Annotated in this window: 47 protein-coding genes, 18 tRNA genes, 7 rRNA genes and 1 pseudogene (2 of these 73 only partly in view); 45 read left to right on the top strand and 28 right to left on the bottom strand. The window is 44.2% G+C overall.

All coding sequences use genetic code 11. The annotated features are described in order from the left end of the window. Positions 1-1,655, bottom strand: the 5' portion of a protein-coding gene (gene tkt, locus OCV24_RS02290) for a transketolase (RefSeq protein WP_150878399.1). It extends 340 nt beyond the left edge of the window; the window shows 1,655 of its 1,995 coding nt (coding positions 1-1,655); it begins with the start codon at positions 1,653-1,655; the stop codon falls past the left edge of the window. A gap of 389 nt (positions 1,656-2,044) precedes the next feature. Between tkt and metK the strand changes: the two genes are divergently transcribed. The 8 genes from metK to ruvX all read left to right on the top strand — a co-directional run bounded on the left by metK (position 2,045) and on the right by ruvX (position 8,756). Then, positions 2,045-3,199 (top strand): methionine adenosyltransferase, encoded by a 1,155-nt coding sequence (gene metK / locus OCV24_RS02285; RefSeq protein WP_017056531.1) that lies wholly within the window; start codon positions 2,045-2,047, stop codon positions 3,197-3,199. Positions 3,200-3,568: 369 nt separating this feature from the next. After that, entirely contained in the window at positions 3,569-4,366 is a 798-nt protein-coding gene (locus OCV24_RS02280) for a DUF2189 domain-containing protein (protein ID WP_017056530.1), read from the top strand. A gap of 79 nt (positions 4,367-4,445) precedes the next feature. After that, on the top strand, positions 4,446-4,946 hold the full coding sequence (locus tag OCV24_RS02275) for a SprT family zinc-dependent metalloprotease (RefSeq protein ID WP_046225192.1): 501 nt from the start codon (positions 4,446-4,448) through the stop codon (positions 4,944-4,946). A gap of 96 nt (positions 4,947-5,042) precedes the next feature. After that, positions 5,043-5,774, top strand: coding sequence for an endonuclease (locus OCV24_RS02270; RefSeq protein ID WP_046225191.1), 732 nt, complete (start codon positions 5,043-5,045; stop codon positions 5,772-5,774). Between the two features lie 145 nt (positions 5,775-5,919). Then, complete coding sequence (gene rsmE, locus OCV24_RS02265; RefSeq protein WP_150878401.1) at positions 5,920-6,651, top strand: 16S rRNA (uracil(1498)-N(3))-methyltransferase; 732 nt, start codon at positions 5,920-5,922, stop codon at positions 6,649-6,651. 9 nt (positions 6,652-6,660) lie between these two features. Continuing rightward, positions 6,661-7,611 carry a glutathione synthase gene (gene gshB, locus OCV24_RS02260; RefSeq protein ID WP_077680891.1) on the top strand — a complete coding sequence of 317 codons (951 nt, stop codon included), beginning with the start codon at positions 6,661-6,663 and terminating at the stop codon, positions 7,609-7,611. A gap of 106 nt (positions 7,612-7,717) precedes the next feature. Next, the gene (locus OCV24_RS02255; RefSeq protein ID WP_017056525.1) at positions 7,718-8,281 is read left to right on the top strand and encodes a YqgE/AlgH family protein; all 564 of its coding nucleotides are present in this window, start codon (positions 7,718-7,720) and stop codon (positions 8,279-8,281) included. 52 nt (positions 8,282-8,333) lie between these two features. Continuing rightward, positions 8,334-8,756, top strand: a complete 423-nt coding sequence (gene ruvX, locus OCV24_RS02250) for a Holliday junction resolvase RuvX (RefSeq protein ID WP_029626997.1) — start codon at positions 8,334-8,336, stop codon at positions 8,754-8,756. Between the two features lie 319 nt (positions 8,757-9,075). Here ruvX and OCV24_RS02245 read toward each other — a convergent pair whose 3' ends face one another. Together OCV24_RS02245 and OCV24_RS02240 are read right to left on the bottom strand one after the other, a co-directional pair. Beyond that, positions 9,076-10,185, bottom strand: coding sequence for a PilT/PilU family type 4a pilus ATPase (locus OCV24_RS02245; protein WP_046225188.1), 1,110 nt, complete (start codon positions 10,183-10,185; stop codon positions 9,076-9,078). 15 nt (positions 10,186-10,200) lie between these two features. Beyond that, positions 10,201-11,238: a type IV pilus twitching motility protein PilT gene (locus OCV24_RS02240; protein ID WP_017056522.1), complete on the bottom strand. Its 1,038-nt coding sequence runs from the start codon at positions 11,236-11,238 to the stop codon at positions 10,201-10,203. Between the two features lie 26 nt (positions 11,239-11,264). Here OCV24_RS02240 and OCV24_RS02235 point away from each other — a divergent pair, with 26 nt between their 5' ends. The 7 genes from OCV24_RS02235 (at position 11,265) to hemW (ending at position 16,119) form a co-directional block, all read left to right on the top strand. Then, the gene (locus OCV24_RS02235) at positions 11,265-11,969 is read left to right on the top strand and encodes a YggS family pyridoxal phosphate-dependent enzyme (RefSeq protein ID WP_017056521.1); all 705 of its coding nucleotides are present in this window, start codon (positions 11,265-11,267) and stop codon (positions 11,967-11,969) included. An 82-nt stretch (positions 11,970-12,051) separates the two neighbouring features. Continuing rightward, positions 12,052-12,870, top strand: a complete 819-nt coding sequence (gene proC, locus OCV24_RS02230; protein WP_046225187.1) for a pyrroline-5-carboxylate reductase — start codon at positions 12,052-12,054, stop codon at positions 12,868-12,870. Between the two features lie 77 nt (positions 12,871-12,947). Next, positions 12,948-13,505, top strand: a complete 558-nt coding sequence (locus OCV24_RS02225) for a YggT family protein (protein ID WP_017067798.1) — start codon at positions 12,948-12,950, stop codon at positions 13,503-13,505. A 29-nt stretch (positions 13,506-13,534) separates the two neighbouring features. Beyond that, positions 13,535-13,825: a DUF167 family protein YggU gene (gene yggU / locus OCV24_RS02220; RefSeq protein WP_017056518.1), complete on the top strand. Its 291-nt coding sequence runs from the start codon at positions 13,535-13,537 to the stop codon at positions 13,823-13,825. Positions 13,826-13,853: 28 nt separating this feature from the next. Further along, positions 13,854-14,285: a DUF4426 domain-containing protein gene (locus OCV24_RS02215; RefSeq protein ID WP_017056517.1), complete on the top strand. Its 432-nt coding sequence runs from the start codon at positions 13,854-13,856 to the stop codon at positions 14,283-14,285. 47 nt (positions 14,286-14,332) lie between these two features. Continuing rightward, positions 14,333-14,932 carry an XTP/dITP diphosphatase gene (locus tag OCV24_RS02210; RefSeq protein ID WP_017056516.1) on the top strand — a complete coding sequence of 200 codons (600 nt, stop codon included), beginning with the start codon at positions 14,333-14,335 and terminating at the stop codon, positions 14,930-14,932. Then, positions 14,932-16,119 (top strand): radical SAM family heme chaperone HemW, encoded by a 1,188-nt coding sequence (gene hemW / locus OCV24_RS02205; RefSeq protein WP_150878403.1) that lies wholly within the window; start codon positions 14,932-14,934, stop codon positions 16,117-16,119. Before OCV24_RS02210 ends, hemW begins: the two co-directional genes overlap by 1 nt. A gap of 69 nt (positions 16,120-16,188) precedes the next feature. Here the strand turns inward: hemW and glsB are convergent, their stop codons facing one another. Together glsB and trmB are read right to left on the bottom strand one after the other, a co-directional pair. After that, complete coding sequence (gene glsB / locus OCV24_RS02200; RefSeq protein ID WP_077680896.1) at positions 16,189-17,109, bottom strand: glutaminase B; 921 nt, start codon at positions 17,107-17,109, stop codon at positions 16,189-16,191. A gap of 184 nt (positions 17,110-17,293) precedes the next feature. Further along, positions 17,294-18,013 carry a tRNA (guanosine(46)-N7)-methyltransferase TrmB gene (gene trmB / locus OCV24_RS02195; protein WP_017056513.1) on the bottom strand — a complete coding sequence of 240 codons (720 nt, stop codon included), beginning with the start codon at positions 18,011-18,013 and terminating at the stop codon, positions 17,294-17,296. Between the two features lie 165 nt (positions 18,014-18,178). Between trmB and mutY the strand changes: the two genes are divergently transcribed. The 16 genes from mutY (at position 18,179) to OCV24_RS02115 (ending at position 24,414) form a co-directional block, all read left to right on the top strand. Beyond that, positions 18,179-19,240, top strand: coding sequence for an A/G-specific adenine glycosylase (mutY, locus tag OCV24_RS02190; RefSeq protein WP_017056512.1), 1,062 nt, complete (start codon positions 18,179-18,181; stop codon positions 19,238-19,240). 28 nt (positions 19,241-19,268) lie between these two features. Continuing rightward, complete coding sequence (locus tag OCV24_RS02185) at positions 19,269-19,541, top strand: oxidative damage protection protein (protein WP_004735465.1); 273 nt, start codon at positions 19,269-19,271, stop codon at positions 19,539-19,541. A gap of 69 nt (positions 19,542-19,610) precedes the next feature. Further along, complete coding sequence (gene mltC, locus OCV24_RS02180) at positions 19,611-20,744, top strand: membrane-bound lytic murein transglycosylase MltC (RefSeq protein WP_017056511.1); 1,134 nt, start codon at positions 19,611-19,613, stop codon at positions 20,742-20,744. 103 nt (positions 20,745-20,847) lie between these two features. Then, a tRNA-Phe gene (locus tag OCV24_RS02175) sits at positions 20,848-20,923 on the top strand. Between the two features lie 74 nt (positions 20,924-20,997). Further along, positions 20,998-21,073, top strand: a tRNA-Thr gene (locus OCV24_RS02170). Positions 21,074-21,080: 7 nt separating this feature from the next. Further along, positions 21,081-21,156, top strand: a tRNA-Phe gene (locus OCV24_RS02165). Positions 21,157-21,212: 56 nt separating this feature from the next. Then, positions 21,213-21,288, top strand: a tRNA-Asn gene (locus OCV24_RS02160). Positions 21,289-21,359: 71 nt separating this feature from the next. Then, positions 21,360-21,435: transfer RNA gene (locus OCV24_RS02155), tRNA-Thr, on the top strand. A gap of 7 nt (positions 21,436-21,442) precedes the next feature. Further along, positions 21,443-21,518: transfer RNA gene (locus tag OCV24_RS02150), tRNA-Phe, on the top strand. Positions 21,519-21,574: 56 nt separating this feature from the next. Continuing rightward, positions 21,575-21,650: transfer RNA gene (locus OCV24_RS02145), tRNA-Asn, on the top strand. Between the two features lie 378 nt (positions 21,651-22,028). Further along, positions 22,029-23,654 (top strand): methyl-accepting chemotaxis protein, encoded by a 1,626-nt coding sequence (locus OCV24_RS02140; protein WP_137034329.1) that lies wholly within the window; start codon positions 22,029-22,031, stop codon positions 23,652-23,654. 235 nt (positions 23,655-23,889) lie between these two features. Then, a tRNA-Phe gene (locus OCV24_RS02135) sits at positions 23,890-23,965 on the top strand. A 56-nt stretch (positions 23,966-24,021) separates the two neighbouring features. After that, positions 24,022-24,097: transfer RNA gene (locus OCV24_RS02130), tRNA-Thr, on the top strand. A 24-nt stretch (positions 24,098-24,121) separates the two neighbouring features. Continuing rightward, positions 24,122-24,197: transfer RNA gene (locus OCV24_RS02125), tRNA-Asn, on the top strand. A 36-nt stretch (positions 24,198-24,233) separates the two neighbouring features. After that, positions 24,234-24,309, top strand: a tRNA-Thr gene (locus OCV24_RS02120). Positions 24,310-24,338: 29 nt separating this feature from the next. Continuing rightward, positions 24,339-24,414 (top strand) — tRNA-Asn (locus tag OCV24_RS02115). Positions 24,415-24,752: 338 nt separating this feature from the next. On the opposite strand, the gene OCV24_RS02110 is transcribed toward OCV24_RS02115, so the two are convergent. The 16 genes from OCV24_RS02110 to OCV24_RS02035 all read right to left on the bottom strand — a co-directional run bounded on the left by OCV24_RS02110 (position 24,753) and on the right by OCV24_RS02035 (position 40,695). Beyond that, complete coding sequence (locus tag OCV24_RS02110; RefSeq protein ID WP_017056509.1) at positions 24,753-25,148, bottom strand: DUF2391 family protein; 396 nt, start codon at positions 25,146-25,148, stop codon at positions 24,753-24,755. Between the two features lie 665 nt (positions 25,149-25,813). Beyond that, a protein-coding gene (locus OCV24_RS02105; RefSeq protein WP_102505982.1) for an IS630 family transposase occupies positions 25,814-26,837 on the bottom strand; the annotation gives its coding sequence in 2 pieces (ribosomal slippage) (positions 25,814-26,389 and positions 26,391-26,837; 1,023 coding nt in all). A gap of 164 nt (positions 26,838-27,001) precedes the next feature. After that, positions 27,002-27,078: transfer RNA gene (locus tag OCV24_RS02100), tRNA-Asp, on the bottom strand. 30 nt (positions 27,079-27,108) lie between these two features. Beyond that, positions 27,109-27,224 (bottom strand): 5S ribosomal RNA (rrf, locus tag OCV24_RS02095). A gap of 42 nt (positions 27,225-27,266) precedes the next feature. Then, positions 27,267-27,343 (bottom strand) — tRNA-Thr (locus OCV24_RS02090). A 38-nt stretch (positions 27,344-27,381) separates the two neighbouring features. After that, positions 27,382-27,497 (bottom strand): 5S ribosomal RNA (gene rrf / locus OCV24_RS02085). 137 nt (positions 27,498-27,634) lie between these two features. Continuing rightward, positions 27,635-30,527 (bottom strand): 23S ribosomal RNA (locus tag OCV24_RS02080). Between the two features lie 335 nt (positions 30,528-30,862). Continuing rightward, positions 30,863-30,938 (bottom strand) — tRNA-Ala (locus tag OCV24_RS02075). Between the two features lie 14 nt (positions 30,939-30,952). After that, positions 30,953-31,029 (bottom strand) — tRNA-Ile (locus OCV24_RS02070). A gap of 67 nt (positions 31,030-31,096) precedes the next feature. After that, positions 31,097-32,649 (bottom strand): 16S ribosomal RNA (locus OCV24_RS02065). Positions 32,650-33,107: 458 nt separating this feature from the next. Beyond that, a 5S ribosomal RNA gene (rrf, locus tag OCV24_RS02060) occupies positions 33,108-33,223 on the bottom strand. A 137-nt stretch (positions 33,224-33,360) separates the two neighbouring features. Then, positions 33,361-36,253: ribosomal RNA gene (locus OCV24_RS02055) — 23S ribosomal RNA — on the bottom strand. 394 nt (positions 36,254-36,647) lie between these two features. Beyond that, positions 36,648-36,723: transfer RNA gene (locus OCV24_RS02050), tRNA-Glu, on the bottom strand. A gap of 65 nt (positions 36,724-36,788) precedes the next feature. Next, positions 36,789-38,341: ribosomal RNA gene (locus OCV24_RS02045) — 16S ribosomal RNA — on the bottom strand. Together the 16S, 23S and 5S rRNA genes with 5 tRNA genes alongside form the textbook arrangement of a ribosomal RNA operon. A gap of 611 nt (positions 38,342-38,952) precedes the next feature. Beyond that, a complete protein-coding gene (locus OCV24_RS02040) occupies positions 38,953-40,206 on the bottom strand; it encodes an HD-GYP domain-containing protein (RefSeq protein ID WP_077680900.1) in 1,254 nt (417 codons plus the stop codon). 81 nt (positions 40,207-40,287) lie between these two features. Next, the gene (locus OCV24_RS02035) at positions 40,288-40,695 is read right to left on the bottom strand and encodes a VOC family protein (RefSeq protein ID WP_150878837.1); all 408 of its coding nucleotides are present in this window, start codon (positions 40,693-40,695) and stop codon (positions 40,288-40,290) included. A gap of 391 nt (positions 40,696-41,086) precedes the next feature. Here OCV24_RS02035 and OCV24_RS02030 point away from each other — a divergent pair, with 391 nt between their 5' ends. Next, the gene (locus OCV24_RS02030) at positions 41,087-42,271 is read left to right on the top strand and encodes a site-specific integrase (RefSeq protein ID WP_150878835.1); all 1,185 of its coding nucleotides are present in this window, start codon (positions 41,087-41,089) and stop codon (positions 42,269-42,271) included. A 108-nt stretch (positions 42,272-42,379) separates the two neighbouring features. Here the strand turns inward: OCV24_RS02030 and OCV24_RS02025 are convergent, their stop codons facing one another. Continuing rightward, on the bottom strand, positions 42,380-42,538 hold the full coding sequence (locus OCV24_RS02025; protein WP_167514276.1) for a hypothetical protein: 159 nt from the start codon (positions 42,536-42,538) through the stop codon (positions 42,380-42,382). Between the two features lie 882 nt (positions 42,539-43,420). Here OCV24_RS02025 and OCV24_RS02020 point away from each other — a divergent pair. After that, positions 43,421-43,573, top strand: a complete 153-nt coding sequence (locus tag OCV24_RS02020) for a hypothetical protein (RefSeq protein WP_167514275.1) — start codon at positions 43,421-43,423, stop codon at positions 43,571-43,573. A gap of 143 nt (positions 43,574-43,716) precedes the next feature. Here the strand turns inward: OCV24_RS02020 and OCV24_RS02015 are convergent, their stop codons facing one another. Both OCV24_RS02015 and OCV24_RS02010 read right to left on the bottom strand, forming a co-directional pair. Beyond that, a complete protein-coding gene (locus OCV24_RS02015; protein WP_150878833.1) occupies positions 43,717-44,496 on the bottom strand; it encodes a ParB/RepB/Spo0J family partition protein in 780 nt (259 codons plus the stop codon). A gap of 148 nt (positions 44,497-44,644) precedes the next feature. Further along, positions 44,645-44,869 (bottom strand): maltose ABC transporter permease, encoded by a 225-nt coding sequence (locus tag OCV24_RS02010; RefSeq protein ID WP_150878831.1) that lies wholly within the window; start codon positions 44,867-44,869, stop codon positions 44,645-44,647. 237 nt (positions 44,870-45,106) lie between these two features. On the opposite strand from OCV24_RS02010, the gene OCV24_RS02005 reads away from it, so the two are divergent. From OCV24_RS02005 to OCV24_RS01975, 7 genes are all read left to right on the top strand, one after another. After that, positions 45,107-45,670 (top strand): recombinase family protein, encoded by a 564-nt coding sequence (locus OCV24_RS02005; protein ID WP_150878829.1) that lies wholly within the window; start codon positions 45,107-45,109, stop codon positions 45,668-45,670. 261 nt (positions 45,671-45,931) lie between these two features. Further along, positions 45,932-46,219: a hypothetical protein gene (locus OCV24_RS02000; RefSeq protein ID WP_150878827.1), complete on the top strand. Its 288-nt coding sequence runs from the start codon at positions 45,932-45,934 to the stop codon at positions 46,217-46,219. Further along, positions 46,216-46,425, top strand: coding sequence for a hypothetical protein (locus tag OCV24_RS01995; protein ID WP_102483557.1), 210 nt, complete (start codon positions 46,216-46,218; stop codon positions 46,423-46,425). Before OCV24_RS02000 ends, OCV24_RS01995 begins: the two co-directional genes overlap by 4 nt. Continuing rightward, positions 46,422-47,123, top strand: a complete 702-nt coding sequence (locus OCV24_RS01990; protein WP_150878825.1) for a hypothetical protein — start codon at positions 46,422-46,424, stop codon at positions 47,121-47,123. The genes OCV24_RS01995 and OCV24_RS01990 overlap by 4 nt, the downstream gene beginning before the upstream one ends. Further along, positions 47,124-47,339, top strand: a complete 216-nt coding sequence (locus OCV24_RS01985) for a hypothetical protein (protein ID WP_150878823.1) — start codon at positions 47,124-47,126, stop codon at positions 47,337-47,339. 128 nt (positions 47,340-47,467) lie between these two features. Continuing rightward, positions 47,468-47,959 (top strand): hypothetical protein, encoded by a 492-nt coding sequence (locus tag OCV24_RS01980; protein WP_150878821.1) that lies wholly within the window; start codon positions 47,468-47,470, stop codon positions 47,957-47,959. Further along, the gene (locus OCV24_RS01975; RefSeq protein ID WP_150878818.1) at positions 47,952-48,356 is read left to right on the top strand and encodes a hypothetical protein; all 405 of its coding nucleotides are present in this window, start codon (positions 47,952-47,954) and stop codon (positions 48,354-48,356) included. Before OCV24_RS01980 ends, OCV24_RS01975 begins: the two co-directional genes overlap by 8 nt. 179 nt (positions 48,357-48,535) lie before the next feature. Here OCV24_RS01975 and OCV24_RS01970 read toward each other — a convergent pair whose 3' ends face one another. Both OCV24_RS01970 and OCV24_RS01965 read right to left on the bottom strand, forming a co-directional pair. Then, positions 48,536-48,784, bottom strand: coding sequence for a hypothetical protein (locus OCV24_RS01970; RefSeq protein ID WP_150878816.1), 249 nt, complete (start codon positions 48,782-48,784; stop codon positions 48,536-48,538). Positions 48,785-48,838: 54 nt separating this feature from the next. Further along, positions 48,839-48,923 (bottom strand) — tRNA-Leu (locus OCV24_RS01965). Positions 48,924-49,255: 332 nt separating this feature from the next. On the opposite strand from OCV24_RS01965, the gene OCV24_RS01960 reads away from it, so the two are divergent. Beyond that, positions 49,256-49,732, top strand: coding sequence for an RDD family protein (locus tag OCV24_RS01960; protein WP_017055298.1), 477 nt, complete (start codon positions 49,256-49,258; stop codon positions 49,730-49,732). A 64-nt stretch (positions 49,733-49,796) separates the two neighbouring features. Here OCV24_RS01960 and lptG read toward each other — a convergent pair whose 3' ends face one another. Continuing rightward, positions 49,797-50,867, bottom strand: coding sequence for an LPS export ABC transporter permease LptG (gene lptG, locus OCV24_RS01955; RefSeq protein WP_017055299.1), 1,071 nt, complete (start codon positions 50,865-50,867; stop codon positions 49,797-49,799). Positions 50,868-50,870: 3 nt separating this feature from the next. Beyond that, on the bottom strand, positions 50,871-51,971 hold the full coding sequence (gene lptF / locus OCV24_RS01950) for an LPS export ABC transporter permease LptF (protein WP_017055300.1): 1,101 nt from the start codon (positions 51,969-51,971) through the stop codon (positions 50,871-50,873). A 192-nt stretch (positions 51,972-52,163) separates the two neighbouring features. Between lptF and pepA the strand changes: the two are divergent. The 4 genes and pseudogenes from pepA to OCV24_RS01930 all read left to right on the top strand — a co-directional run. Further along, positions 52,164-53,684, top strand: a pseudogene (gene pepA, locus OCV24_RS01945) (leucyl aminopeptidase). 99 nt (positions 53,685-53,783) lie between these two features. Further along, entirely contained in the window at positions 53,784-54,233 is a 450-nt protein-coding gene (locus tag OCV24_RS01940) for a DNA polymerase III subunit chi (protein ID WP_046224431.1), read from the top strand. A 102-nt stretch (positions 54,234-54,335) separates the two neighbouring features. After that, complete coding sequence (locus tag OCV24_RS01935; RefSeq protein WP_017055303.1) at positions 54,336-57,224, top strand: valine--tRNA ligase; 2,889 nt, start codon at positions 54,336-54,338, stop codon at positions 57,222-57,224. A 228-nt stretch (positions 57,225-57,452) separates the two neighbouring features. After that, positions 57,453-57,671: the 5' portion of a DUF2061 domain-containing protein gene (locus OCV24_RS01930; RefSeq protein WP_017055304.1), read on the top strand. The gene runs 186 nt beyond the window's last position; only the first 219 of its 405 coding nucleotides appear in the window; its start codon is at positions 57,453-57,455; its stop codon lies off the right edge, out of view.

Below are 57,671 nucleotides of genomic sequence, written 5' to 3'. Positions count from 1 at the left end.
AGCTCTGGCTTGCCTTCACAATCTTTCAGGATGTAACCACCCTTAGCTATGTTTGCTACTTGCTCAGCGTCACGATCTTGTTGTGCAAGGTTTTGACGAGAGAAGATAAGTGCAGAAGGACCATCTTTACGCTCGATTGCCAGTTTCCAAGCAACAGCAGACTCAACTTGGTCACATGGACGCCATGTGCTCATGTTTGGAGTTAGACGTAGAGAAGCGATCTGCTCAACTGGTTGGTGGGTTGGACCATCTTCGCCAAGACCGATAGAGTCATGCGTGTAAACTTGGATGTTCTGAGTTTTCATCAGAGCAGCCATACGCATAGCGTTACGAGCGTATTCCATGAACATTAGGAACGTTGCGCCGTAGGGTACGAAACCACCGTGCAGAGCGATACCGTTCATGATAGCAGTCATACCGAATTCACGTACACCGTAGTGGATGTAGTTACCAGAGAAGTCGTTTGCTTCAAGAGACTTAGAACCAGACCACATAGTCAGGTTAGAAGGTGCAAGGTCAGCAGAGCCGCCCATGAATTCAGGTAGCATAGCACCGAACGCTTCTAGAGCATTTTGAGATGCTTTACGTGATGCGATGTTTGCTGGGTTAGCTTGAAGATCAGCGATAATTGCTGATGCTTTCTCTTCCCACTGTGCAGGAAGATCACCGTTTACGCGGCGTTTGAATTCAGCTGCCAGCTCAGGGTATGCTGCTTCATAAGCTGCAAGTTTCTCGTTCCACGCTGCTTCCTTAGCTGCGCCTGCTTCTTTCGCATCCCACTCTGCGTAAACTTCCGACGGAATTTCAAAAGGACCGTGCTCCCAACCTAGTTGTTTACGAGTTGCTGCGATTTCGTCAGCGCCTAAAGGTGCACCGTGACAGTCGTGCGTACCTGCTTTGTTTGGAGAACCAAATCCGATTACTGTTTTAGTACAGATAAGAGTAGGACGAGGATCCGCTTTAGCCGCTTCAATCGCTGCGTTGATCGCGTCAGAGTCATGACCATCTACCGCTGGGATTACGTGCCAGCCGTATGCTTCAAAACGCTTAGGGGTATCGTCAGAGAACCAACCCTCAACTTCACCATCGATAGAGATGCCGTTGTCATCCCAGAAAGCAACTAGCTTACCAAGACCAAGCGTACCTGCTAGAGAACAGGCTTCGTGAGAAATGCCTTCCATCAGACAACCATCACCCATGAATGCATAAGTGTAGTGGTCTACGATATCGTGGCCTTCTTTGTTGAATTGTGCCGCAAGCGCTTTCTCAGCCATTGCCATACCGACAGCGTTAGTAATGCCTTGACCTAGAGGACCAGTCGTTGTCTCGATACCAGGAGCGTAACCGTACTCTGGGTGACCTGGAGTCTTAGAGTGCAGTTGACGGAAGTTTTTCAGGTCTTCAATTGAAAGCTCGTAACCTGCAAGGTGAAGCAGAGAATAAATCAACATTGAACCATGGCCGTTAGACAAGATAAAACGGTCGCGGTCAGCCCACTCTGGGTTTGCTGGGTTGTGGTTCAAGTGGCCACGCCAAAGAACTTCAGCGATGTCAGCCATACCCATAGGTGCGCCTGGGTGACCAGAGTTTGCTTGTTGAACACCGTCCATGCTAAGCGCACGGATTGCATTGGCTAGAACTTTACGAGAAGGCATGTCTGCTCCTGAGTACATAAGCGATTTAAAAAAAGTTAATGCTAAAAATTTCATTTTTATTAGCGCGGGTATTCTCTCAAACGACTATAGCGACTGCAAACGATTTACTGTCCTTTTAACCATCATTTTTCGCAATTTTTACCCATTTATATCACTTGGTAATGGCTTATATCACCCGGCACGCAAACGTTTAGTTATGTCATATCATAAAAAAGAGCTTGTAATTCGACCATTGGAATTTAGAATGGCCGTCTAGAAGTAGAAACACCTACAAAATATACTGTATTTAATGGCGGCGCTTCCTTAACTTGCGACGCCTAAAATTATTTGCATTTAATCTATTTGCAACTAAAACACTATTTGCAACTAAAACTAAAAGTGGAGCTCTCATGGCTAAGCACCTATTCACTTCTGAATCTGTTTCAGAAGGCCATCCAGATAAAATTGCAGACCAAATCTCTGATGCTGTTCTTGATGCCATCTTGGAACAAGATCCAAAAGCACGTGTTGCTTGTGAGACTTACGTAAAAACCGGCATGGTGATGGTTGGCGGTGAAGTAACAACGTCTGCATGGGTTGATATTGAAGAAATCACTCGTGAAACAGTACGTGAAATTGGTTACGTTCATTCTGATATGGGCTTTGACGCTGACTCTTGTGCCGTTCTAAACACAATTGGTAAGCAGTCTCCAGACATCAACCAAGGTGTTGATAAAACAGACCCGAAAGAGCAAGGCGCTGGCGACCAAGGTATCATGTTTGGTTACGCGACTAACGAAACACCAATCCTAATGCCTGCTCCAATTACTTACTCTCACCTTCTTGTTAAAAAGCAAGCTGAAGTACGTAAGAGTGGCAAGCTTAACTTCCTTCGCCCAGATGCGAAGTCTCAAGTAACATTCCAGTACGATCAAGGTAAGATCGTGGGTATTGATGCCGTTGTTCTTTCAACTCAGCACTGTGATTCAGTCACAACACCTGACCTACGTGAAGCGGTAATGGAAGAGATCATCAAGCCAGTATTGCCTTCAGAGTGGATCAATAAAGACACTAACTTCTTCATCAATCCAACAGGTCGTTTCGTAATCGGTGGCCCAATGGGTGACTGTGGTCTAACTGGTCGTAAGATCATTGTTGATACCTACGGCGGCGCAGCTCGTCACGGTGGCGGTGCATTCTCTGGTAAAGATCCATCAAAAGTTGACCGTTCTGCAGCTTACGCAGCGCGTTACGTTGCGAAAAACATCGTTGCAGCAGGTATGGCTGACCGTTGTGAGATTCAACTGTCTTACGCTATCGGTGTTGCTGATCCTACATCTATCATGGTTGAAACGTTCGGTACTGAAAAAGTAGCGCACGAGATCATCATTGAAGCCGTTCGTCAAAACTTCGATCTACGCCCATACGGTCTTCAAGAGATGCTGAACCTTCTTCAACCTATCTACAAGCAGACTGCTGCATACGGCCACTTCGGTCGTGAAGAGTTCCCTTGGGAAGCGACAGACAAAGCAGCAATCCTTGCGGACTTCGCTGGCCTAAAATAATTTAGCCACTGCGATTTGTTTCTTTAAAGCCCTTATTTCTTAGTAAGGGCTTTATTTTTATGTACTTACCGAACTTTCACTCGCCATTCCCTTCTCTAACGCCCTTCTTTACCGTTAACCACTTAGTATAAAAAGCCACTGATAATTTGTATTTTCTAGCACTACTGACAATAGTTAAGGTAACTCCTAGACGATCAAGCTCACGTTTAACCCTAATGTATTTAGTCTGAAAATCATTAGTTAAATGAATGCGAGAGCAAAAACTAGGACGATTACGAGCGATTGAGCTCGACACCATAACGCTAATGTAAACCACACCACTGAGCCTTATGGAATTATAACTAGGACGTTATTTAACTAGGGGGAATTATGCCTCGTACCGTGCACCCATCGGAACTGAACAATAAAAAAGATAAGGTCAGCGATCAGGATTACGCTCGAACCATTCCTTGTAACCAAGTTAGCATTTCAGCACCCTTTCATTGGTTGTCACTAGCTCTACACGACTTCGTGAAAATGCCATTAATAAGCGCATTTTACGGCTTGTGTTTTATGGCAGCAGCCATCGCCATAGTCCAACTTGTCCAATGGCAAGGAACACACCTAGTCGTTATGCCGAGCTTAATAGTCTATATGTTAATAGGGCCTTTTCTTGCTCTAGGCCTGTATGACGCCAGCTGGGAAAGAGAAAAAGGACACAACGCTAGCCTACTGCACTCAATGAAAGCCATCACACGAAACTCAACCCATCAATGGGCCTTTGCGATTGTATTGATGGTAGCGATGATTTTCTGGATGCGAATCGCGGCGTTATTGCACGCGTTATATCCTTCTGTTCAAGGGGCTCCACTAACTGAATTCGCTCCATTCTTGATTACAGGCTCTTTAATTGGGCTAATCATCGCTAGCCTAATATTCAGTATTTCAGCGTTTTCAATTCCATTAATGATGGAGCGACGCGTTGATGTAATGAGCGCCATTTTCACTAGCTTCAACGCAGTGAAAGCAAACATCCCAGCAATGGTTGTGTGGGCGAGTATTATTTGTTCCGGTATTCTGGTGGGCTTTGCAACCTACGGCATCGGTATGATCGTCACCATGCCGCTACTTGGTTATGGTACATGGCATGCTTATCACGAGATCATCAAGAAAAAACATCACGTGTAAAGCATCGCTAGATTAACAAGCAATGTTATTATGAGGCCTTAGCTTAACGCTGAGGTCTTTTATTTGGAGTTAACAACGTTTGTCTTACACCCCACAACAACATCGCGCAAATAAGAAACTGGCGGAGTGTCTCGCTATTGCTAATCAACATTTCTCTCGTGAGTTTCCATACCCAACTATCACTTATAAATTAAGAGGTAAATCGGCAGGAAAGGCCTACCTTCAGTTAAATGAAATTAAGCTCAACCACGTGCTATTTAGCGAAAACGAAGACGCCTTTATCAACGAGGTTGTTCCTCATGAACTCGCACACTTGATCACGCATCAGGTCTTCGGACGCGTTAGGCCTCATGGAAACGAGTGGAAATACGTTATGGAAAAGGTATTCAACGTACCAGCCAGAACGACTCATAGCTTTGAAATCTCTTCAGTTCAAGGAAAAACCTTTGAATACCGCTGCGACTGCACCGTTTACCCACTATCAATTAGACGACATAACAAAGTCCTTCGAAATCAATCGACCTACCGATGCCAACTATGCCAACAAACCTTAGTTTTTACAGGCACTCAACTAAGCTAATAACCGATTGATTCACTCGTTCGGATAAATCTAATAGAGAGATCTAACATTTGAGTGATAGACTGATATTTATCATACTTTTATCAGTCTTTCTCTATGCAAAAAATCATCTTAAAAGCATTTGGCCTACCTGTATCTTTTTACTTATCGATAGTATTTGGCCTACTGGTAACCCAAAGCGTTTTCGCTGCCCCGCCAAGCTCATTCTACAAAGCCAAAAAAGAAGCGGTGAAGATTTATCTCGATCATCCGACTTCGTTTTATTGTGGTTGTGATATTACTTGGAAAGACAAGAAGAAAGGTATTCCAGACCTTAATGGTTGTGGCTACCAAGTCCGAAAACAGCAAAAGCGAGCAAGTCGAATTGAGTGGGAACACGTGGTTCCAGCTTGGCAATTTGGCCACCAGCGTCAGTGCTGGCAAGATGGCGGACGCAAAAACTGTACGCGAAATGATAAAATATTTAAATCCATGGAAGCTGATCTTCATAACCTAACGCCCACGATTGGCGAGGTTAATGGTGATCGATCCAATTACAATTTCAGTCAGTGGAATGGAATGGATGGCGTGAGCTATGGTCAGTGTGAAATGCAGGTCAACTTTAAACAGCGTAAAGTTATGCCGCCGGACAGAGCAAAAGGCTCTATCGCACGTACTTACCTTTACATGAGTCAAGAGTATGGTTTCAAGCTATCTAAACAGCAAACCAACCTGATGATGGCGTGGAACAAACAGTTTCCTGTCGATCAGTGGGAATGTACTCGTGATGAACGAATCTACGCCGTCCAAGGTAATCACAACCCATTTGTTTACCCAGCTTGCAAATAACACCACTCGCATAGCTATCTCTACCAAGCAAGAGTTTCAGCATTGCCCTTGAAACTCTTGTTCTACCCTTGTTTTTTCGATTAAAAGCATCCATGTTAGGCATAGATAAAAATACCCAAATAATCATATTTATAGGTTTACCAGCATGAGAGTCCCTCGTATTCATCACCCAGAACGCATTCATCAGTTAGGCTCGCTCGCTTTAGGCGAAGATGCCGCGGGTCATGTTGGTCGTGTCCTTCGCATGAAAGAAGGCCAAGAAGTCCTTCTATTTGACGGCAGTGGCGCTGAGTTCCCTGCAACAATTATTGAAGTATCCAAGAAGAATGTCACGGTTCATGTTACTGAACGAATCGAGCGTAGCAGTGAATCTCCGTTAGACTTACATTTAGGCCAAGTGATTTCACGCGGTGATAAAATGGAGTTCACGATTCAGAAATCGGTTGAGCTTGGTGTGAACACCATTACCCCTCTAATTTCAGAACGCTGTGGCGTTAAGCTTGATACCAAACGCTTCGAGAAAAAACTCGCACAGTGGCAAAAAATTGCTATCGCGGCGTGTGAACAATGTGGCCGCAATACGGTTCCTGTCATTCGTCCTATTATGCAACTTGAAGAATGGTGTAGCGAAACCAGTGAAGCGTTAAAGCTAAACCTGCATCCTCGCGCAAAATACTCAATTAACACCCTTCCAGAACCCATCAGCAAGGTGCGCCTATTAATAGGCCCTGAAGGTGGATTGTCCTCTGAAGAAATCAGCATGACTGAACAATACAAATTTGAAGAGACGCTACTCGGCCCACGTGTACTTCGTACCGAGACAGCAGCTCTAACCGCAATTACTGCCTTACAAGTCCGTTTTGGCGATCTAGGCTAGGAGAAAAAAATGATCAAACTTGGCATCGTAATGGATCCAATTTCATCCATTAACATCAAAAAAGACTCTAGCTTTGCCATGATGCTTGAAGCTCAGCGTCGTGGTTACGAAATCCATTACATGGAAATGGATGATCTACACTTAGATCAGGGCGTAGCCATTGCTGACACAAAGGTTGTAGAACTAAAAGAAGATCCAAACGGTTGGTATGAGTTCAAGTCAGAGCAGACTATCGCGCTATCTGAATTAGATGCCGTACTGATGCGTAAAGATCCTCCGTTTGATACTGAGTACATCTACGCGACTTACATTCTTGAACGTGCTGAAGAGAACGGCGCACTGATCGTAAACAAACCGCAAAGCCTTCGTGACTGTAACGAGAAATTGTTCACAGCTTGGTTCCCTGAACTAACACCGACCACCATCGTGACTCGTAAAGCTGAAAAGATTAAAGAATTCCGCGAGAAGCACGGTGATGTGATCCTTAAACCACTGGATGGTATGGGTGGCGCATCTATCTTCCGAGTGAAGAAAGGCGATCCAAATGTATCGGTAATCATTGAAACATTGACCAACCACGGTCAAAATTACGCAATGGCACAAACTTTTGTTCCAGACATCAGTAATGGTGATAAGCGTATTCTTGTGGTTGATGGTGAGCCTATGCCTTACTGCTTAGCTCGTATTCCAGCGGAAGGGGAAACACGAGGTAACCTAGCGGCCGGTGGTACTGGTGTGGCTAGACCACTGAGTGATACTGACTGGGAAATAGCAAAAACAGTGGCTCCAACACTGAAAGAAAAAGGCTTAATCTTTGTTGGCCTTGATGTGATCGGTGACAAACTGACTGAAATTAACGTAACCAGCCCGACTTGTATTCGTGAAATCGAAGCCGCTTTTGATATTTCAGTAACAGGTAAACTGATGGACGCGATCGAACGTCGCGTTAAAGCAGAATAGCTTCCAGTCGATTGGCTTAGTTTAAATGATCTAAGCTGAATCGTTCTTAGCTAAACCAATGTAATGAGCGGCATAAGCCGCTCTTTTCTCAAAGGCAGGAGGCTTTATGAATTTAACCAATCACTTTCTGGTTGCTATGCCAGGAATGAAAGACCCTTACTTTCAAAACTCTGTAATTTACCTTTGTGAACACAACGATGAAGGTGCAATGGGGTTAATGATCAATGCCCCTATTGATATCACGGTTGGAAAAATGCTGGATCAAGTCGAGATCGACTCCATAAACCCAAAATCCAATCAAGCTAGCTTAGATAAGCCAGTGTTAAACGGAGGACCGGTAGCTGAAGATAGAGGTTTCATTTTACATAGGCCAAAAGGCAACTATCAATCTAGCATCAACATGACTGATCAAATCTCTGTCACGACCTCTAAAGATATCCTTACCGTGCTCGGAACTGGAGACGAGCCAGTGCATTACTTGGTCGCATTAGGCTATGCAGGTTGGGAACCAGGGCAGCTAGAAATAGAACTAACCGAAAACTCTTGGTTAACCGTTGAAGCCGACCCGAAAGTTATCTTCGATACCCCCATTGCAGATCGTTGGAAAGTTGCAGTGCAGATGTTAGGCATTAATGTTGCGCAATTATCGGCTGATTCAGGACACGCCTAAAACCAACTCATAACAATCAATACAAACCCAACTATTTAATTCTGGAACTTTTATGTCACGGACAATTATGGCATTTGATTACGGTACAAAAAGTATCGGTAGTGCAATCGGCCAAGAGATTACTGGTACCGCAAGTCCCTTAACAGCCTTCAAGGCTAAAGATGGTATTCCGAATTGGGATGATATCGAGAAGCAAATCAAAGAATGGCAACCTAATCTGATTATCGTCGGTTTGCCAACGGATTTACACGGCAAAGATCTAGCAACCATTACTCCAAGAGCAAAGAAGTTTGCTAATCGCCTCAAAGGGCGCTTTGGTATTGATGTCGAACTTCATGATGAAAGACTGTCTACAGCTGAAGCCAGATCCGAGCTTTTTGATATGGGCGGTTATAAAGCATTAAGCAAAGGAAATGTGGATAACCAATCTGCTGTTGTCATTCTAGAGAGCTGGTTTGAAGCACAATATTTTTAACTCAGCATTAAGCGAGCAATGATTACACTCTATTCTAACCTTGTAATCATATAGCGACGTAATGTTGATGCGATTCATTATTAGGTTAGTGATAGATCATATAAAACTTATCTAACACCCTGCGCAGTTCTAACGATAATAGTATGTAACTCAATGGACGCTGGCGAAACTGGCGACGGTTATCCAACTAAAAATTAAATAAGAAAAGAGCGTGGTGACGCGAATGATAATTTCAGCTTCTCATAAAGGTTAAACCTTCCCCCCACAGCTTGTTGTGGGGGAGCTATTTATCCTCTCTTATAAAAATCAGCGGCACCAATTAACCCATATCGATTTTCACACTGCTGAGGGCTCCTATGCCATTGTCATTATCACCTCGCTTGGTTTTCAACATTAAGCGCAGATCATTAGCAGAGTCGGCACTATGAAACGCATCTTCTTCGCTGATTTTGCCCGCAACGACTAAATCATACAAAGCTTGGTCAAAGGTCTGCATCCCAATCTCCTTCGATTTAGCCATTGTCGATTTGAGTTCATGCAACTCACCACGACGAATCAGGTCCGACACTCGCGGGCTGTTCAAAAGAACCTCGAACACCCCATGACGACCATTGGCATTCTTGTCTCGAATTAATTGCTGTGCCACCACACCACGTAAGTTCATCGACAGATCAAACAAGAATTGCTCTTTTTGCTCTTTGGGAACCAAATGCAGAATACGTTCTAGTGCTTGATTAGCATTATTTGCATGCAGAGTTGCCATACACAGGTGACCAGTCTCAGCAAAAGTCATCGCGTACTCCATGGTTTCACGGCTACGGATCTCACCAATCAAGATCATGTCGGGAGCTTGGCGCAGGGAGTTCTTAAGCGCGACTTCATAACTCTCAGTGTCGAGTCCGACCTCACGCTGAGTAACAATGCACTTTCTATGTTCATGCACGAATTCAATCGGATCTTCAATCGTCAAAATATGACCAGAACGGTTAGCATTCCGGTACCCTGTCATCGCAGCCATTGAAGTTGATTTACCAGACCCCGTCGCTCCAACCACTAGCACAAGTCCGCGTTTCGCTATTGAAAGGTCTTGTAGCACATCAGGAAGCTTTAATTGTTCAAAGGTTGGAATGTTAGTCTCGATGCGTCTAATTACCGCACCAGGAAGCTCTCGTTGGAAGAAAGCACTCACACGAAAACGGCCAATATCACGCACAATCGCAAAATTAGCCTCGCGTGTTTGTTGGTATTCATCGCGTCGATCTTGCTCCATCATCGCATCAAGCAATTGAGAGACCTGAGCCGTATTCAGCTTTTCTCCCTGAGGCCGCAGTTCACCATCAACACGAAACAAAACTGGTGCGTCCACGGTGATGTAAAGATCCGACGCTTTCTGTGAAAGCATGCCTTCAAGAATTTGATTCAACTCCATATGATTCATCCTGACTTAAAACCGCGAGGTTTCGATTTCAATCTTCTTCTCGACTTCTTCTGAATCAACTAAACCTTGGGCCATAAGCTGCTTCGCATTCTGCTCCATGGTTTGCATACCATGTGCTGCGCCAGTTTGAATAATCGAGTACATCTGTGCAACTTTGTCTTCACGAATCAAGTTTCTAATTGCAGGTGTCGCCATCATAATTTCATGACAAGCCACACGACCACCGCCTACACGCTTTAACAATTTTTGAGCAATCACCGAGCGTAGTGATTCGGATAGCATTGAACGAACCATAGATTTGTCGCTGCCGGGGAACACATCAATAATGCGATCTATGGTTTTAGCAGCAGAACTGGTGTGCAGAGTACCAAAAACTAGATGGCCTGTTTCTGCGGCCGTTAGCGCTAAGCTGATCGTCTCTTGGTCACGAAGCTCACCCACAAGGATAACGTCAGGGTCTTCGCGCAATGCACTGCGTAGCGCCGCTTTAAAGCTGTGGGTATCACGATGAACTTCTCGCTGGTTAACGAGGCATTTATTGTTGGTATGAACGAATTCAATCGGGTCTTCGATCGTCAGGATGTGCTTGTTATGGTTACGGTTAACATAATCAACCATCGCCGCAAGAGTCGTCGATTTACCAGAACCAGTTGGGCCAGTGACCAGCACTAAACCTTTTTCGTAGTTAGCAATCTTTTCAAAGATTTCAGGCGCGCCTAACTGCTCTAAAGTTGGGATCTCTACAGGGATAGATCGAAACACAGCTGAGCAACCACGAGCTTGATTAAAAGCATTCACACGGAAACGACCAACATTGGGTAATTCAAAAGAGAAGTCGACTTCGAGTTTCTCTTCAAACTCACCGCGCTGTGAATCGTTCATGATCTCAAAAACTAAACGATGCACATCTGCATGACTCAAAGCGGGCACTCCAAGCTTTCTTACTTCACCATCTATACGTACCATTGGAGATACACCCGCAGAAAGATGTAGATCTGATGCGTTATGCTTTACACTAAAATCTAGTAACTCGGTGATATCCATTTATTTTCCCTTAAGTAAAGTCAGCTATGAGTAGTATTCAACAAAATATCAAACAAATCACCTCACAGATTCGTAGTGCTGAACAAAAGTGCGGACGAGATCCAGAGTCCGTGCAACTTTTAGCCGTCAGCAAAACTAAACCTATTGATGCGGTTCTAGAAGCCGCACTTGGAGGCCAAATTGCCTTTGGTGAAAACTATGTCCAAGAAGGTGTTGATAAAGTAAAACACTTTTCAGAACATCATTCTAACTTAAATTTGGAGTGGCATTTTATTGGCCCAATTCAGTCCAATAAAACCCGCCCAATCGCGGAAAGCTTCCAGTGGGTGCATTCCGTAGATCGCGATAAGATCGCACAAAGGCTTAATGACCAACGACCAAGCGAACTTCCACCCTTGCAAGTTTTGATTCAAGTAAATACCAGTGGTGAAGAGTCCAAGTCTGGAACGTCAGAACAGACAGTTTTTTCACTCGCAGAGTTGATTTCATCGCTACCCAACCTCACTTTAAGAGGATTGATGTCGATTCCTGCAAACGTATCTGACTATCAATCTCAGCTTAATGCATTTTCTCAACTGGCAGAGCTTAAAGGCAAGCTAGCCGCGAAGTATTCAGGCATTGATACCCTTTCGATGGGGATGAGTGGTGATATGGACGCAGCAGTTGAGGCTGGTAGCACCATGGTTCGTATTGGAACGGCTATTTTCGGCGCTCGTGATTACACGAAATAACCGTAGTAAGTAACCAACGACAAGTACAAGTATTGATACCGCTTCGCCTTATCCGCGCAGCGACAAGCTCAGGATTTTATATATGGAACATAAGAACATTGCCTTTATTGGGGCAGGAAACATGGTTCGCTCAATTGTAGCGGGCTTAGTGGCGAGTGGTTACCCAGCGCAAAAGATTACTGCGACAGCGCCTTCAGACACCAGAAGATTACCGTTAGAGCAAAAATACGGAATCAATACCACCAGCGACAACATTGCCGCAGCAGAGCAAGCAGATGTTGTGGTGTTATCAGTGAAGCCACAAATGATGGCTGATGTATGTAAACCCTTACAAGATATCGATTTTAGCAACAAACTGGTTGTCTCAATTGCCGCCGGTATTAATGCGAATCGGCTCAATGAGATGTTAAACTGCAAACTGAACCTTGTGCGTGTGATGCCAAACACGCCATCACTACTTGGTAAGGGGATGAGCGGCCTTTATGCTGATTCAACGGTCAGCCAAGGCGATAAAGACTTCGCTTCTCAGCTAATGCAAGCTGTAGGTGAAGTGAGTTGGGTTGAGCAAGAGTCTGGCATCAACAACATCATTGCGGCGGCGGGTAGTGCTCCTGCTTACTTCTTTTTGTTTATGGAAGCAATGCAAGCAGAGGCAATCAACCAAGGTTTCGACCGAGAAACCGCTCGAAAGCTAGTGCAGCAGTCAGCATTAGGCGCGGCAGAGATGGTGGTCATGAATCCAGATATTGAGTTATCAACATTGCGCGAACAGGTTACTTCAAAAGGCGGGACCACCGCAGAAGCACTACGCACATTTAACGAACACCAACTATCAGATATCGTAGCCAAAGCGATGCAAGCGGCGGTAGCTAGAGCTGAAGAGATGGAAAAACTGTTTTAATACTCATTACTGTAAAAAAAGCATTGTGTCGCTCAGGCTATACCTAAGCGGCAAGTAAATCCGAAAAAGGAAACAATATGAACTCGATGAGCTTTCTGATCTCGACCGTTTTTGATCTTTACATCATGGTTGTGATCTTGCGTATCTGGCTACAAGCATCACGTGCAGATTTCTACAATCCATTCTCACAATTCATCGTAAAAGCGACACAACCGGTTGTTGCTCCACTGCGCCGAGTTATTCCATCAATCGGCAGCCTTGATCTGGCGACGGTTGTTTTCGCTTATGTGCTGTGTGTACTTAAGTTCGTTGCTCTAAACCTGATTATCTCTGGCGGCGCGGCTGTATTTGATATTAGCTTCCTTATCTTTGGCGCTCTATCTCTGCTCAAAGCGGCTGGTGGCTTGATCTTCTGGGTTCTACTTATCCGTGCAATCCTAAGCTGGGTTAGCCAAGGTCGTAGCCCAATCGAGTACGTGTTCCATCAACTGACTGAACCAATGCTAGTGCCTATCCGCCGTATCCTTCCGGACATGGGTGGTTTCGACCTAAGCGTACTGGTTCTGTTCATTGTTCTGCAATTTGCGAACTTCCTAATGGGCGACATGATTGGTCCTATTTGGTATCAGCTATAATTCAAGTACGAACATCAGGTACTTTGACGATGCCAAAAGCGGTTTGGGCCGAGGAAGACGATATTCTTCTTAGGCTCTATATCCAACCCAAAGCAAGCCGAGACAAAATTGTCGGCTTGCACGGTGAGGAACTGAAAATTGCCATTACTGCACCACCGGTTGATGGCAAAGCCAATGCCCATTTAGCGAAATACCTTGCGAAACAGTTTAAGGTCGCAAAAGGGCAAGTTAAGATAGAAAAGGGAGAGCTCGGTAGGCACAAGCAAGTTCGAATATGCTCGCCAAGCCAAATCCCAACTGAAGTCAAAGCCATCCTATGATGGCTTTTTGCTATTTATTGGAGTCATTATGCGTCTATGGATAACAGCACTACTCACCGCTCTGATTGCCCTACCAAGCTCGGCAGGACAGTTTAAGAATATTAAGGATGTCGAGGTTCACTACTCGGCTTTTAACTCGACATTTATAACGGCGAAGGTCGCTAAGCAATATAAGCTTAAGCGAACTGGCTACTCAGCAATTCTGAACATCAGCGTGTTAGATAAGGCTTCCCTAGGCAAGCCTGCGACAACGGCTAAAATTACCGGAACAGCGAAGAACCTCGTTGGAAACACCCGTACTTTGAAGTTTCGCGAAATCAAAGAAGGCGATGCGATTTATTACCTTGCTGAGTTCCCCGTAACTCACGAAGAAAACATCACCTTCGACATCGATGTTAACGCAGGCCTAAAAGGCACTGGTCCACTGCGTTTCACACAGAAATTCTATATAGAAGAGTAAGCTCAAACCTTACTTTTCATTTATTAACTTATTAGAGCTACATTCCCATGAGTAAGATTGTTTTAGCAACAGGCAACCAAGGTAAAGTTCGCGAGATGGCAGATATTCTGTCTGAGTTTGGTTTTGACGTTGTCGCGCAAAGTGAATTTAACGTTTCAGAAGTCGCTGAAACAGGAACGACTTTCATTGAAAATGCCATCATCAAAGCTCGCCATGCAGCGAAAGAAACGGGGCTGCCAGCCATTGCTGACGACTCAGGTTTAGAGGTTGATTACTTAAATGGTGCGCCAGGCATCTACTCAGCGCGTTACTCAGGTGAAGGGGCAACCGATAAGCAGAACATCAAAAAATTGCTAAACGCGATGCAAGGTGTCGAAACTGAAAAGCGTACTGCGCGTTTCCACTGTGTGTTGGTACTAATGCGTCACGAAAACGATCCGACACCACTGGTATGCCACGGTAAATGGGAAGGTCGTATTCTGACTGAAGAACACGGTGAGAATGGCTTTGGCTACGATCCGGTATTCTTTGTACCTGAAGATAACTGCGCATCTGCTGAACTTGAATCAACACGTAAAAAGCAACTATCACACCGTGGTAAAGCCCTGACGTCACTATTCAAAGCACTCAAGGAGCAAGCTCTGTAATGCATAATACAGCGCTAATACCACCAGCACTTAGCCTCTATGTCCACATCCCATGGTGTGTACAAAAGTGTCCGTATTGTGATTTCAACTCACACGCTCTGAAAGCCGAGATCCCAGAAAAAGAGTACATCGATGCGCTACTTGAGGATCTCGATACTGATATCGAAAAGTACCAACTCAATGGCACCCCTCGTCCGTTGCATTCGATCTTTATTGGTGGTGGTACGCCGAGCCTATTCTCTCCAGAGGGAATCGGTCGATTACTCCAAGGTGTTGAACAACGTATCCCGTTCAAGCATGGAATAGAAATCACCATGGAAGCCAACCCGGGAACCATTGAAGCTGAGCGGTTCGCTGGTTACCAAAAGGCTGGGGTGAGTCGAATCTCGGTGGGTGTGCAAAGCTTTGAGCAAGAGAAGCTCGAAAGGCTTGGCCGTATTCATGGTCAAGATGAAGCGGTAAATGCCGCTCATTTAGCGCATAAAATTGGATTGAATAGCTTCAATCTAGACTTAATGCACGGCTTGCCCGATCAAAGCATTGATCAGGCCTTGGCGGATCTAGACAAAGCGATCGAGCTCGATCCACCACACTTATCTTGGTATCAACTCACAATAGAACCTAACACCATGTTCTATTATAAAACGCCAAAGCTGCCTGACGACGATGACCTTTGGGATATCTTCGACTTAGGCCATAAAAAGCTCTCAGATGCAGGTTATGTACAGTATGAAATTTCAGGCTACAGCAAGCCAGGATACCAATGTCAGCACAACCTCAACTATTGGCGCTTTGGTGACTACTTAGGTATTGGCTGTGGCTCTCATGGCAAGCTAAGTTTTGCTGATGGACGCATTGTTCGCACCACAAAGGTTAAGCACCCTAGAGGCTATTTAGCGGCTTACCAGAACATAGTGAAGCCTTACCTATCCAATGAATTTGAAGTGCCAAATGAAGATCGCCCTTTTGAATTCTTTATGAACCGCTTCAGGCTAATAGAAGCGTGTCCAAAACAAGATTTCATTGATACGACTGGGCTTGATTTTGACGCTGTTCATTCAACGATTGAGTGGGCAAAAGAACTAGGTTACTTGAACGAAACCGACACTCACTGGCAGGTCACTGAAAAAGGAAAGCTATTCCTCAACGACTTGCTAGAAGCCTTTATGGCAGAAGAAGACGAATAGTCGAACGCTAAAATGCATAAAGCCTTTCATCACGAGAGGCTTTTTTATTGAAACCGGAAACACTTATCGTTAGAAAATAGAACGACCAATACGCTCCGACAGCAGCTCTAGCGCCTTAGTGCCAGCAAGAGAGTTACCAGACGGATCCAGCTCAGGAGACCAAACAGCAATTGTCATCTCACCCGGAACGATGGCAATAATGCCGCCACCCACACCCGATTTTCCTGGCATACCAACACGATACGCAAACTCCCCCGCCCCATCGTATAAACCACATGTCGCAAGCAAAGCATTCAACTGCTTAGTTTGAACCGGCGTGATGATCTTTTTCTTAGTTTGAACCGACACCCCTTTATTGGCTAAATAGCTAAAGGTTTTCGCCAAATCAACACAGGTCATTTTAAGCGCACAAGCATGAAAGTAATTATTAAGCACAGGAATAACATCGTTCTCAAAGTTACCAAATGAACGCATCAAGTAAGCGATAGCCGCATTACGATCGCTGTGCATCATTTCTGAAGCCGCTACTATCTTGTCATACACAATATGAGTATCACCCGATAGCTGACGCACAAATTCTAATAAACGGTGTCTTGGTGCGGATAGACGACTGTGTAATAAGTCTGCTACTACAATAGCACCCGCATTGATAAACGGGTTACGGGGAATGCCTTGCTCCATCTCAAGTTGAATCATCGAGTTAAACGCTTGTCCAGAAGGCTCCTTGCCCACTCGCTGCCAAATTTCTTCGGGCTTATAAAGCACCATCGCTAACGTCAAGCTCAACGCTTTAGAGATGGATTGCACAGAAAAAGCTTCTTCTGCATCACCAGATTGAATCACCTCCCCTTCATTGGTGTATACCGCGATCGCCAACTTCTGGTTCGATACGCGAGCCAGTGCGGGGATGTAATCAGCGACCTTTCCCTGCCCAATTAAAGGACGAACCTCGTCTAAAATCTCGGCCAAAATAGCTTGAGTTGGTTTCATGTGTGCTTACTTCTATATTGTTATTTTTGTAGGGGATGACTTTACTTTTTTGTCCTTAAACCTCTATCGCAATAAAAGCCTAAGGACAAAAAAGCCAACATTACAATAATGTTGGCTTTAATCAATCCCATAAAGTGTAAGGTTTAACCTAAAGCAGGTTTACCTTCACTTATTTGTTTCAGAATTACTTAGTACGTTTGTACTTAATATCCCAAACGCCATGACCTAAACGGTGGCCACGCGCTTCAAACTTCGTTAGCGGACGCTCATCAGGGCGAGCAATATAATCACCATCTTCAGCGATATTTTCGAAACCAGGAGCTACGTTCATCACCTCAATCATGTGTTCTGCGTAGTTCTCCCAGTCTGTTGCCATGTGAAAAATACCAGTCTCAAGTTGAAGCTTGCCGCGAACCATCTCTGCGAACTCAGCCTTAACAATACGACGTTTATGGTGACGAGCTTTATGCCATGGGTCAGGGAAAAACAGTTGCAATGTATGCAGGCTGCTATCTGGGATCATGTGTTCAAATACTTCTACGGCATCGTGACACATTACGCGTAGGTTAGTTACACCCGCATCACGCGCAGTCCCCAAACAAGCACCAACACCAGGGCTGTGAACTTCAATACCTAAGAAGTTTTTCTCTGGTGCGTTCTTTGCCATTTCAACCAGTGATGCACCCATACCGAAACCAATCTCTAGTACAACTGGGTTATCGTTGCCAAATACTTCTTTCCAGTTAAGAAGCTCTGGGGTGTAGTCGATACCCATTGTTGGCCAACATTCATTCATCGCACTTTCTTGGCCTTTGGTTAAGCGGCCTTCGCGGCGAACAAAACTACGGATCTTACGAACCAGTTTGCCGTCTTCAGTATATTCGTTAGTGGTCACTTCACTCATTGATTTTTGCCTGCACATTGATTAATCAAAGCGGGGATTATCCAAAGAATTGCCTTCGGTGCAAGTCTTTCCGTGGATAAATTCCCACACAATTTGTCTGTTTTACATCCAACGTTAAGTGTGGTGCAATTTCGCTTCTAATAATAGCAAAGCATAGAGCATGTCGTGACTCCTTTCGCAACCGCCATATTAAAGTGGTATGACGCCTACGGGCGTAAAGAACTGCCTTGGCAACAGAATAAAACCGCCTACACAGTTTGGTTATCTGAAATCATGCTTCAGCAAACTCAGGTAACAACAGTGATTCCATACTACCAACGCTTTTTGGAACGCTTTCCAACGGTTATTGACCTAGCGAACGCCGAACAAGATGAGGTGCTCCACTTATGGACGGGGCTTGGTTACTACGCAAGAGCTCGTAATTTGCACAAGGCTGCCAAGATTGTTACCGAGCAATATAGTGGTGAGTTTCCGCTTTCTATTGAAGAAATGAACGCACTACCGGGTATTGGACGATCTACTGCCGCTGCAGTGCTGTCTTCGGTTCATAAACTCCCTCATGCTATCCTTGATGGTAACGTCAAGCGCACCTTAGCTAGAAGTTTTGCAGTAGAAGGTTGGCCAGGGCAAAAGAAGGTTGAAAACCAACTTTGGGAACATGCAGAAGCTCATACTCCGAAAAAAGATGTCGATAAATACAATCAGGCGATGATGGACATGGGGGCGATGGTTTGTACCCGTAGCAAGCCTAAATGTACCCTTTGCCCAATTGAAAGCATGTGTGAAGCCAAGAAGCTTGATAGACAGCTCGACTTCCCAGGTAAAAAACCTAAGAAAGAAAAGCCTGTAAAAGAAACATGGTTTGTGATTCTGTATCACGACAACCAAGTGTGGCTCGAACAGCGCCCTCAGTCAGGTATCTGGGGCGGATTGTTTTGTTTCCCTCAAAATGAACACGCAGAGATCGAACATCAACTAGATCTTCGCTCGATCAAAGACACTCAAACCGATTCGATCAAGACCATGATTGCGTTTAGGCACACTTTCAGCCACTACCACTTAGATATCACGCCAGTATTAGTGAAATTAGATAAACAACCAGATTTGATAATGGAAGGGACTAAAGGTCTCTGGTATAACTTATCAAAACCGGAAGAAATTGGCCTAGCCGCTCCTGTAAAGCAGCTTATTGAGAGCCTACCCTTTGAACTGAACGACGACGTTTGAATCAACGAACGCGATAAGAGGAACCACTATGAGCCGCACTGTATTTTGTGCTCGCCTTCAAAAAGATGCTGAAGGCCTAGATTTTCAACTTTACCCAGGTGACTTAGGTAAGCGTATCTTTGACAACATTTCTAAAGAAGCTTGGGGACAATGGCAAAGCAAGCAAACCATGCTTATCAATGAGAAGAAGCTAAACATGATGGACCCTGAGCATCGTAAACTTCTTGAAACTGAGATGGTTAACTTCCTTTTCGAAGGTAAAGATGTCGTTATTGATGGCTACACTCCACCAAGCGAATAAGACATTTATTTAAGCAAATTTTAATGACATCATGGTTAACGCTGCGATGTCATTTTTGTATGAGGAACTATGAAAAAGCTAAGTTACTTCTTAACAGCCATGTTATTAACTGGGTGCAGTCGTGAATTTGTCGAAAGCATTTATGATGTTAACTACGAACCAACCAACCGATTTGTAAGTAATTTAGCGGAGCTACCCGGCCAATTTGAAAAAGACACTGATGCACTGGATGCTTTGATTCATAGTTTTTCAGGCAACATCCAAAAACGTTGGGGCAGCAGTGAAATAAAGATGGCAGGTAAGAGTAACTATGTGAAATACATTGATAATTACTTAAGCCGTTCAGAAGTAAACTTTAGCCAAGGCCTAATCACAGTAGAAACAGTCTCCTCTACCGAGCCTAAGAAACACCTCAAAAACGCGATAATCACGACACTTCTGACGCCGGACGACCCAGCCAATGTCGACCTATTTTCTTCCAAAAGCATCAAGTTAGAAGGGAAACCTTTCCTCTACAATCAGGTCGTAGATCAAGAGAAAAAGCCTATTCAATGGACATGGCGCGCTAACCAATTTGCTGACTACCTGATCGCCAATAACCTAAAAACCAAGGAAGTCGATTTTAAAAAAGCTTACTACGTTGAAATCCCAATGGTGGCCGATCACGCTAGTAAACGTCGCTATCAGTACGCCGATATAGTTAGACGAGCGTCTCAACGTTATGACATTCCTGAAGACTTGATTTACGCGATCATCAAAACAGAAAGTAGTTTTAACCCATATGCTGTGAGCTGGGCGAATGCTTATGGTCTTATGCAGGTAGTACCAAAAACTGCAGGTCGAGACGTGTTTAAACTAGTAAAGAACAAACCTGGAGAGCCCACTCCTGAGTATTTATTCAATCCAGAAAACAATATTGATGCTGGCACCGCGTACTTTTATATCCTTAAAAATCGTTATTTAAAAGACGTGCAGCACCCAACAACGCTTGAGTACAGTATGATTTCTGCATACAACGGCGGTACTGGTGGTGTACTCAACACCTTTAGTAAGGACAGAAAGCGAGCAATGCGAGACTTAAACTCGCTACAACCTAGCCAAGCGTACTGGGCACTCACTAAGAAACATCCAAACAAAGAGTCGCGCCGATATTTAGAAAAAGTAACAAAATTCAAGATAGATTTTAATCAAGGTAAAACGTAAGCCTCACTTTTGAATAAAAAAACAACTAACGAACGTTTTTTTTAATTATTTTCAAAAAAGGTGTTGACGGTTATGCAGAAAATCCGTTTAATAGCGCTCCGTTGCCCGGATAGCTCAGTCGGTAGAGCAGAGGATTGAAAATCCTCGTGTCGGTGGTTCGATTCCGCCTCCGGGCACCACAATTTGATTTGTTGGTGCCAACACTCTTTAACAGGGAGTAACAGCACGGACAAAAGCATAAAGAATTTAGTGTGCCGACTTAGCTCAGTAGGTAGAGCAACTGACTTGTAATCAGTAGGTCACCAGTTCGACTCCGGTAGTCGGCACCATTCTTTTGCCTCGATAGCTCAGTCGGTAGAGCAGCGGATTGAAAATCCGCGTGTCGGTGGTTCGATTCCGCCTCGAGGCACCATTATTTGGTACTTAACAAATAATGGTCTTTATAGACCTGATGTTGAGACAAGTAATTCCCCTTTAGTTCAGTTGGTAGAACGGCGGACTGTTAATCCGTATGTCGCAAGTTCAAGTCTTGCAAGGGGAGCCATTTTTAAAGGACTTCATTTTATATGAGGTTTTAATTGAAGAGTTTGACTCTTTAAGCAAAGAATTTAGTGTGCCGACTTAGCTCAGTAGGTAGAGCAACTGACTTGTAATCAGTAGGTCACCAGTTCGACTCCGGTAGTCGGCACCATTCTTTTGCCTCGATAGCTCAGTCGGTAGAGCAGCGGATTGAAAATCCGCGTGTCGGTGGTTCGATTCCGCCTCGAGGCACCATTATTTGGTGCTTAACAAATAATGATCTTTATAGACCTGATGTTGACACAAATAATTCCCCTTTAGTTCAGTTGGTAGAACGGCGGACTGTTAATCCGTATGTCGCAAGTTCAAGTCTTGCAAGGGGAGCCACATTCAAAAAAGCCAAGTCGAAAGACTTGGCTTTTTTTCGTTTGAACAAAAGCAAACTCTATTCAATATACTCATCAGCTCTACCCTTAATCAGTCTCGATAAATTGAGTTATCTCCTTCTAGTACTCTTACTACAGCAGCAGATTCTAAGTTCTATAAAGAGTCCCCCACTCCAACAGAACCACTCATCCCAAAGTTCATAACACGCTAATCTTCACATCAAAAAAAAAACAGAACCGAGTTCTGTTACTTTTTTTTCTTCGAAAATTTAATCGCTATCATGTTTTGATGTCTTTCTAATATCTGCCTTACACCACTTAGATTAAGATTCGATGAATTATACCTAATACTAATTATTGAATCGCTACGCGGGGAAATATGAAACTAAAAACGCAAGCTTACTTATTATCGGGCATCATATTGATCGCCCTGCTAGCACTGACGGCTACTGGTTTATGGACATTGAGAGTCGCTAGCAACATGGACAACAAGGCTCGTGTGACAGAGCTATTTAAGAGTGCATACAGCATCCTTACTGAAGTCGAGAAGATGGCGATTGATGGTACTCTAGAAGAAGAGCAAGCTAAGAAACTGGCTACTCGCCTTCTTCGCAACAACATCTATAAAGATAATGAATATGTTTACGTAGCCGATGAGAACATGACGTTTGTCGCGACACCATTAGATCCTCAACTACACGGAACCAGCTTTAACGACTTTAAAGATGGCGACGGCAATAGTGTTGGTCAGCTAATCCAAAGAGTACTTGGTAATCGTACTGGCCAGATCATTGAGTACACCTGGACACAAAAACTGCCAGATGGAACGATTGAAGAAAAACTGTCTATTGCAGAGAAAACGCCACATTGGGGCTGGGTTGTCGGCACCGGTATCGGATTCAATGAAGTTAACGCTCGTTTTTGGTCTACTGCTCAATGGCAGCTATTCCTTTGTGTGGTGATTGCTGGTCTTATTCTATCGAGCCTAATTGTATCTATTAAACGCATGCTAGCGCTTCTTGGCGGCGAACCTAAAGATGTACGAGAAGCAGTACAAGCCGTAGCTCAGGGGCGAATTCAAACCTCTTTCGAAACTCAGGCAGCTGACGGCAGTATTTACCAGGCCGTACAACAAATGAGTAAGTCACTGGCAGAGCTAGTATCAAACCTTAACGCTTCAATGCTGGCCTTAAGGGGCGAACTGCAGCGCGTCGAAGATCGCGCTGGGTCAATTGCTCAACTGACAGAGACCCAACAGCAATCAACAGAGATGATCGCGACAGCAATGACCGAGATGGCCTCTTCAGCCAATAACGTGGCTGATTCAGCTAGCGATACCGCGCGTAACACAGATGAGGCCGACAAACAGAGTCAGCATACCCAACAACTCATTCACAACACAGTAGATAACATTCAAGGCCTAGCGGGCCAACTAGGCACAGCCAGCGAAGCTGTCGCTAACCTAGATAACGATGTAAACAACATTGCAAAAGTATTGGATGTTATTGGTGATATAGCGGAGCAAACTAACCTATTGGCACTCAATGCAGCCATTGAAGCAGCTCGAGCTGGCGAACAAGGTCGTGGATTTGCGGTTGTAGCAGATGAGGTTCGTAACCTTGCAGGCCGAACACAATCGAGCACCAAAGAAATCCAATTAATGATTAATAACCTTCAAGAAGGATCTCGCAACGCAATTCAAACCATGGAAGTTTGTGCCGCGACTAGTGAAAGCACCGTAACTGAGTCTCAAAACGCCTCTGAAGCACTACAACAGATTGTTGTCGCACTAGCGTCTATTTCATCAATGAGTCATCAAATCGCAACAGCGGCCGCTGAGCAGACTCAGGTGAGCGATGATATATCGAAGCGTATCAATATGATCGAAGAGAGCGGTAACCAACTGAGTAATGTCGTGACAGAAAGTCATAACAGCACCCAAACTCTCGCCTCTCTTTCCAACGAATTAGAAGCTTGGGTTAATAGATTTGAAGTAAGGTACTAAACTCTCGGAAAAGCTCTTAAATAAAAACGCACGTTTCCATACGTGCTTTTTTTATTTAGGCATCCATTCAGTGTAGTTAACCGTAGTTTCATGATCTTTTAGGGCATGCTAGATCTAGGTTTTTCTTCCTAAATGGACAAAAACAACCCACTAAGTATAGAAAAACATCAAACAATACTTTTTTTGCAATTTAGTGTTGACCCAGAACGCGAAAACACGTTTAATATACCTCGTTGCCCGGATAGCTCAGTCGGTAGAGCAGCGGATTGAAAATCCGCGTGTCGGTGGTTCGATTCCGCCTCCGGGCACCATAATTTATTTGTTGGTGTCTTAGACAACAACAGCAAAGCACAAAGAAATATTATGTGCCGACTTAGCTCAGTAGGTAGAGCAACTGACTTGTAATCAGTAGGTCACCAGTTCGACTCCGGTAGTCGGCACCATTTCTTTAAAGCTTTAAGAATAATTCCCCTTTAGTTCAGTTGGTAGAACGGCGGACTGTTAATCCGTATGTCGCAAGTTCAAGTCTTGCAAGGGGAGCCAAGTTAATCATTAAGCATAAGCTTTTTGATTCATGATGCCGACTTAGCTCAGTAGGTAGAGCAACTGACTTGTAATCAGTAGGTCACCAGTTCGATTCCGGTAGTCGGCACCATTCTCTTGATTAGAGACTAAACAATCAATTCCCCTTTAGTTCAGTTGGTAGAACGGCGGACTGTTAATCCGTATGTCGCAAGTTCAAGTCTTGCAAGGGGAGCCAATTAAAAAAAGCCGCATCACTGATGCGGCTTTTTTGCATCTGAAAATCCTAACTTTCGCTACAGACACACCTTACCTTTCTTATACCTAATTCAGTTCATAGTTCAGCAGTTCCAATGCTCTTCTCAAACAACCAAGTTTCGCTCTTTAACTTCCTTTAAGATCATGTAACGACACATGCACACAAAAGGCCAACCATAACGGACTTTCAGCCTGTGTTATCTATAAATGTCTCTATTAAACAGATCTAATGATAAATATAGAAGTAAAAGGCCTAATAGTGATCAAATAAGCTCTAGAGAGACTCTAGCGGTTATTTAAATTGAAGTGACATACAACTTACTCTTTATCAAAACTATCTACTACGATCGCTCCCATAGACGCAGGCATGGAAATAACGATCACCCTTTTGATCGATACTATTGGATCACTTAATAGAGGCAGCTTATCCAAACAAGTTAGAACCAAAGCAACAACCAATGCTGTCATCACATAAGCAATAACTATTCTGAAAACAAACACAGGGATGCGAGCGACAACATCCTTTTGGAAGACGCTCTCATAAGTATAAAAACCTAGAAACACAGCGGACAATAGAAACAACAACAATAAATTAGCAGCCGGTAAGGTCTCCCCTAACTTCCACGCCTCTTCAGAAAAAGAAATAGGTACAGCCAAAGCAAAAGACCCAACAAAAATTTGGCTCGCATCTTCGAAGTTAAAGCTTAATTTCATAGAACTACCTTCAAGGCTGTAGAATATCCCTAGTTACCAAAATCATCATCAAGCTATAAATTCATGATCGTGGGAAGTTTCTGGTTTACCAGTTAGCAAAAAATAACTTTGTGTCGCTTTATACTAGACGAATTGACCAAACCATAACTTGAACTAATAAGCAATTATACACTCATGTTGAACGTTTGGTTTCAAGATAAAGTAAGCTTTTAGCATAGACTGTGGTCAAAAATAGGAACGTGCACACGAGCTATCAAACAGAAACAATTCGAATATACCTATCTCTTACTCAATGTTCCCTAGCCGTGAATAGGAGAAGTGGTCGCTGTCCCTGGGGCAATATCTCCAGCAAATACCAAATGCAACAAAAAGGAAGGCATGCTGGTGTGATAATGGATAGTGCAGGATGAATGATTTAAGACATTGGCTATACAGTTTCTGTTGTTAGTATCACCAAACTCCTGCCATATTCACCTGATCTGAATTCCATAGAGCAAGTTTGAAGTTAAAGGAGGCGGCATCATTTAGATAATCAAGCCTTTGAAAATTATGATGGAACTGTTGATAAGGCTTGTAGTGGTTGGGGTAACTTGATCAGTAGTACACAAAGAGTAACGAAGGTGTGTACAAGAAGCTGAATTGACAAGTTATACCAATTCCATTAATTAACTTACCAATCGAGTCCAATCTCTAAAGCAGAGGGATTGGACTCTTCGTTTATCTTCACAAAAACTGTTCCAAGCATTGCATACTGAGTTCACTATATCGTTATAGTTTTCAAAACACCTATTCGCTAACTTGTATTGTCGAAGCCATTGCCAAACTTGTTCTATCGGGTTTAATTCAGGTGAATATGGCGGGATATGGATTATCGTGATGTTCTTAAAATGATTGGCTAAATGTGTTTGATGCCAGCTCGCTTGATCCATAATAACCACGGAATGTTTACCTCTAGGGGTCGCCGTTGAGATTAATTCAAGATGCTTCGTCATTGCTTCCATGTTGCTTAACGGTGAAACAATAGCTTCAGCTTCGCCTGTATTGATACAAACGGCTCCAAACAAATAAGCATACTCAAATTGTTGCTGTTGAACGGCTCTAGGTCGAGTTCCTTTTTCTGCCCAAATCTTGGTTGTGGTATTGCGTTGACCAAATCTAGCTTCATCTTGAAACCAAACAAGCACTTCTTTTAAGTGGATATGCCCAGGGATCTTAAGGATCGTTTCTATTGGGAATTTTTTTAAAAGATTCTTGAGCTTCTTCTGATTGTTTTGGGTGCTTTGAACGTGTTGTTATCCAACTCAAATTAAGTTCATGCAGTAAGCGGTATACACCGGATGGTTGGTAAGATATATCAAATTCATCAAGGATGAATTGTGTGATATCACTCCCTTGTAAGCGCCCACCCTCAGGTTTTATTGCATTTGAAGTGACGTATTCTTTAAGATGTTTTTTTTGCTCAATAGTGAGTCTGGAAGGTCTTCCTGTATGAGGTTTTTCTACTAACCCTTCAACACCAAAATCAAGATAGGCCTTGATCCATTTATTCACACTGAGACGACTGACTTTAAGGAATGACGCGATTTCAGTTCGATTTTTACCATCGATAAAGTGAGAGACTGCGAGTAATCTTAGCCTCAACCTCGCGTTGGAGGTTGTGCCGATAAGCTTTGATAAATCTGAGTTCATATAGGCTCCTTTCAGAGTCTATATTAGATCATTAATTTAATGGAATTGGTATTAATTACCTAGATTGCTATTATAGCCTTCTGGCAGCCGCTTGACCAAAAAGCGATACTTCATTATTTAGATAAAAAAAAGCCTCGCTATTTCTAGCGAGGCTTTTTAATAAGTGGCGGAGTGGACGGGACTCGAACCCGCGACCCCCGGCGTGACAGGCCGGTATTCTAACCAACTGAACTACCACTCCGCAGTGTCTATTCAGCATAAAGCAATTCAAGTCTGACGATGTCCTACTCTCACATGGGGAAGCCCCACACTACCATCGGCGCTATTGTGTTTCACTACTGAGTTCGGCATGGAATCAGGTGGGTCCACAATGCTATGGTCGTCAAACAAATCCTGTTGTCAATTTGACTAATCAAATCAACTAAATAGTGGTGCTGATACCCAGACTCGAACTGGGGACCTCACCCTTACCAAGGGTGCGCTCTACCGGGCTGAGCTATATCAGCAATTTAAGAAGCTTTTTAAACGATTCTTAAAATTTGGAGCCTGGCGATGTCCTACTCTCACATGGGGAAGCCCCACACTACCATCGGCGCTATTGTGTTTCACTACTGAGTTCGGCATGGAGTCAGGTGGGTCCACAATGCTATGGTCGCCAAGCAAATTCTGTTTAATTGACGCCTCTGCGACAATTAATAATTCGGAAAGCTGTTACTCTATTCAATAGAGCAATAAAAGTCTCTTCAAACGCATTCAAGGTCTGTCTCTTTGAGTCCACAAAACCCCTTGGGTGTTGTATGGTTAAGCCTCACGGGCAATTAGTACAGGTTAGCTCAATGCCTCGCAGCACTTACACACCCTGCCTATCAACGTCGTAGTCTACGACAACCCTTTAGGACACTTATAGTGCCAGGGAAAACTCATCTCAAGGCTCGCTTCGCGCTTAGATGCTTTCAGCGCTTATCGATTCCGAACGTAGCTACCGGGCAATGCCATTGGCATGACAACCCGAACACCAGAGGTTCGTCCACTCCGGTCCTCTCGTACTAGGAGCAGCCCCTTTCAATTTTCCAACGCCCACGGCAGATAGGGACCGAACTGTCTCACGACGTTCTAAACCCAGCTCGCGTACCACTTTAAATGGCGAACAGCCATACCCTTGGGACCGACTTCAGCCCCAGGATGTGATGAGCCGACATCGAGGTGCCAAACACCGCCGTCGATATGAACTCTTGGGCGGTATCAGCCTGTTATCCCCGGAGTACCTTTTATCCGTTGAGCGATGGCCCTTCCATTCAGAACCACCGGATCACTATGACCTGCTTTCGCACCTGCTCGAATTGTCATTCTCGCAGTCAAGCGGGCTTATGCCATTGCACTAACCACACGATGTCCAACCGTGTTTAGCCCACCTTCGTGCTCCTCCGTTACTCTTTGGGAGGAGACCGCCCCAGTCAAACTACCCACCAGGCACTGTCCGTAATCCCGATTCAGGGACCAACGTTAGAACATCAAAACTACAAGGGTGGTATTTCAAGGACGACTCCATCACATCTAGCGACGCAATTTCATAGTCTCCCACCTATCCTACACATGTAGGTTCAATGTTCAGTGCCAAGCTGTAGTAAAGGTTCACGGGGTCTTTCCGTCTAGCCGCGGGTACACTGCATCTTCACAGCGATTTCAATTTCACTGAGTCTCGGGTGGAGACAGCGTGGCCATCATTACGCCATTCGTGCAGGTCGGAACTTACCCGACAAGGAATTTCGCTACCTTAGGACCGTTATAGTTACGGCCGCCGTTTACCGGGGCTTCGATCAAGAGCTTCGACCGAAGTCTAACCCCATCAATTAACCTTCCGGCACCGGGCAGGCGTCACACCGTATACGTCATCTTACGATTTTGCACAGTGCTGTGTTTTTAATAAACAGTTGCAGCCACCTGGTATCTGCGACTCTCGTCTGCTCCATCCGCAAGGGACTTCACTGATAAGAGCGTACCTTCTCCCGAAGTTACGGTACCATTTTGCCTAGTTCCTTCACCCGAGTTCTCTCAAGCGCCTTGGTATTCTCTACCCGACCACCTGTGTCGGTTTGGGGTACGATTCCTTACAATCTGAAGCTTAGAGGCTTTTCCTGGAAGCATGGCATCAATGACTTCACACCCGTAGGTGCTCGACATCGTATCTCAGCGTTAAGAAAGTCCGGATTTACCTAAACTTTCCGCCTACATACTTGAACCTGGACAACCGTCGCCAGGCCCACCTAGCCTTCTCCGTCCCCCCATCGCAATTGTAAGAAGTACGGGAATATTAACCCGTTTCCCATCGACTACGCCTTTCGGCCTCGCCTTAGGAGTCGACTTACCCTGCCCCGATTAACGTTGGACAGGAACCCTTGGTCTTCCGGCGAGGGAGTTTTTCACTCCCTTTATCGTTACTCATGTCAGCATTCGCACTTCTGATACCTCCAGCAGCCCTTACAGACCACCTTCAACGGCTTACAGAACGCTCCCCTACCCCACATACCCTAAGGTACGTAGCCGCAGCTTCGGTGTATAGCTTAGCCCCGTTACATCTTCCGCGCAGGCCGACTCGACCAGTGAGCTATTACGCTTTCTTTAAATGATGGCTGCTTCTAAGCCAACATCCTGGCTGTCTGAGCCTTCCCACATCGTTTCCCACTTAGCTATACTTTGGGACCTTAGCTGGCGGTCTGGGTTGTTTCCCTCTCCACGACGGACGTTAGCACCCGCCGTGTGTCTCCCGGATAGTACTTACTGGTATTCGGAGTTTGCAAAGGGTTGGTAAGTCGGGATGACCCCCTAGCCTTAACAGTGCTCTACCCCCAGTAGTATTCGTCCGAGGCGCTACCTAAATAGCTTTCGGGGAGAACCAGCTATCTCCAGGTTTGATTGGCCTTTCACCCCTAGCCACAAGTCATCCGCTAATTTTTCAACATTAGTCGGTTCGGTCCTCCAGTTGATGTTACTCAACCTTCAACCTGCCCATGGCTAGATCACCTGGTTTCGGGTCTAATCCTAGCAACTGTACGCCCAGTTAAGACTCGGTTTCCCTACGGCTCCCCTAAACGGTTAACCTTGCTACTAAAATTAAGTCGCTGACCCATTATACAAAAGGTACGCAGTCACACCACGAAGGTGCTCCTACTGCTTGTACGTACACGGTTTCAGGTTCTATTTCACTCCCCTCACAGGGGTTCTTTTCGCCTTTCCCTCACGGTACTGGTTCACTATCGGTCAGTCAGTAGTATTTAGCCTTGGAGGATGGTCCCCCCATATTCAGACAGGATATCACGTGTCCCGCCTTACTCGATTTCACTGATGATGATGTGTCGGTTACGGGGCTATCACCCTTTACTGCGCCACTTTCCAGAGGCTTCACCTGCATCATTAAAAGCTTAAGGGCTAATCCAATTTCGCTCGCCGCTACTTTCGGAATCTCGGTTGATTTCTCTTCCTCGGGGTACTTAGATGTTTCAGTTCCCCCGGTTTGCCTCCTGCTGCTATGTATTCACAACAGGATACGTGCTTGTGCACGTGGGTTTCCCCATTCAGAAATCCCAGACTCAAAAGGTTATTACTACCTAATCTGGGCTTATCGCAAGTTATTACGTCTTTCATCGCCTCTGACTGCCAAGGCATCCACCGTGTACGCTTAGTCACTTAACCATACAACCCGAAAGGGTTTCTATTTGCTTTCACTTTAAAAAGTAAAGACAAATAAGCGTATGGCAACTAACCAAGGTTTTTGGTTGTCATCAAGAAGGGTTAATTCTCAATGACTGTTTGCCGGACTCAATTGTGATTCAAACTAAGTTTGAATCGAATACAAGACACTTGAATGTGTTTGTTGTGTTTATCTAATGAAAGATAAACATTGAGAACTTTTAAATTTGATTGAATTACTCGTAAGTAATCAATCAGTCAGCTTTCCAAATTGTTAAAGAGCTTGATTCAATAAATTAAACCATTTTTAAAGACTCTCTTAAGAGAATACTTAAAGATGGTGGAGCTATGCGGGATCGAACCGCAGACCTCCTGCGTGCAAGGCAGGCGCTCTCCCAGCTGAGCTATAGCCCCATCTAGGTCGATATTGGTGGGTCTGAGTGGACTTGAACCACCGACCTCCCGCTTATCAGGCGAGCGCTCTAACCAGCTGAGCTACAGACCCAATATCGTCTCTTAACTTTTCTAAACCTAATCAATCTGTGTGGACACTCATCGTCAATATCTTCGTATAAGGAGGTGATCCAGCCCCAGGTTCCCCTAGGGCTACCTTGTTACGACTTCACCCCAGTCATGAACCACAAAGTGGTAAGCGTCCTCCCGAAGGTTAGACTACCTACTTCTTTTGCAGCCCACTCCCATGGTGTGACGGGCGGTGTGTACAAGGCCCGGGAACGTATTCACCGTGACATTCTGATTCACGATTACTAGCGATTCCGACTTCATGGAGTCGAGTTGCAGACTCCAATCCGGACTACGACGCACTTTTTGGGATTCGCTTACCATCGCTGGCTCGCTGCCCTCTGTATGCGCCATTGTAGCACGTGTGTAGCCCTACTCGTAAGGGCCATGATGACTTGACGTCGTCCCCACCTTCCTCCGGTTTATCACCGGCAGTCTCCCTGGAGTTCCCGACATGACTCGCTGGCAAACAAGGATAAGGGTTGCGCTCGTTGCGGGACTTAACCCAACATTTCACAACACGAGCTGACGACAGCCATGCAGCACCTGTCTCAGAGCTCCCGAAGGCACTCCTGCGTCTCCGCTGGATTCTCTGGATGTCAAGAGTAGGTAAGGTTCTTCGCGTTGCATCGAATTAAACCACATGCTCCACCGCTTGTGCGGGCCCCCGTCAATTCATTTGAGTTTTAATCTTGCGACCGTACTCCCCAGGCGGTCTACTTAACGCGTTAGCTCCGAAAGCCACGGCTCAAGGCCACAACCTCCAAGTAGACATCGTTTACGGCGTGGACTACCAGGGTATCTAATCCTGTTTGCTCCCCACGCTTTCGCATCTGAGTGTCAGTATCTGTCCAGGGGGCCGCCTTCGCCACTGGTATTCCTTCAGATCTCTACGCATTTCACCGCTACACCTGAAATTCTACCCCCCTCTACAGTACTCTAGTTCACCAGTTTCAAATGCAGTTCCGAGGTTGAGCCCCGGGCTTTCACATCTGACTTAATGAACCACCTGCATGCGCTTTACGCCCAGTAATTCCGATTAACGCTCGCACCCTCCGTATTACCGCGGCTGCTGGCACGGAGTTAGCCGGTGCTTCTTCTGTTGCTAACGTCAAGAGATGTTGCTATTAACAACACCCCCTTCCTCACAACTGAAAGTACTTTACAACCCGAAGGCCTTCTTCATACACGCGGCATGGCTGCATCAGGCTTGCGCCCATTGTGCAATATTCCCCACTGCTGCCTCCCGTAGGAGTCTGGACCGTGTCTCAGTTCCAGTGTGGCTGATCATCCTCTCAGACCAGCTAGGGATCGTCGCCTTGGTGAGCCATTACCTCACCAACTAGCTAATCCCACCTAGGCATATCTTGACGCGAGAGGCCCGAAGGTCCCCCTCTTTGGCCCGTAGGCATCATGCGGTATTAGCCATCGTTTCCAATGGTTATCCCCCACATCAAGGCAATTTCCTAGGCATTACTCACCCGTCCGCCGCTCGACGCCCATTAACGCACCCGAAGGATTGTTAGTGTCGTTTCCGCTCGACTTGCATGTGTTAGGCCTGCCGCCAGCGTTCAATCTGAGCCATGATCAAACTCTTCAATTTAAGATTTTGTGACTCAACGAATACTGACTTCAAAACTAATATTCATTCGAAAATGAACATGTAATTCTAAAGCTATTACCATTCCAACAGAATGGTAATGAATTGACTGTGCCAAATAACCCCTCTCTATAAAGAAAGTAGTTATTCGTATTGGTCACTCAGTTCATTGAAATCATTGTGTTACCGAAGTAACTGCTATTACCTAAGTAATAACGTTTTGATATTCATCAACGAGTGCCCACACAGATTGATAGGTTTAAATTGTTAAAGAGCGTGTTCTCTAAAAAGAGAACGCTTTCAGTGCCTTAGCACTTAAGCAGGACGCGTATAATACGCTTTCCACTTTGAAAGTCAACATAAAATACTAAGAAAACTTAGAACCCTATGGTGACTTGTCTATTACATAGACAAAGTCGAACTTTTTGTCTTCACTTTCAAAAAAGTGAAAATAAATAAGAGCCTGGCGATGTCCTACTCTCACATGGGGAAGCCCCACACTACCATCGGCGCTATTGTGTTTCACTACTGAGTTCGGCATGGAGTCAGGTGGGTCCACAATGCTATGGTCGCCAAGCAAATTCTGTTTAATTGACGCCTCTGCGACAATTAATAATTCGGAAAGCTGTTACTCTATTCAATAGAGCAATAAAAGTCTCTTCAAACGCATTCAAGGTCTGTCTCTTTGAGTCCACAAAACCCCTTGGGTGTTGTATGGTTAAGCCTCACGGGCAATTAGTACAGGTTAGCTCAATGCCTCGCAGCACTTACACACCCTGCCTATCAACGTCGTAGTCTACGACAACCCTTTAGGACACTTATAGTGCCAGGGAAAACTCATCTCAAGGCTCGCTTCGCGCTTAGATGCTTTCAGCGCTTATCGATTCCGAACGTAGCTACCGGGCAATGCCATTGGCATGACAACCCGAACACCAGAGGTTCGTCCACTCCGGTCCTCTCGTACTAGGAGCAGCCCCTTTCAATTTTCCAACGCCCACGGCAGATAGGGACCGAACTGTCTCACGACGTTCTAAACCCAGCTCGCGTACCACTTTAAATGGCGAACAGCCATACCCTTGGGACCGACTTCAGCCCCAGGATGTGATGAGCCGACATCGAGGTGCCAAACACCGCCGTCGATATGAACTCTTGGGCGGTATCAGCCTGTTATCCCCGGAGTACCTTTTATCCGTTGAGCGATGGCCCTTCCATTCAGAACCACCGGATCACTATGACCTGCTTTCGCACCTGCTCGAATTGTCATTCTCGCAGTCAAGCGGGCTTATGCCATTGCACTAACCACACGATGTCCAACCGTGTTTAGCCCACCTTCGTGCTCCTCCGTTACTCTTTGGGAGGAGACCGCCCCAGTCAAACTACCCACCAGGCACTGTCCGTAATCCCGATTCAGGGACCAACGTTAGAACATCAAAACTACAAGGGTGGTATTTCAAGGACGACTCCATCACATCTAGCGACGCAATTTCATAGTCTCCCACCTATCCTACACATGTAGGTTCAATGTTCAGTGCCAAGCTGTAGTAAAGGTTCACGGGGTCTTTCCGTCTAGCCGCGGGTACACTGCATCTTCACAGCGATTTCAATTTCACTGAGTCTCGGGTGGAGACAGCGTGGCCATCATTACGCCATTCGTGCAGGTCGGAACTTACCCGACAAGGAATTTCGCTACCTTAGGACCGTTATAGTTACGGCCGCCGTTTACCGGGGCTTCGATCAAGAGCTTCGACCGAAGTCTAACCCCATCAATTAACCTTCCGGCACCGGGCAGGCGTCACACCGTATACGTCATCTTACGATTTTGCACAGTGCTGTGTTTTTAATAAACAGTTGCAGCCACCTGGTATCTGCGACTCTCGTCTGCTCCATCCGCAAGGGACTTCACTGATAAGAGCGTACCTTCTCCCGAAGTTACGGTACCATTTTGCCTAGTTCCTTCACCCGAGTTCTCTCAAGCGCCTTGGTATTCTCTACCCGACCACCTGTGTCGGTTTGGGGTACGATTCCTTACAATCTGAAGCTTAGAGGCTTTTCCTGGAAGCATGGCATCAATGACTTCACACCCGTAGGTGCTCGACATCGTATCTCAGCGTTAAGAAAGTCCGGATTTACCTAAACTTTCCGCCTACATACTTGAACCTGGACAACCGTCGCCAGGCCCACCTAGCCTTCTCCGTCCCCCCATCGCAATTGTAAGAAGTACGGGAATATTAACCCGTTTCCCATCGACTACGCCTTTCGGCCTCGCCTTAGGAGTCGACTTACCCTGCCCCGATTAACGTTGGACAGGAACCCTTGGTCTTCCGGCGAGGGAGTTTTTCACTCCCTTTATCGTTACTCATGTCAGCATTCGCACTTCTGATACCTCCAGCAGCCCTTACAGACCACCTTCAACGGCTTACAGAACGCTCCCCTACCCCACATACCCTAAGGTACGTAGCCGCAGCTTCGGTGTATAGCTTAGCCCCGTTACATCTTCCGCGCAGGCCGACTCGACCAGTGAGCTATTACGCTTTCTTTAAATGATGGCTGCTTCTAAGCCAACATCCTGGCTGTCTGAGCCTTCCCACATCGTTTCCCACTTAGCTATACTTTGGGACCTTAGCTGGCGGTCTGGGTTGTTTCCCTCTCCACGACGGACGTTAGCACCCGCCGTGTGTCTCCCGGATAGTACTTACTGGTATTCGGAGTTTGCAAAGGGTTGGTAAGTCGGGATGACCCCCTAGCCTTAACAGTGCTCTACCCCCAGTAGTATTCGTCCGAGGCGCTACCTAAATAGCTTTCGGGGAGAACCAGCTATCTCCAGGTTTGATTGGCCTTTCACCCCTAGCCACAAGTCATCCGCTAATTTTTCAACATTAGTCGGTTCGGTCCTCCAGTTGATGTTACTCAACCTTCAACCTGCCCATGGCTAGATCACCTGGTTTCGGGTCTAATCCTAGCAACTGTACGCCCAGTTAAGACTCGGTTTCCCTACGGCTCCCCTAAACGGTTAACCTTGCTACTAAAATTAAGTCGCTGACCCATTATACAAAAGGTACGCAGTCACACCACGAAGGTGCTCCTACTGCTTGTACGTACACGGTTTCAGGTTCTATTTCACTCCCCTCACAGGGGTTCTTTTCGCCTTTCCCTCACGGTACTGGTTCACTATCGGTCAGTCAGTAGTATTTAGCCTTGGAGGATGGTCCCCCCATATTCAGACAGGATATCACGTGTCCCGCCTTACTCGATTTCACTGATGATGATGTGTCGGTTACGGGGCTATCACCCTTTACTGCGCCACTTTCCAGAGGCTTCACCTGCATCATTAAAAGCTTAAGGGCTAATCCAATTTCGCTCGCCGCTACTTTCGGAATCTCGGTTGATTTCTCTTCCTCGGGGTACTTAGATGTTTCAGTTCCCCCGGTTTGCCTCCTGTTGCTATGTATTCACAACAGGATACGTGCTTGTGCACGTGGGTTTCCCCATTCAGAAATCCCAGACTCAAAAGGTTATTACTACCTAATCTGGGCTTATCGCAAGTTATTACGTCTTTCATCGCCTCTGACTGCCAAGGCATCCACCGTGTACGCTTAGTCACTTAACCATACAACCCGAAAGGGTTTCTATTTGCTTTCACTTTAAAAAGTGAAGACAAATAATCGTATGGCAACTAACCAAGGTTTTTGGTTGTCATCAAGAAGGGTTAATTCCTGATAACTGTTTGCCGGACTCAATTTACTTTTTGTTTCCACTTTTTAATAAAAAATAGAATCAAAAAATGAACAATCATTTCTGATCATTCGAATACAAGACACTTGAATGTGTTTGTTGTGTTTATACCGTTCTTATTAAATAAGAGCAGATAAACATTGAGAACTTTTAAATTTGATTAACATGACTCGTAAGTCAGTTAATCAGTCAGCTTTCCAAATTGTTAAAGAGCTTGATTCAATAAAATGAACCATTTTTAAAAACACTTAAATAAATGTGCTTAAAGATGGTATCCCGTAGGGGAGTCGAACCCCTGTTACCGCCGTGAAAGGGCGGTGTCCTAGGCCTCTAGACGAACGGGACATAGGTTACTCTTAACTGTTTAAACATATCAATCTGTGTGGACACTCATCGTCAATATCTTCGTATAAGGAGGTGATCCAGCCCCAGGTTCCCCTAGGGCTACCTTGTTACGACTTCACCCCAGTCATGAACCACAAAGTGGTAAGCGTCCTCCCGAAGGTTAGACTACCTACTTCTTTTGCAGCCCACTCCCATGGTGTGACGGGCGGTGTGTACAAGGCCCGGGAACGTATTCACCGTGACATTCTGATTCACGATTACTAGCGATTCCGACTTCATGGAGTCGAGTTGCAGACTCCAATCCGGACTACGACGCACTTTTTGGGATTCGCTTACCATCGCTGGCTCGCTGCCCTCTGTATGCGCCATTGTAGCACGTGTGTAGCCCTACTCGTAAGGGCCATGATGACTTGACGTCGTCCCCACCTTCCTCCGGTTTATCACCGGCAGTCTCCCTGGAGTTCCCGACATGACTCGCTGGCAAACAAGGATAAGGGTTGCGCTCGTTGCGGGACTTAACCCAACATTTCACAACACGAGCTGACGACAGCCATGCAGCACCTGTCTCAGAGCTCCCGAAGGCACTCCTGCGTCTCCGCTGGATTCTCTGGATGTCAAGAGTAGGTAAGGTTCTTCGCGTTGCATCGAATTAAACCACATGCTCCACCGCTTGTGCGGGCCCCCGTCAATTCATTTGAGTTTTAATCTTGCGACCGTACTCCCCAGGCGGTCTACTTAACGCGTTAGCTCCGAAAGCCACGGCTCAAGGCCACAACCTCCAAGTAGACATCGTTTACGGCGTGGACTACCAGGGTATCTAATCCTGTTTGCTCCCCACGCTTTCGCATCTGAGTGTCAGTATCTGTCCAGGGGGCCGCCTTCGCCACTGGTATTCCTTCAGATCTCTACGCATTTCACCGCTACACCTGAAATTCTACCCCCCTCTACAGTACTCTAGTTCACCAGTTTCAAATGCAGTTCCGAGGTTGAGCCCCGGGCTTTCACATCTGACTTAATGAACCACCTGCATGCGCTTTACGCCCAGTAATTCCGATTAACGCTCGCACCCTCCGTATTACCGCGGCTGCTGGCACGGAGTTAGCCGGTGCTTCTTCTGTTGCTAACGTCAAGAGATGTTGCTATTAACAACACCCCCTTCCTCACAACTGAAAGTACTTTACAACCCGAAGGCCTTCTTCATACACGCGGCATGGCTGCATCAGGCTTGCGCCCATTGTGCAATATTCCCCACTGCTGCCTCCCGTAGGAGTCTGGACCGTGTCTCAGTTCCAGTGTGGCTGATCATCCTCTCAGACCAGCTAGGGATCGTCGCCTTGGTGAGCCATTACCTCACCAACTAGCTAATCCCACCTAGGCATATCTTGACGCGAGAGGCCCGAAGGTCCCCCTCTTTGGCCCGTAGGCATTATGCGGTATTAGCCATCGTTTCCAATGGTTATCCCCCACATCAAGGCAATTTCCTAGGCATTACTCACCCGTCCGCCGCTCGACGCCCATTAACGCACCCGAAGGATTGTTAGTGTCGTTTCCGCTCGACTTGCATGTGTTAGGCCTGCCGCCAGCGTTCAATCTGAGCCATGATCAAACTCTTCAATTTAAGATTTTGTCGGCTCAATGAATACTGACTTCAAAACTACAAAAAGTAATTCTAAAGCTATTATCTTTCCAACAGAAAGATAATGAATTGACTGTGCCAAATATCTTCTTTCTACAAGAGAAAGTCGTTATTCGTATTGGTCACCCAGTTCATTGAAACCAAAGTTGATTCCGAGGAATCTGTTTTACTTCTCTTAATAAAAAGGGAAGATAAAACGTTTTGATATTCATCAACGAGTGCCCACACAGATTGATAGGTTTAAATTGTTAAAGAGCTTCTCTTCGTTGTGACTTACATCACTTCGTAAGAGGCGGCCATTCTAGCGATTTAATTCTCAGTGTCAAACACTTTTAAAAATTAATTTCTACTTTCTAAAAGTAGGAGCGAATTATCACTTAAAGCTAGTTGCCTTACTAACATTCTTCGTTGAAGCCTTGTGGCGTCTACCGTGTCAGTGAGGCGGCATTATAGAGATGCCGCTCATATTGGCAAGCAATAAATGCGTTTTTTATTGAAAAAAGAGGTTAAGCGAAGACATTTCAACCAAGAGCTTGTTTATACCACTTTCACCCCAAGTTCCGAACAGATTACCCACAACGACCTGTGGATAACTACTCTCCTCTATCAAAAAAGTAAGATAAACGAGCCCTAGGGCTTAGATATTCTCGAACTTGTTCAGGTAACCTGCTTGGATGAACGGCATTAACGATTTTGATCTCTTTAATAAAAAGGTCAATGATCGGGGCTTGGGTTCTTGGCACGCTAGGATCATAGATAAGTACATTTGGATAAAGCATATGTTTAGCGTTAACGGATATCACAATCCCAATTGAGTCATTTGAAAGTTGTACTACGGTTCCTGGTGGGTAGACCCCCATGAACTTAACCAACAGCCCCAAGTTATCTTGGCTATATAGATGTTTGCAGCTCTTATATAGATGGGACAGAGCCAAATACGGGATCATTTGTTGAGATTGAGTTTTACCATGGCAAAGGTTATCGAATGCATTAGCCACTGCGACTATCTTGGCAAACTCATCAATCTCATGTTCTTTTAAGCCCTCTGGGTAACCAGAGCCATCATTCATCTCATGATGTTGAGCGATCACCTTTTTAGCATTTTCCGGAAAGTCATCAATTCCCGCAACGATGTCCGCACCGTATTTGGTGTGAAGCTTCAGGTAGTTCTCTTCAGGGACTGTAAGGGCACTCTGCTTTCTTAGTATCGCGACTGGTATTTTGATTTTACCTACATCGTGAAACAACGCTGCGAATGAGAGGTCTTTCAATTGCTGTGTGTTATAGCCTTTGGCCTTACCTATCATCAGTGCAACAACCGAAACATTTAGAGTATGAAAGTAAATGTCTTCGAAATCCGCTTTAGCATTCATAAGATGCAAGGTGACGTTATCATCGCTCACTAGAGTTTCAACGATATCGTCAACAAGAGCCTTTACCTCCCCCACCGCATCTAAAGGTCTGTTACGGATCTTAGCCATCACAGAGCGCATTCGAGCAAGCGAACGTTCAAACTCTCTCTCGCAATGACTCACCCTGCGGCGGTAAGAGCTAAGGATTTCGATACGCTCATGCTTATCTTTCCACATTCTTTCCGTTTCAAGACTTACCTGTGAATCAATATCGACTTCTTGTTCACCTAAGTGATTAACAGGTAAAGGTGAGGTATCACTTTGACTCAGGTTTATATAGACGTGCTTAATCCCAAGATGTCGAATGACTTTTACTTGAGCTTCATCTTTGATTTTAAAGCTGTTGAATAAAAATGGGTGTTCATTCCATTTTACGGGGAGTCGTATATGCAGACCGGGCTGAATGCGGTCTACGGTAATCTTTATGCTGCCCATTTTTATATAATATTGATGATTAATCTCTATTTATAATTCTAATAAAACCAAGCAGCAATTTCACTATCCAATTTCACAGGTTCAATTTAAAGAATCGCAATGTATCATCCAACGTATACCAAACTTATCTTCAACCTTACCAAACCGAGATCCCCAAAAAGTGTCCGCTAGAGGAGTCATCACACGCCCACCCTGCTTAAGATTTTCAAAGATTTGCTCTTGAGTCACGGTGTCTTCAGTAACAAGAGAGAGTGCAAGGTTATTCCCTTCGAGTTCCCTTGCCTTAACACCATCAGACATCATCAGATTCATACCAAACGCTTCAAACTCAGCATGCATCACCCAATCAGGTTGAGCCCCCTCGACTGCCTGTGGTGCATCACTAAAAAGTTGCTTAGATAAAACCACACCACCAAAACACTTATGATAAAAATCCAATGCTTCACTACAACGACCATCAAAAAATAAGTAAGGGGTTACTGTCAGCATATTTCTCTCCTCTGTTAGTCCTTTAAACATAGACAATAGAAGGGAGAATGTCAGGTAACATCATGATTTAAGATAATTAATTCATTATCAGATCGAATAGCTAAGGGAAACTATGGGATTTAGGAGTGACACATATAGATCCGTCTGATTGAAGAAACCTTCATGCCGCCATCACGAAGGCAACACTTCCTATACCCCAGATACAACAAAGCCCCGACTTTCGTCGAGGCTTTATCATTTAAATATGGTACCGGTAGGCGGACTTGAACCGCCACGCCCGAAGGCAACGGATTTTGAATTGAATGCGCATTTATAACTCACTGTACTTAAAGGTGAAATTACTATACATTCAAAGTTATCACGAATAGTTATCACGTCACGGTGTGTAGAAATGGTTATAAATGAACGTCTGTATCTAACGAAAATAAAGCGTAGTCCTTACTGGTATGCTGTCTATAGAGAATCTAACAATAAGAATGAAATTAGACGCAGTACCAAAACAACGGACTTACAAAAAGCTACTGATTTTGCGTACAAGCTAAAATATACAATCGAGGGAATGCAGGATAACGGCATGGACTTCGTAACACACCACAAATTCCAAAAGTTTGCGAATCTAGCTATCCGTCATATGCAAGAAAGTAAGACGAGTAAACCGATTCACAAAGACTATATCAGAGTTCTAACAACCCACCTTATCCCCTACTTCGGCAAGCAGAATATTACTAAAATTACACAAGGTAGTTTTATTAAGTACTTCCGCGAACAACCCACCCTATCGCTTACACAGTTAAGAACTCACCAAGGTGCAATCAAAATGGCATTCAATGAGGCTCTTATCAATGATGTTGTGATTTCTATTCCGCCATTCCCAAAAGTCGAGACAAAAAACGTAGAGGTAAGAGAGCAAATCACAACCGATGAACTATCAGAAATCTATGATAATTATGATTCGTTTGTAGATAGTTCACGCAACTACAAAACGACTGATGTTAGAGCAATGATGTACAACTACATTAGGGTTTTAGTTAACACTGGCATTCGTGCTGGCGAGGAAATGAAATTCAAGTTTAGTGATATCGTCGTTGAAAATGAAAAGGTCTATGTACGAATATCAAAAGGAAAAATCAAGAATAGCAAGAAACGTAATAGGCTAGTTTATCTTAACAATATAGCTATCAATGCAATCATACGGGCAGCTAACATACACAACCTTTTCGATATCGACTATACAGAAAGCACCGACACTAATAAGGTTTTAGCATACTTACAAAAACAAGATGTGAACGTCTTCTTTGTGAATGGTAAATTCCCGACCTATGAGAAAACATTTACTCAGATGAAAGCATTCTTAAAGCTAGATTCGTTATCAGACAAGACGCTGTACAGCTTGAGGCACACGTTTATTACTGCAAGCATTCAACGAGGTAATAATCTCGCTGAAATCGCTAGGCGATGCGGCACAAGCGTTGAGATGATAGAAAATCACTATTCCCACGTAATAGATAATATAGGGGATTATAAGCACGTAGAGCTTAATGATTACGAGCTTACTACCAAACCTTATACCTACTAAATACTATTGTAGAGCGACCAACTCCCCGCTAGGAAAGACTCGTTATACAAAAGAAAAACCCCCGAATCTCAATTAAGAGGTTCGGGGGTTTTTCGTTTCCTAATATACCTACGCGCTCACATTAGACTCAGCAATCAACGCTTTGAGTTCTGCAACCTCGGCAGTTAGCTCATTAATCACGTCAGCCATCTCATTATTATGAGCGGTATTTTCTTCTAGGTTCGCATTCTTCTTGAGTGGCAAAACTCTTTTATTTGTATTCTTCAAAATGGTCTCCTGTGCGACGTATAGTTTGTGACTACTCTCTGTGAAATGAGCAATTCCATTAAAATGAGATATTTTATTCTTGGTGTAATGAAAGAAATTGATTTCCCAACTATCAGGATTTAGTACGTATATTCTAAGGTGCTTACCTTTGGTAATAACTTTAAACCAACATTTATGTAGGCTACAGATAGCTTTCAACTTTTCGTATAGTCGTACATTGCTATTACGAGGGAAATTGATTTCTCGTAATTCTTTATAGATGGGTTGTTGACACCTTTTGTACGATTTAGGGTCATGGAGTGGGACGATGTTGTCCTTGTCCTGTACCTTGAAATTCTTGAGATTCCACCCCTTCCGTGGGATGTATTGGTTGTTCTGAAACACGTCTAACACGTGTGTTGACTTGGTCATTTTAAATTCCGTTTAATGAACAGTTGATAACCCTTAGAGACACCTACTAAAAAGTAGGAGCTCAAACGGAATTTCAAAAACACCAGTTGACTAGAAAGGTGTCTCTAAGAATTATCAAGTATGAGGTCAGTCATACCTAACTGTTAATGTTGATGCTTACCAACAAGACTTATTATCCCACGGTTTCTGTGGGTGGTAAACTTTGATACCAGTATTTATACAATGACAGAATAAGTACATTTCGCGACAAAATAAGTACATTTCAACGTGAATAATGCATATGAATCAATAATTTAACCCCAAATAACTAATGGTTCACGTTTAAAAAGACTTCATTAATATGAAATTAGAATTGCGTCGCAAAGCGACAGAGGGAACGAGGGACGAGTGACCGACTAATCACATACCAACGTAATGGTATTTCAGAAAGTGTCCCTGACCAACCCTATATAGTACTTATAAGAGTTGATTATGGACACTTTCTGGTATGCAGCATTAGCGCTGGCGCGCACTCAATCGCTCGTTCCTCGCTCAATCGTCACCACGTTTAAAAAGACTCCATTCAATGAGATTAACACTGTGTCGCAAAGCGACAGAGGGAACGAGGGACGAGTGACCGACTAATCACATACCAACGTAATGGTTTGTGGCATTTCAAATTCAAATATAGTGTACTTCTTAATAGAGACTTTAAGTTTGAAAAGTAATGGTGACGACGCAGTCGGCACAACCGCGTAGCGGTATAATCACATAGACACGCTTATAGATTAGTTTGTCACACTTTCTTCGAACTTATCGAGTATCGCATTAAGTTCGGCAATCTTGCTTTCACACTGGTCTACGTCATTTATTTGGATGAGCTTTTCAACAACATTATTAATTCTTGTTTTGGTGTTCTTCTTGAAATCCATAGCAACGGTCTTGCTAGTCATTGGTTTAATAACGTCCTTAGTGACAGGTTTGGCTTTCTTTCTAAGAGCGTCACGGATGTATCGTTGAGTTACACCAAGCTCTCCCTCTACAACCTGTATTGCAAGCTTTTCTAATTGATTCCTAGCTTTGCTAACAGCTTCTTTAACCTTGTTTTTATCTGTATCTTTAAGGGGCTTGGCACCCTTTAGAATGTCGATAACTAGGGGCTTATCCTGTTTAGATAGATTTCCATTATCAACACTTTCTTGCACTGCTTCCTCGAAAATACTAATTTGCATTTTACTGATAATTTCAGGGATACGGGTTTTGATGTGCTCTTTCTTTTGTGCGAATGTCAATTCTGACCTTTTAAGGTTTTCGTCAACCTCAATCAATTTCGCGTCAGCATCATTACCAATAACATTGACCCTTACAGTGTCATGCTCAAGTAGCTTTAAGGCTTCTAGGCGGTGTGCGCCAGCAACAATGGTAATTCCATCTTTTTGAACAATGATTGGGTAAATCATTCCGATAGTATGGATTGATTTGGCTAGCTCATTAACTTTGTCTTTGCTAACAGGTCGTTGACGCTTTCCAACTACAAGGTCGGCTACATTTACTGTTATTTGCTTCATTAGATATTCCGTTTTGATTTTCCCTAACTGTACAGGCAGGAGGATTCAAACGCATTAATATAATAAGGTGCTCGTTCACGAATCCGTGAAAAAATACGAGCATGTAATTTTCCACGGCAGTCGATAAAAACAATTCTCAGTTTAGTATCTAAGCAATGAACATACTTACAACCCATTGAGGGAGTCCAAACAAAAAACTCCAACCTCCCAGTATTGATGCGATAGGTGCAGTTAGGGGGAATAGAGCTACAGCAAACATGGCAAAACCACCAATCTTAATTGCAATCCATAACCAGTAAACCCAACCTAATGGCAGCAGGATGTAGACCCCCATCATTAACCAACTAAATATTGTCCCTATAACATTTCCCATACTCATGCTTTCCTTGTTTAGTGATTTGCAAATTGTATCATATAGATGAGCTAGCAATCTGTGTAGTAGTTGGCAGTTATCCCACTCCTAGCGCAATAACTAATCTTTTACATGTAGCAAAAAACGAACGATTAATGCTACACATGAGGCAGGTCAAAGGCTGTATCATTAATTGTGGACTAATAGTTTCTGCTACAATATATTATTGCTACACCATTTGATGATACAGGTTGAGCAATGAGAACTTTCTTCTATACCCGCGTAAGTACATCTGACCAAACAACTGCCAATCAAGTAACCGCGTTCGAATCCCTTGGTTATAAAGTCGAACCTCATAGACTTGTATCTGAGGTTGTTAGTGGCTCAACAAAAGCACTAGAGCGTGAATCGTTTAAAAGTCTCATTGAGCAAAAACTAGAGAAAGGCGATAAGTTGGTAGTTCTGAAACTAGACCGACTAGGGCGCGATAATATCGACGTTCAACAAACAGTAAGTTATATACTGGAAAAAGGAATTATTCTTGTATGTCATGACCTACCAGTAGCAGACCTAACCAAACCTGAAGGCAAGATGATGCTACAACTTATGAGTACATTTGCTGAGTTCGAGCGTAATAAAATTATAGAACGAACTAAGCAGGGTTTAGAGCGCGCTAAAGCACAAGGCAAGAAACTAGGACGCAAAGCAGGTTCAAGGCACTTTGATGATATTCAAAGGCTAAAGTCCGAGGGCAAAGGACAAAGCGAGATTGCACGGTTGTTAGATGTTAGTCGTCATACAGTGATTAGAAACTGGAACTAAATACTGATGTGGACGTAGTGAACCCACACACAACCTTTACATGCATTTTATTTGTGAATTCAAAGCGACCTTTAACGGGTCGCTTTTTTTGTATCTGAGAATCGTAATATTACGACCACTAAATAGGTGTGTAAGGGGATGACACAACCCACTTACGGCAGGTTGTTTGCGTCTCCCCGTAATTCCGAAATTAGACGCAATAAATTTGAGTTTTCACTGGCCGACCTGATTCGCGGTCAGTGCTTTTTTAGGACAAACAAAATGGCAGGCAAAGACCAACGATATTATGAGAAAAACAAGAAACGGATTCTTGAGAAAGCTAAGGCAGCACACCAGAGAGCGACAGCGACAAAGACGTTTAATGAACTGGTTACAGAGTTCGCAAGCGCGAAACAAAGACGGGTTGCAACAGAACTCCATTCTTTAATGCAATTGCACTCCATTAAGCAAGATTACATTATTTTGCTGTACAGGCTATGGGAGCGAACCGTTGAGAATGAAATCCCGTTTGCTGAATGGTTGGCCCTACGTCTGGAGGATTCCGAATGAATGTTTTAGATAAGGTCGCAAAACTATGGGGTTTGGAAATACAGACCACCGATAGTAACAATCGAAACATACATACTGATGGCACCACATTCTGGGAGTATGAGGATAAGATTATCGTTAGCAAAATCGGTTCTGATGATAACGATATTGTAAAGGCAGCTGATTTCTATGAGGCTGCAAAACTGTATTCTGGAGTAGGTAAATGATTATTAAACAAACAAGAAAAAGTTTAGTAACAAACCACCACAACATTATTTTTCAATCCAAAGCTGATGATGGTGATTTATCAAAGGCGATTGGCCGAGCAGATGATGATGGCAATGCAGTCTTCTTATCTGATGGGGCTGGTGGGGGTGGAACTAAATTTCAGGCGCTTCATGACAGCGGAATGCAAATCCATTTAGCTAAAGGTAGTTCTGGCAATTGGTATATTACAGATTTGATTGATGATATCAGTGACGTTGAAATGTACGAGAGTGTAAGTCTCAACGAAAAGGCACTAGATGAGAGTATTAGTTATCTACCAGAGGATGGTTTTCTAGTCCATTTAGCAGAAAGCAATAGCGATGATTACGTTTCAATCTACTTTACGAGTAATGAGCTTGAACACGAGTTTTGTGTTGGCCACATTTCAGATGGGAGATATACATTAGCAAAGAGCTTCCCCAACATTGGAGAGTTTGATGTTATCGAGAAAGAAAATGATGACGGCGAGATAGTAGCATTTATAGATAATGCGAGTTTGAAAGGTCAATCTATCATTGATATCAACCGTGTTCTAAAACCATATGACGAAATTAACGTAGACGACCTTATCCAAGGCGTAGACGATGATTTGTTTAGTGAGGGCGTGGATAACATGGTTCAGCAAGCACTTCGATATGTACAAAGGAATGGGGTTTAAATGTATTACTTACGAAACACGATTACAGACACGCGATTTAAAGTACTTGGCCAGCGTCCTAAGAACGGTAAACATTACATGCAATATGTCTCACTAGATTGGATTAAGAGGGAGCAACCAGAGCTACTGGCGAGCGTTCAGCATGACATAGATAGCTATCCGACACATATGTGTGAGGGGCTCGTTCTAGACTATGTATTTCAAATATGTGTATAGGTACGTACCTATACACTCCGATATGTATAGTTTGTCCCATTCCCGCTATTTTCACATACCCGTCGCAACTCCCCGCTAAAACCGCGCTATCGCATAAATATAATAATTAATACCAAATGGAGGTCACAATGGCCCAATTTAACAGCGAGACGGCTAAGGTCGCTCAATCTAAAAGTGTAGAGTCACGACACCGAAACACTACACTCCGCAATGCATTGAAAAACGATTCTATAAAGGTGGTTAGTGAGTTAATCAAACAGGGCGTAGATGTTAGTGGTCTCAAGATTGATAACGATATTCTGGCTAGTGCATGGAAAGACGTTGTTATCAAACAAATGCAGTTCAATCACGAACGAGATATGTTGATACTAAAATCGGAGTTGGCCGAGATTGACCGCGACTCCGAAACGGAGTCCGAGTCCGACACAACCCGCATAGATAACCCTAAAAAGGTTTGGAGTTTTGAGGAACTAGCAACCCATAAGATGATGACAAACCATAGTTGTCAGGAAATTGTCGATTTGTTTCACCAAAACAAGAACGAAATAAATGCACCTGAGACCAATCAGTTAATAAGTATCTGGCAATCGATGAGTAACGAGTGGGCAAAATATGAATAAACTACCTCCTGATATATTAACCCCAGAACAAGAGAAACGCATTGAGGATGGTTTTTATGGCACTGATAATGATTTGATGAAACCATTTGACCAAGGCGGTCTTGGTATTGAAAGTGCGGAGACGGTAGCGGAGCGACGCAGGGGCATACTAGCTTCTTTAAAGAAACATAGATGTTCAGTCGTGTTCATGAATACATTAGGCAGAGGGCTGTCTGGTAAGAGGTACAAGAACAAAGACTTTATTCTTGGAGATAATGGCAGTGTGATTCTACGAAATGGTAGAGAGATTCGATACGCGGGATATAACATTTATTATGTAGGTGACTTTAAGGAGTCTTGGGATATTAGCACCAAACCGCTATACATTAGGAACGGCGTGGTGACTCAATATGAATGAGATTCTAATTTTGGTTTGTTGTCTTGTTAACCCTACACCTGATACTAAAAATATTACTAATAGCGTTATTATTGATAGTTTTAACAGTATTGAAACCAAGACCGCTTGCTACGTCATTGAGAAAAAATCAGATTGTGAGAGCGGAAAGACCAACAAGACAGAAACCGAGGTTCGGAAGGCTACTTATCGACCTTCTTAACCAGAATTACAATTGCAAATATCGCAACACCTACAATACTAAAAGCTTCTTCTGGCCGACGCTCAAAGTATACAGTCAACCCTCTTGAATAAAAGTTTGCATAGTTCAACCAAATTACATCTAGGATTATTGTTACAACAATCAGCGCTGTAAGAATTGGTCTTTGGTTAAGATACCGAGCAATAGTTAAAAATATCTCAGATACAGTTCTGTTTTTATCTTTCGTCACAATCAACTTTCCCAAACGCAAAAAAACCGCCAATAAGGCGGTTCTTTTAAATGATGGTACCTGCGGGCGGACTCGAACCGCCACACCTTTCGGCGGGGGATTTTGAATCCCCTTTGTCTACCAATTCCAACACGCAGGCACAGATTTTTTATCCCGATATAGTTATCACGCGGTTATCACGTCTCAACAATCAGCAACACTTCAATTATATCAATAGCTTATATTTAAAAGCAATCAATTTTGAATCCGTCGTGTATACCAATTTCACCATACCGGCATTATCTTGGGGCATTGCCCTTTCGATGTTTGGCATTATACGTATGCGAACTGATGTGGCAAGTATAAAAACTTGAATTCATGTGTGTTTGCCGATAATTTAGCCACTAAGTCATAAGCTGTGCGTCATGTCTCTTTTCAGGCTAAGCCTTAAACTATATTCTGAAGCCTCAATTTTTAAAGAAGTAATAACACATGACATCAACAAACACTCTGCCACCAGCAGGAGTCATGCGCCGATTTGGTGCCTTGTTCTACGACGCTCTGATCGTAATCGCTATTGAAATGTTGGCGGCTGGCGTTATTGTCGCTCTGCTGCACGCGCTCATGGCTCTCGGCATTTTTAACCACAGCGGATATGCCGATGTTAGTGACTTCTTAACCAACCATCCGATTTGGAGCCCAGCGTATACTTTTTACTTAGTGGTCGTTTGGGTTTACTTCTTTGTGTTCTTCTGGACAAGAGCAGGACAAACTCTGGGAATGAGAGCCTGGAAGCTACGCGTTCAAAACAAAGACGGTTCAGCTATTACAGTAACTCAGGCGCTGATTCGTTTAGGTACTTCGGGTTTTGGATTGGCAAACCTATGTGTTCCATTCGATCCACAAAAGCGTGGCTTTCACGATATCTGGGCAAAGACCGAAGTCGTTGTGTTACCACAAGCACGATAGCGTGATTTAAGTTAGCTCTAATCAAGATCAAAAAAGGAAGGCGTTATACCTTCCTTTTTTCTATTTACAGTTTCCGCCTCAAGAGCATGACTGCTATTCCGAGGAATACTACACTCGGGGCTAGCGCACCAAAAGCAGGGGGAATTTGATAAACCAAACTCACAGGACCAAAAAACTCACTGGATATATAGAAAGTAAAACCAGCGATAACACCGGAAAGAATCCTAGCCCCCATGGTCACACTACGTAGAGGGCCAAAGATAAACGACAATGCCATCAACATCATGACCGCTATCGAAATAGGCTGAGTTATCTTTCGCCATAACGCCAGTTCATAGCGTGACGCATCTTGCTCTGACGCCTTCAGATAAGATACATAATCATACAACCCACTTAAAGATAGCTCTTCAGGCTTAACCGTAACAATCGCAAGTTTATCTGGGGCAAGAGATGTCTTCCATGAATATGTAGGGAGGCTTTCTTTGGTAATTTGAAGTTCGTTTTCAAAAGATGTGATCTCGACATCGTTCATTGTCCAAACGTTGTCTCCAACGTAATCGACCTCTTCAGAATATATCGCCGTCTTAAGTGCTTTGTTTTCATCAAAGCGCCACATGTTCAAACCATATAGCTTTTCATCGTCAATTTTGACAACAAATATAAAGTCATTGGCATCACGCGCCCATACCCCGCTTTGAGTGGAAATAATATTACCACCAGCAATCGAGATAGTTCTTAAGTCGCGAGCCATTTTTTGTGCTTGAGGCGCCCCCCATTGACCAAGAAGAGTCACGACAACCATTAGTGGAATAGCGGTCTTGAGTACTGATAAACCAATATCTAACTTAGAGAAACCCGCAGCCTGCATCACCACTAATTCAGAACTTGCAGCAAGCATACCCAATCCGATCAATGCACCAAGTAAGGCCGCCATTGGAAAGAACATTTCGATATCACGAGGGACACTCAATAAAACGAAATACAGCGCTTGTAATAAATCATAGGTACCACGACCAACCTTTCTCAGCTGCTCTACATACTTGATAATCCCAGAGAGACCAACAAACGTCACCAATACCAGCGACGTCGTTGCGATGATGGTTCTGCCTATATATAAATCGAGAATCTTAAACACGGCTTAAGCCAACCTCTTATTCTTGAATTTTTCTTTCAAACGCCTTACTGGCACGCTATCCATAAAGTTTGCACCAATCGCGACAAATAACAATAACGCATTGATTGGCCACATGCCGATTACCGCAGGAATACTCCCCTCTTCAATCGAAGATTTGGTTGCACTAATTGCTAAGAAATAGGTTAGGTAAATTAGAATGGCTGGGCCAATTTTAGCGAAACGACCTTGTCGAGGGTTCACAGCAGACAGTGGCACAACAAGCATGGTCAACAATGGAATACAAAGCACCAATGAAATTCGCCATTGTAATTCTGCTTTCGCACTGTTTTCTGGATTACCAATCAGTTCAAGCGTAGGAATGGCTTCCCAATCTCGACCTTTTTTCTCGACTTCACGTTGGCCTATTAGGCCCTCGTACTCCTCAAAGTGTGTCACCATATAGTCAAGACGTGTTGGAACACCTTCATGTCGAGTGCCATCGTACATCACAATGACTTGGCGACCATCGCTGAGCTCTTTTACATCCCCTGACTTAGAGAACATCACGCTAGGCAATACCGAATCACGTGGTCGCATTTGAGCAACAAACACATTTTTTAACTTATTACCGTCGATATCATCAATAAAAACGACAGAAGAACCATCTGGCGTGCCTTCAAACTTACCTTTTGGCAGCAAATCAACACTGTTCTCTGCAGCCACTTCTTCATACATTTGTTCAACTTTATCTTGTGACCACGGAGATAGCCAAAATGAGTTAAAAGCGGCAACAGATGCAGTAATCAAAGCTAAATAAAGCGCAGATTGGATAAGAAATTTATTACCAATACCCGTGGCGTTCATTACTACTATTTCACTTTCAGCGTAAAGACGACCAAAAGTAAGTAAAATACCAATATAGATACTGAGTGGAAGCATCAGTAAGCCCATCGCTGGCATATTTAGGCCAACGATCGACAATATGAGGCTCGCAGGAATATCACCATCAGAGGCGTCCGCCAAAACACTGATGAATTTTTGGCTGAGAAACACGAGAAAGAGAACAAAAAAGATCGCAAATTGGCTCTTGATTGTCTCGCGGATCAAATATCTAACAATAATCACACTCAAATTACCTATACAAAACTTGTTTTTTTGATTGAATCACTATAATTTCCCGTTGAACCTTTTATTTTTTTCAATTTTTAGCTAAGTGTCAGTGTTCTTCTTTAAGGTTAGTTCCATTATAGGATCCAACAAGTAAGAACCCATTATCTAACATTTAGTTTGATTTGTCTTCAGGATGTAGGAGTACGCATGGAGTTCAGTGTAAAAAGTGGCAGCCCAGAGAAACAGCGCAGCGCATGTATCGTTGTCGGTGTATTCGAACCGCGCCGCCTTTCTCCAGTAGCCGAGCAATTAGATAAGATTAGCGATGGCTATATTAGTTCACTGCTTCGTCGCGGTGACCTAGAGGGTAAACCTGGCCAGATGCTACTACTGCATCAAGTACCTGGTGTACTTTCAGAACGTGTTCTATTAGTAGGCTGTGGTAAAGAACGTGAGCTAGGCGAGCGTCAATACAAATAAATTATCCAAAAAACCATCAGCACACTAAACGAAACAGGTTCTATGGAAGCAGTATGTTTCCTTACAGAACTTCACGTTAAAGGCCGTGACACTTATTGGAAAGTTCGCCAAGCGGTAGAAGCGACTAAAGATGGTCTTTACACATTCGACCAATTCAAGAGCAACAAGCCAGAGACTCGTCGTCCACTACGTAAATTGGTGTTCAACGTACCAACACGTCGCGAGCTAAGCCTTGGTGAAAAAGCGATCTCTCACGGTCTTGCTATTGCTTCTGGTGTGAAAGCATCTAAAGACCTTGGCAACATGCCACCAAACATAGCTAACCCAGCATACCTAGCCTCTCAAGCTCGTCGCCTAGCTGACGACTTCGAAACCGTAACGACTAAGATCATCGGTGAAGAAGAGATGGAAAAACTAGGCATGACTTCATACTTAGCAGTGGGTCGTGGCTCTAAGAACGAATCTATGATGTCTATCATGGAGTACAAAGGCGCACCTGATTCAGATGCAAAGCCGATTGTACTTGTTGGTAAAGGCCTTACGTTCGATTCAGGCGGCATCTCACTTAAGCCAGGCGAAGGCATGGATGAGATGAAGTACGACATGTGTGGTGCAGCGTCTGTATTCGGAACAATGAAAGCCTTGGCGAAACTGAACTTGCCAATCAACGTTGTTGGTATTCTAGCAGGTTGTGAAAATATGCCTGGTAGCAATGCTTATCGCCCAGGTGACATCCTAACAACTATGTCAGGCCAAACCGTTGAAGTTTTAAATACTGATGCTGAAGGTCGTTTGGTTCTGTGTGATGCACTAACTTACGTTGAGCGCTTTGAACCAGAATGTGTGGTGGACGTTGCAACGCTAACCGGCGCGTGTGTTATTGCTTTAGGTCACCACATCAGTGGCGTTCTATCAAACCACAATCCACTGTCTCACGAACTTGTGAATGCTTCTGAGCAAGCAAGTGACCGTGCATGGCGCCTACCAATGGCAGATGAGTACCATGAGCAGCTAAACAGCCCGTTTGCTGATATGGCGAACATCGGCGGCCGCCCTGGCGGTACCATTACTGCTGGTTGCTTCCTGTCTAAGTTCACTAAGAAATACCACTGGGCTCATCTGGATATCGCAGGTACAGCTTGGAAATCTGGAGCAGCAAAAGGCTCGACAGGTCGTCCTGTCTCAATGCTAGTCCAATTCTTATTGAACCGCAGCGGCCATGAGACTGAAGAGCAATCTTCAAAATAATGAAAAGGGCCTACGGGCCCTTTTTTAATAAGCGCTATTTATTAGAGTCAGTTGACCAAGTAACATTGATAGCCACGATTTTCAGTTCGAGTATTAAGTATGCAGACTGCTACATTTTACATTGTGCCTTCAGACAGCCCGCAAGCCAGCGAAGAGGGTTTTGCTCACTATGTGCTGTTTCTTGCTCAGCACTTTGCAAAACAAGGCGCTAAACTTTATCTCAACTGTAATGACAAAGAACATGCCGAGCGTATTGCTGAAGTTTTCTGGCAAGTCGAACCCAGTGAGTTTATTGCGCACAACTTGGTTGGCGAAGGCCCAAAGTATTCAACCAACATCGAAATTGGCTATCAAGGCGTAAAACACAATTGGAATCGTCAACTGGTAATTAATCTGGCTGATAATCATACAACCTTTGCGAACGCCTTTGCTCAGGTGATAGACTTCGTGCCTTGCGAAGAAAAAGCTAAGCAACTCGCTCGAGAAAGGTATAAAATTTACCGTCAGGCTGGATATCAGCTACAAACTATCGAGATTCAACATCCATAGTCAAACGTCATAGTTAAAGCTCTCTTTGACTTTAAACTCAAGAAGCTTCACTTATGAAGTTTGACCACGATTAACCATTCACAGTATCCGTTTAAGAGCACTATGGAAAAGACATACAACCCAACATCAATCGAACAAGCTCTGTATCAGACTTGGGAAGAGAAAGGCTACTTTAAGCCACACGGTGACACATCAAAAGAAGCTTACAGCATCATGATCCCGCCACCGAACGTCACTGGCAGCCTACACATGGGTCACGCGTTCCAAGATACGATCATGGATACGCTTATCCGTGCTCAACGTATGAAAGGCAAAAACACGCTTTGGCAAGTGGGTACTGACCACGCTGGTATCGCAACTCAAATGGTTGTTGAGCGTAAGATTGCTGCTGAAGAAGGCAAAACAAAACACGACTACGGCCGTGAAGCTTTCATCGACAAGATCTGGGAATGGAAAGGCGAATCAGGTGGCACGATCACTCAACAACTTCGTCGTCTTGGTGCATCTGTAGATTGGGATCGTGAACGATTCACTATGGATGACGGCCTATCGGCTGCAACTCAAGAAGTGTTTGTTCGTCTATACGAAGAAGACCTAATCTACCGTGGTAAGCGTCTAGTAAACTGGGATCCTAAACTGCACACTGCAATCTCTGATCTTGAAGTTGAAAACAAAGACAAAAAAGGTTTCATGTGGCACTTCCGCTACCCGCTAGCGAACGGTGTTAAAACGGCTGATGGTAAAGACTACATCGTTGTTGCGACGACTCGTCCAGAAACCATGCTTGGCGATACTGGTGTTGCTGTTAACCCAGAAGATCCTCGTTACAAAGATCTTATCGGCAAAGAAATCCTACTTCCTGTTGTAAACCGTCTTATCCCTATCGTAGGCGATGAGCACGCAGACATGGAAAAAGGCACGGGTTGTGTGAAGATCACTCCAGCTCATGACTTTAACGATTACGAAGTGGGTAAACGCAACAACCTACCGATGATCAACATCCTAACGTTCAACGCTGATATCCGTGATGCTGCTGAAGTCTTCACAACAAACGGCGAAGAAAGCGATGTTTACTCAACAGATATCCCTGCTAAGTACCAAGGCATGGAGCGTTTTGCTGCACGTAAAGCTATCGTTGCTGAATTCGATGAGCTTGGTCTTCTTGAAGAGATCAAAGATCACGACCTAACTGTCCCTTACGGCGACCGTGGTGGCGTGGTTATCGAACCAATGCTGACTGACCAATGGTACGTGCGCACAGCACCTCTTGCAGAGCCTGCTGTTAAAGCGGTTGAAGATGGCCAAATCCAATTCGTACCTAAACAATACGAAAACATGTACTTTGCGTGGATGCGTGACGTGCAAGACTGGTGTATCTCTCGTCAACTTTGGTGGGGCCACCGTATCCCAGCATGGTACGACAACGATGGTAAAGTTTACGTAGGTCGCACTGAAGAAGAAGTTCGTGAAAAGAACAACCTAGCGCCTGTTGTTGTGCTTAAGCAAGACGACGACGTACTAGATACTTGGTTCTCTTCTGCGCTTTGGACGTTCGGCACACAAGGCTGGCCTGAAGATACTGAAGCACTGAAAACATTCCACCCATCTGAAGTACTAGTATCTGGTTTTGATATTATCTTCTTCTGGGTTGCTCGTATGATCATGATGACCATGCACTTCGTGAAAGACGAAGATGGCAAAGCTCAAGTACCTTTCAAAACTGTTTACATGACGGGTCTTATCCGTGATGAAAACGGCGACAAGATGTCTAAGTCGAAAGGTAACGTACTTGACCCAATCGACATGATTGACGGCATCGGCCTTGAAGAGCTAGTAGAGAAGCGTTGTGGCAACATGATGCAACCTAAACTGGCTGCTAAGATCGAAAAGAACACACGTAAAACATTCGAAAACGGTATCGAACCCTACGGTACTGACGCACTGCGTTTCACTCTTGCTGCTATGGCTTCAACTGGCCGTGACATCAACTGGGACATGAAGCGTCTTGAAGGTTACCGTAACTTCTGTAACAAGCTATGGAACGCAAGCCGTTACGTACTTATGAACACAGAAGAGCACGACTGTGGCATGTCACTGTCTGTAGAAGACCGTGCAAACATGGAATTCTCTCTAGCGGATAAGTGGATTGAATCTCAGTTTGAAGTTGCAGCGAAAGAGTTTAACGCTCACCTAGACAACTACCGTCTAGACATGGCAGCAAACACGCTTTACGAATTCATCTGGAACCAATTCTGTGACTGGTACCTAGAGCTCACTAAACCTGTTCTTTGGAAGGGTACTGAAGCTCAACAACAAGCGACTCGTTACACGCTTATCACGGTTCTAGAGAAGACTCTACGTCTTGCTCACCCTGTTCTTCCTTACATCACTGAATCTATCTGGCAGAGCGTTATTCCGCTGATCGACGGCGTTGAAGGCCCTGATGCAGAAGAAAGAACCATCATGACTCAAGCGCTTCCTCAGTTTAATGAAGCTAACTTCAATGCTGAGATCGTTGACGACATCGAATGGGTTAAGACTTTCATCACCGCTATCCGTAACCTACGTGCGGAATACGACATTGCACCAAGCCAAGGCTTAGAAGTAATGATCAAAGTGGCTGATGAGAAAGATGCTGCTCGTATCGAAGCGAACAAGATCGTTCTGAACTCTCTAGCTAAACTAGACGACATTAAAGTTCTAGCAGACGGCGAAGAGACTCCGGCTTGTGCAACTAAACTGGTTGGCAAATCGGAGCTGATGATCCCAATGGCGGGTCTTATCGACAAAGATGCAGAGCTTGCTCGTCTAGATAAAGAAGTGGCTAAGACTCACGGTGAGATTAAGCGTATCGAAGGTAAGCTAGGTAACGAAGGTTTCGTTGCTAAAGCACCAGAAGCGGTTATCGCGAAAGAGCGTGAAAAGCTAGAAGGCTACCAAGAGACTCTTGTTAAGCTTGAAGAGCAAAAAACGACCATCGCAGCGCTTTAAAACCGAGTGAACGAGAAGCCTTAGAACTTCTCGCTCTAAATAGAAAGGTTGGTCTTGGTGACCAGCCTTTTTTTATACCTCTGATTCCAATATTCCAATGCTTCTCACTCTAGCCTCACTGATTGATAGGTTTCATCTATCAAATTAATCTCCACCTCCCATTATGCTTAATGATAATAATTCTTAATAATAGACCTATCAAAACAACACAACGACTGAGTAATTATCATGAAAAAGACACTAACCTTTGCTGCATTACATTTTACTATCGCATTTAGTGTCGCTTATGTACTAACAGGCGACATCTTAATTGGTAGCTTGATCGCTATGATTGAGCCCTCTGTGAATACTGTTGCCTTCTATTTTCATGAAAAGGCGTGGGCTCAAGTTCCAGTGCTTAAAGCTCGTCAGTGGATGACCAAATTAAAAACAGCAAGCTTTGCTACC

The sequence above is a fragment of the Vibrio kanaloae genome, from assembly GCF_024347535.1.
GTDB lineage: Bacteria > Pseudomonadota > Gammaproteobacteria > Enterobacterales > Vibrionaceae > Vibrio > Vibrio kanaloae.
The sequence above is the reverse complement of the archived record's forward strand: the minus strand, read 5'-3'. Positions and strand labels throughout refer to the sequence as shown.

Excerpts from the sequence above, each read along its gene's own strand:
- metK (WP_017056531.1), top strand. The coding sequence starts at position 2,045 with ATGGCTAAGCACCTATTCACTTCTGAATCTGTTTCAGAAGGCCATCCA.
- OCV24_RS02280 (WP_017056530.1), top strand. The coding sequence starts at position 3,569 with ATGCCTCGTACCGTGCACCCATCGGAACTGAACAATAAAAAAGATAAG.
- OCV24_RS02270 (WP_046225191.1), top strand. The coding sequence starts at position 5,043 with ATGCAAAAAATCATCTTAAAAGCATTTGGCCTACCTGTATCTTTTTAC.
- rsmE (WP_150878401.1), top strand. The coding sequence starts at position 5,920 with ATGAGAGTCCCTCGTATTCATCACCCAGAACGCATTCATCAGTTAGGC.
- gshB (WP_077680891.1), top strand. The coding sequence starts at position 6,661 with ATGATCAAACTTGGCATCGTAATGGATCCAATTTCATCCATTAACATC.
- OCV24_RS02255 (WP_017056525.1), top strand. The coding sequence starts at position 7,718 with ATGAATTTAACCAATCACTTTCTGGTTGCTATGCCAGGAATGAAAGAC.
- ruvX (WP_029626997.1), top strand. The coding sequence starts at position 8,334 with ATGTCACGGACAATTATGGCATTTGATTACGGTACAAAAAGTATCGGT.
- OCV24_RS02245 (WP_046225188.1), bottom strand. The coding sequence starts at position 10,185 with ATGGAGTTGAATCAAATTCTTGAAGGCATGCTTTCACAGAAAGCGTCG.
- OCV24_RS02240 (WP_017056522.1), bottom strand. The coding sequence starts at position 11,238 with ATGGATATCACCGAGTTACTAGATTTTAGTGTAAAGCATAACGCATCA.
- OCV24_RS02235 (WP_017056521.1), top strand. The coding sequence starts at position 11,265 with ATGAGTAGTATTCAACAAAATATCAAACAAATCACCTCACAGATTCGT.
- proC (WP_046225187.1), top strand. The coding sequence starts at position 12,052 with ATGGAACATAAGAACATTGCCTTTATTGGGGCAGGAAACATGGTTCGC.
- OCV24_RS02225 (WP_017067798.1), top strand. The coding sequence starts at position 12,948 with ATGAACTCGATGAGCTTTCTGATCTCGACCGTTTTTGATCTTTACATC.
- yggU (WP_017056518.1), top strand. The coding sequence starts at position 13,535 with ATGCCAAAAGCGGTTTGGGCCGAGGAAGACGATATTCTTCTTAGGCTC.
- OCV24_RS02215 (WP_017056517.1), top strand. The coding sequence starts at position 13,854 with ATGCGTCTATGGATAACAGCACTACTCACCGCTCTGATTGCCCTACCA.
- OCV24_RS02210 (WP_017056516.1), top strand. The coding sequence starts at position 14,333 with ATGAGTAAGATTGTTTTAGCAACAGGCAACCAAGGTAAAGTTCGCGAG.
- hemW (WP_150878403.1), top strand. The coding sequence starts at position 14,932 with ATGCATAATACAGCGCTAATACCACCAGCACTTAGCCTCTATGTCCAC.
- glsB (WP_077680896.1), bottom strand. The coding sequence starts at position 17,109 with ATGAAACCAACTCAAGCTATTTTGGCCGAGATTTTAGACGAGGTTCGT.
- trmB (WP_017056513.1), bottom strand. The coding sequence starts at position 18,013 with ATGAGTGAAGTGACCACTAACGAATATACTGAAGACGGCAAACTGGTT.
- OCV24_RS02185 (WP_004735465.1), top strand. The coding sequence starts at position 19,269 with ATGAGCCGCACTGTATTTTGTGCTCGCCTTCAAAAAGATGCTGAAGGC.
- mltC (WP_017056511.1), top strand. The coding sequence starts at position 19,611 with ATGAAAAAGCTAAGTTACTTCTTAACAGCCATGTTATTAACTGGGTGC.
- OCV24_RS02140 (WP_137034329.1), top strand. The coding sequence starts at position 22,029 with ATGAAACTAAAAACGCAAGCTTACTTATTATCGGGCATCATATTGATC.
- OCV24_RS02110 (WP_017056509.1), bottom strand. The coding sequence starts at position 25,148 with ATGAAATTAAGCTTTAACTTCGAAGATGCGAGCCAAATTTTTGTTGGG.
- OCV24_RS02040 (WP_077680900.1), bottom strand. The coding sequence starts at position 40,206 with ATGGGCAGCATAAAGATTACCGTAGACCGCATTCAGCCCGGTCTGCAT.
- OCV24_RS02035 (WP_150878837.1), bottom strand. The coding sequence starts at position 40,695 with ATGCTGACAGTAACCCCTTACTTATTTTTTGATGGTCGTTGTAGTGAA.
- OCV24_RS02030 (WP_150878835.1), top strand. The coding sequence starts at position 41,087 with ATGGTTATAAATGAACGTCTGTATCTAACGAAAATAAAGCGTAGTCCT.
- OCV24_RS02020 (WP_167514275.1), top strand. The coding sequence starts at position 43,421 with ATGGACACTTTCTGGTATGCAGCATTAGCGCTGGCGCGCACTCAATCG.
- OCV24_RS02015 (WP_150878833.1), bottom strand. The coding sequence starts at position 44,496 with ATGAAGCAAATAACAGTAAATGTAGCCGACCTTGTAGTTGGAAAGCGT.
- OCV24_RS02010 (WP_150878831.1), bottom strand. The coding sequence starts at position 44,869 with ATGGGAAATGTTATAGGGACAATATTTAGTTGGTTAATGATGGGGGTC.
- OCV24_RS02005 (WP_150878829.1), top strand. The coding sequence starts at position 45,107 with ATGAGAACTTTCTTCTATACCCGCGTAAGTACATCTGACCAAACAACT.
- OCV24_RS02000 (WP_150878827.1), top strand. The coding sequence starts at position 45,932 with ATGGCAGGCAAAGACCAACGATATTATGAGAAAAACAAGAAACGGATT.
- OCV24_RS01995 (WP_102483557.1), top strand. The coding sequence starts at position 46,216 with ATGAATGTTTTAGATAAGGTCGCAAAACTATGGGGTTTGGAAATACAG.
- OCV24_RS01990 (WP_150878825.1), top strand. The coding sequence starts at position 46,422 with ATGATTATTAAACAAACAAGAAAAAGTTTAGTAACAAACCACCACAAC.
- OCV24_RS01985 (WP_150878823.1), top strand. The coding sequence starts at position 47,124 with ATGTATTACTTACGAAACACGATTACAGACACGCGATTTAAAGTACTT.
- OCV24_RS01980 (WP_150878821.1), top strand. The coding sequence starts at position 47,468 with ATGGCCCAATTTAACAGCGAGACGGCTAAGGTCGCTCAATCTAAAAGT.
- OCV24_RS01975 (WP_150878818.1), top strand. The coding sequence starts at position 47,952 with ATGAATAAACTACCTCCTGATATATTAACCCCAGAACAAGAGAAACGC.
- OCV24_RS01960 (WP_017055298.1), top strand. The coding sequence starts at position 49,256 with ATGACATCAACAAACACTCTGCCACCAGCAGGAGTCATGCGCCGATTT.
- OCV24_RS01940 (WP_046224431.1), top strand. The coding sequence starts at position 53,784 with ATGCAGACTGCTACATTTTACATTGTGCCTTCAGACAGCCCGCAAGCC.
- OCV24_RS01935 (WP_017055303.1), top strand. The coding sequence starts at position 54,336 with ATGGAAAAGACATACAACCCAACATCAATCGAACAAGCTCTGTATCAG.